Annotated in this window: 50 protein-coding genes (2 of these 50 running past the window's edge); 21 read left to right on the top strand and 29 right to left on the bottom strand. The window is 66.5% G+C overall.

Annotated features, from left to right (window positions below; genetic code table 11):
- The 3 genes in view from DDZ17_RS16700 to DDZ17_RS16690 are tightly spaced (each overlapping or abutting the next) and all read right to left on the bottom strand, a layout consistent with a single transcriptional unit that may run on beyond the window.
- Positions 1–264, bottom strand: the 5' portion of a protein-coding gene (locus DDZ17_RS16700) for a parallel beta-helix domain-containing protein (protein WP_116368102.1). Its footprint begins 1,254 nt before the window's first position; 264 of the gene's 1,518 nt are visible here — the first part of the coding sequence; it begins with the start codon at positions 262–264; its stop codon lies beyond the left edge, outside the window.
- Complete coding sequence (locus DDZ17_RS16695; RefSeq protein ID WP_116368101.1) at positions 257–1,462, bottom strand: cytochrome-c peroxidase; 1,206 nt, start codon at positions 1,460–1,462, stop codon at positions 257–259. The genes DDZ17_RS16700 and DDZ17_RS16695 overlap by 8 nt, the downstream gene beginning before the upstream one ends.
- A complete protein-coding gene (locus DDZ17_RS16690; protein WP_116368100.1) occupies positions 1,459–2,097 on the bottom strand; it encodes a c-type cytochrome in 639 nt (212 codons plus the stop codon). The genes DDZ17_RS16695 and DDZ17_RS16690 overlap by 4 nt, the downstream gene beginning before the upstream one ends.
- A 238-nt stretch (positions 2,098–2,335) precedes the next feature.
- Here DDZ17_RS16690 and DDZ17_RS16685 point away from each other — a divergent pair, with 238 nt between their 5' ends.
- On the top strand, positions 2,336–2,731 hold the full coding sequence (locus DDZ17_RS16685) for a zf-TFIIB domain-containing protein (RefSeq protein WP_116368099.1): 396 nt from the start codon (positions 2,336–2,338) through the stop codon (positions 2,729–2,731).
- Positions 2,732–2,908: 177 nt separating this feature from the next.
- Entirely contained in the window at positions 2,909–4,351 is a 1,443-nt protein-coding gene (locus tag DDZ17_RS16680) for an MFS transporter (protein WP_116368098.1), read from the top strand.
- Here DDZ17_RS16680 and DDZ17_RS16675 read toward each other — a convergent pair.
- Positions 4,341–5,354, bottom strand: coding sequence for an acyltransferase family protein (locus DDZ17_RS16675; protein WP_116368097.1), 1,014 nt, complete (start codon positions 5,352–5,354; stop codon positions 4,341–4,343). The two genes, DDZ17_RS16680 and DDZ17_RS16675, sit on opposite strands and share 11 nt — an antisense overlap.
- A gap of 226 nt (positions 5,355–5,580) precedes the next feature.
- Here DDZ17_RS16675 and DDZ17_RS16670 point away from each other — a divergent pair, with 226 nt between their 5' ends.
- The gene (locus DDZ17_RS16670; RefSeq protein WP_116368096.1) at positions 5,581–6,636 is read left to right on the top strand and encodes a 3-deoxy-7-phosphoheptulonate synthase; all 1,056 of its coding nucleotides are present in this window, start codon (positions 5,581–5,583) and stop codon (positions 6,634–6,636) included.
- On the opposite strand, the gene DDZ17_RS16665 is transcribed toward DDZ17_RS16670, so the two are convergent.
- The 3 genes from DDZ17_RS16665 to DDZ17_RS16655 form a co-directional block, all read right to left on the bottom strand.
- The gene (locus tag DDZ17_RS16665; RefSeq protein WP_157976693.1) at positions 6,637–7,698 is read right to left on the bottom strand and encodes a DUF481 domain-containing protein; all 1,062 of its coding nucleotides are present in this window, start codon (positions 7,696–7,698) and stop codon (positions 6,637–6,639) included.
- A 128-nt stretch (positions 7,699–7,826) separates the two neighbouring features.
- On the bottom strand, positions 7,827–8,645 hold the full coding sequence (locus DDZ17_RS16660; protein ID WP_116368094.1) for an MOSC domain-containing protein: 819 nt from the start codon (positions 8,643–8,645) through the stop codon (positions 7,827–7,829).
- A complete protein-coding gene (locus DDZ17_RS16655; RefSeq protein ID WP_206613571.1) occupies positions 8,632–10,035 on the bottom strand; it encodes a serine hydrolase domain-containing protein in 1,404 nt (467 codons plus the stop codon). The genes DDZ17_RS16660 and DDZ17_RS16655 overlap by 14 nt, the downstream gene beginning before the upstream one ends.
- Positions 10,036–10,174: 139 nt before the next feature.
- Here DDZ17_RS16655 and gorA point away from each other — a divergent pair, with 139 nt between their 5' ends.
- Genes gorA through DDZ17_RS16635 form a run of 4 tightly spaced genes read left to right on the top strand, consistent with a single transcriptional unit; the run spans position 10,175 to position 16,297 of the window.
- Entirely contained in the window at positions 10,175–11,533 is a 1,359-nt protein-coding gene (gene gorA, locus DDZ17_RS16650; protein WP_116368092.1) for a glutathione-disulfide reductase, read from the top strand.
- Positions 11,534–11,592: 59 nt separating this feature from the next.
- Positions 11,593–12,525 (top strand): ABC transporter ATP-binding protein, encoded by a 933-nt coding sequence (locus DDZ17_RS16645; RefSeq protein ID WP_116368091.1) that lies wholly within the window; start codon positions 11,593–11,595, stop codon positions 12,523–12,525.
- Positions 12,522–15,365, top strand: a complete 2,844-nt coding sequence (locus tag DDZ17_RS16640; RefSeq protein ID WP_116368090.1) for a Gldg family protein — start codon at positions 12,522–12,524, stop codon at positions 15,363–15,365. Before DDZ17_RS16645 ends, DDZ17_RS16640 begins: the two co-directional genes overlap by 4 nt.
- Complete coding sequence (locus tag DDZ17_RS16635) at positions 15,362–16,297, top strand: DUF4340 domain-containing protein (RefSeq protein WP_157976692.1); 936 nt, start codon at positions 15,362–15,364, stop codon at positions 16,295–16,297. Before DDZ17_RS16640 ends, DDZ17_RS16635 begins: the two co-directional genes overlap by 4 nt.
- Before the next feature lies 1 nt (position 16,298).
- On the opposite strand, the gene mmsB is transcribed toward DDZ17_RS16635, so the two are convergent.
- From mmsB to DDZ17_RS22480, 7 genes are all read right to left on the bottom strand, one after another.
- A complete protein-coding gene (gene mmsB / locus DDZ17_RS16630; RefSeq protein WP_116368088.1) occupies positions 16,299–17,186 on the bottom strand; it encodes a 3-hydroxyisobutyrate dehydrogenase in 888 nt (295 codons plus the stop codon).
- 19 nt (positions 17,187–17,205) lie between these two features.
- The gene (locus DDZ17_RS16625) at positions 17,206–18,318 is read right to left on the bottom strand and encodes an enoyl-CoA hydratase/isomerase family protein (protein WP_116368087.1); all 1,113 of its coding nucleotides are present in this window, start codon (positions 18,316–18,318) and stop codon (positions 17,206–17,208) included.
- Between the two features lie 9 nt (positions 18,319–18,327).
- Positions 18,328–19,128, bottom strand: a complete 801-nt coding sequence (locus DDZ17_RS16620; RefSeq protein WP_116368086.1) for an enoyl-CoA hydratase — start codon at positions 19,126–19,128, stop codon at positions 18,328–18,330.
- Positions 19,125–20,285: an acyl-CoA dehydrogenase family protein gene (locus DDZ17_RS16615; protein WP_116368085.1), complete on the bottom strand. Its 1,161-nt coding sequence runs from the start codon at positions 20,283–20,285 to the stop codon at positions 19,125–19,127. Before DDZ17_RS16615 ends, DDZ17_RS16620 begins: the two co-directional genes overlap by 4 nt.
- A gap of 102 nt (positions 20,286–20,387) precedes the next feature.
- On the bottom strand, positions 20,388–21,887 hold the full coding sequence (locus DDZ17_RS16610; protein WP_116368084.1) for a CoA-acylating methylmalonate-semialdehyde dehydrogenase: 1,500 nt from the start codon (positions 21,885–21,887) through the stop codon (positions 20,388–20,390).
- A 131-nt stretch (positions 21,888–22,018) separates the two neighbouring features.
- Entirely contained in the window at positions 22,019–22,339 is a 321-nt protein-coding gene (locus DDZ17_RS16605) for an energy transducer TonB (RefSeq protein ID WP_116368083.1), read from the bottom strand.
- Positions 22,340–22,434: 95 nt separating this feature from the next.
- A complete protein-coding gene (locus DDZ17_RS22480) occupies positions 22,435–25,701 on the bottom strand; it encodes an ankyrin repeat domain-containing protein (RefSeq protein ID WP_157976691.1) in 3,267 nt (1,088 codons plus the stop codon).
- Between the two features lie 123 nt (positions 25,702–25,824).
- Between DDZ17_RS22480 and DDZ17_RS16585 the strand changes: the two genes are divergently transcribed.
- On the top strand, positions 25,825–26,703 hold the full coding sequence (locus tag DDZ17_RS16585) for an AraC family transcriptional regulator (protein WP_116368079.1): 879 nt from the start codon (positions 25,825–25,827) through the stop codon (positions 26,701–26,703).
- A 2-nt stretch (positions 26,704–26,705) separates the two neighbouring features.
- Here the strand turns inward: DDZ17_RS16585 and DDZ17_RS16580 are convergent, their stop codons facing one another.
- Entirely contained in the window at positions 26,706–27,677 is a 972-nt protein-coding gene (locus DDZ17_RS16580; RefSeq protein WP_116368078.1) for a LysR family transcriptional regulator, read from the bottom strand.
- Positions 27,678–27,832: 155 nt separating this feature from the next.
- Here DDZ17_RS16580 and DDZ17_RS16575 point away from each other — a divergent pair, with 155 nt between their 5' ends.
- Positions 27,833–28,411: a DUF4136 domain-containing protein gene (locus tag DDZ17_RS16575; protein ID WP_116368077.1), complete on the top strand. Its 579-nt coding sequence runs from the start codon at positions 27,833–27,835 to the stop codon at positions 28,409–28,411.
- A gap of 6 nt (positions 28,412–28,417) precedes the next feature.
- Here DDZ17_RS16575 and DDZ17_RS16570 read toward each other — a convergent pair whose 3' ends face one another.
- Entirely contained in the window at positions 28,418–29,386 is a 969-nt protein-coding gene (locus DDZ17_RS16570) for a 2-hydroxyacid dehydrogenase (protein ID WP_116368076.1), read from the bottom strand.
- A 270-nt stretch (positions 29,387–29,656) separates the two neighbouring features.
- On the opposite strand from DDZ17_RS16570, the gene DDZ17_RS16565 reads away from it, so the two are divergent.
- The gene (locus DDZ17_RS16565) at positions 29,657–30,397 is read left to right on the top strand and encodes a cupin domain-containing protein (protein ID WP_116368075.1); all 741 of its coding nucleotides are present in this window, start codon (positions 29,657–29,659) and stop codon (positions 30,395–30,397) included.
- A 121-nt stretch (positions 30,398–30,518) separates the two neighbouring features.
- Here the strand turns inward: DDZ17_RS16565 and DDZ17_RS16560 are convergent, their stop codons facing one another.
- Complete coding sequence (locus tag DDZ17_RS16560; RefSeq protein WP_116368074.1) at positions 30,519–31,283, bottom strand: SDR family oxidoreductase; 765 nt, start codon at positions 31,281–31,283, stop codon at positions 30,519–30,521.
- 280 nt (positions 31,284–31,563) lie between these two features.
- On the opposite strand from DDZ17_RS16560, the gene DDZ17_RS16555 reads away from it, so the two are divergent.
- Positions 31,564–32,598, top strand: a complete 1,035-nt coding sequence (locus DDZ17_RS16555; RefSeq protein WP_116368073.1) for a hypothetical protein — start codon at positions 31,564–31,566, stop codon at positions 32,596–32,598.
- Positions 32,599–32,617: 19 nt separating this feature from the next.
- Here DDZ17_RS16555 and DDZ17_RS16550 read toward each other — a convergent pair whose 3' ends face one another.
- The gene (locus DDZ17_RS16550; protein WP_116368072.1) at positions 32,618–33,781 is read right to left on the bottom strand and encodes an MFS transporter; all 1,164 of its coding nucleotides are present in this window, start codon (positions 33,779–33,781) and stop codon (positions 32,618–32,620) included.
- Between the two features lie 25 nt (positions 33,782–33,806).
- Positions 33,807–34,370: a UbiX family flavin prenyltransferase gene (locus DDZ17_RS16545; RefSeq protein ID WP_116368257.1), complete on the bottom strand. Its 564-nt coding sequence runs from the start codon at positions 34,368–34,370 to the stop codon at positions 33,807–33,809.
- Between the two features lie 107 nt (positions 34,371–34,477).
- On the opposite strand from DDZ17_RS16545, the gene DDZ17_RS16540 reads away from it, so the two are divergent.
- Positions 34,478–34,990: a GNAT family N-acetyltransferase gene (locus DDZ17_RS16540; protein ID WP_116368071.1), complete on the top strand. Its 513-nt coding sequence runs from the start codon at positions 34,478–34,480 to the stop codon at positions 34,988–34,990.
- Between the two features lie 29 nt (positions 34,991–35,019).
- On the opposite strand, the gene DDZ17_RS16535 is transcribed toward DDZ17_RS16540, so the two are convergent.
- The 3 genes from DDZ17_RS16535 to DDZ17_RS16525 all read right to left on the bottom strand — a co-directional run bounded on the left by DDZ17_RS16535 (position 35,020) and on the right by DDZ17_RS16525 (position 38,528).
- On the bottom strand, positions 35,020–37,152 hold the full coding sequence (locus tag DDZ17_RS16535) for a TonB-dependent receptor (RefSeq protein ID WP_116368070.1): 2,133 nt from the start codon (positions 37,150–37,152) through the stop codon (positions 35,020–35,022).
- A 41-nt stretch (positions 37,153–37,193) separates the two neighbouring features.
- Positions 37,194–37,493, bottom strand: coding sequence for a hypothetical protein (locus DDZ17_RS16530; RefSeq protein ID WP_116368069.1), 300 nt, complete (start codon positions 37,491–37,493; stop codon positions 37,194–37,196).
- Between the two features lie 123 nt (positions 37,494–37,616).
- Positions 37,617–38,528 (bottom strand): YbaY family lipoprotein, encoded by a 912-nt coding sequence (locus DDZ17_RS16525; RefSeq protein WP_116368068.1) that lies wholly within the window; start codon positions 38,526–38,528, stop codon positions 37,617–37,619.
- Positions 38,529–38,734: 206 nt separating this feature from the next.
- On the opposite strand from DDZ17_RS16525, the gene DDZ17_RS16520 reads away from it, so the two are divergent.
- The 7 genes from DDZ17_RS16520 to DDZ17_RS16490 are packed head-to-tail and all read left to right on the top strand — an operon-like array spanning position 38,735 to position 45,777.
- The gene (locus DDZ17_RS16520) at positions 38,735–39,664 is read left to right on the top strand and encodes an ELM1/GtrOC1 family putative glycosyltransferase (RefSeq protein ID WP_241505940.1); all 930 of its coding nucleotides are present in this window, start codon (positions 38,735–38,737) and stop codon (positions 39,662–39,664) included.
- Positions 39,648–40,766, top strand: coding sequence for a glycosyltransferase family 4 protein (locus DDZ17_RS16515; RefSeq protein ID WP_241505925.1), 1,119 nt, complete (start codon positions 39,648–39,650; stop codon positions 40,764–40,766). The genes DDZ17_RS16520 and DDZ17_RS16515 overlap by 17 nt, the downstream gene beginning before the upstream one ends.
- A complete protein-coding gene (locus tag DDZ17_RS16510; protein WP_116368065.1) occupies positions 40,766–41,788 on the top strand; it encodes a glycosyltransferase family protein in 1,023 nt (340 codons plus the stop codon). Before DDZ17_RS16515 ends, DDZ17_RS16510 begins: the two co-directional genes overlap by 1 nt.
- Positions 41,785–42,849, top strand: a complete 1,065-nt coding sequence (locus DDZ17_RS16505; RefSeq protein ID WP_116368064.1) for a glycosyltransferase — start codon at positions 41,785–41,787, stop codon at positions 42,847–42,849. Before DDZ17_RS16510 ends, DDZ17_RS16505 begins: the two co-directional genes overlap by 4 nt.
- Positions 42,846–43,544: a YrbL family protein gene (locus DDZ17_RS16500; RefSeq protein ID WP_116368063.1), complete on the top strand. Its 699-nt coding sequence runs from the start codon at positions 42,846–42,848 to the stop codon at positions 43,542–43,544. Before DDZ17_RS16505 ends, DDZ17_RS16500 begins: the two co-directional genes overlap by 4 nt.
- The gene (locus tag DDZ17_RS16495; protein ID WP_116368062.1) at positions 43,544–44,866 is read left to right on the top strand and encodes an O-antigen ligase family protein; all 1,323 of its coding nucleotides are present in this window, start codon (positions 43,544–43,546) and stop codon (positions 44,864–44,866) included. Before DDZ17_RS16500 ends, DDZ17_RS16495 begins: the two co-directional genes overlap by 1 nt.
- Positions 44,863–45,777, top strand: a complete 915-nt coding sequence (locus DDZ17_RS16490) for a glycosyltransferase family 2 protein (protein WP_116368061.1) — start codon at positions 44,863–44,865, stop codon at positions 45,775–45,777. The genes DDZ17_RS16495 and DDZ17_RS16490 overlap by 4 nt, the downstream gene beginning before the upstream one ends.
- Here DDZ17_RS16490 and DDZ17_RS16485 read toward each other — a convergent pair.
- From DDZ17_RS16485 to DDZ17_RS16470, 4 genes are all read right to left on the bottom strand, one after another.
- On the bottom strand, positions 45,774–46,643 hold the full coding sequence (locus DDZ17_RS16485; RefSeq protein WP_116368060.1) for an alpha/beta fold hydrolase: 870 nt from the start codon (positions 46,641–46,643) through the stop codon (positions 45,774–45,776). The genes DDZ17_RS16490 and DDZ17_RS16485 overlap by 4 nt on opposite strands.
- A complete protein-coding gene (locus DDZ17_RS16480; RefSeq protein WP_241505924.1) occupies positions 46,636–48,198 on the bottom strand; it encodes a class I adenylate-forming enzyme family protein in 1,563 nt (520 codons plus the stop codon). The genes DDZ17_RS16485 and DDZ17_RS16480 overlap by 8 nt, the downstream gene beginning before the upstream one ends.
- Before the next feature lie 15 nt (positions 48,199–48,213).
- The gene (locus DDZ17_RS16475; RefSeq protein ID WP_116368058.1) at positions 48,214–50,445 is read right to left on the bottom strand and encodes a TonB-dependent receptor; all 2,232 of its coding nucleotides are present in this window, start codon (positions 50,443–50,445) and stop codon (positions 48,214–48,216) included.
- Between the two features lie 153 nt (positions 50,446–50,598).
- Positions 50,599–52,065 carry a sodium:solute symporter family transporter gene (locus tag DDZ17_RS16470; RefSeq protein ID WP_116368057.1) on the bottom strand — a complete coding sequence of 489 codons (1,467 nt, stop codon included), beginning with the start codon at positions 52,063–52,065 and terminating at the stop codon, positions 50,599–50,601.
- Positions 52,066–52,231: 166 nt separating this feature from the next.
- On the opposite strand from DDZ17_RS16470, the gene DDZ17_RS16465 reads away from it, so the two are divergent.
- Entirely contained in the window at positions 52,232–52,885 is a 654-nt protein-coding gene (locus tag DDZ17_RS16465; RefSeq protein WP_116368056.1) for a TetR/AcrR family transcriptional regulator, read from the top strand.
- Between the two features lie 22 nt (positions 52,886–52,907).
- On the opposite strand, the gene DDZ17_RS16460 is transcribed toward DDZ17_RS16465, so the two are convergent.
- Positions 52,908–54,464 carry a S10 family peptidase gene (locus tag DDZ17_RS16460; RefSeq protein ID WP_116368055.1) on the bottom strand — a complete coding sequence of 519 codons (1,557 nt, stop codon included), beginning with the start codon at positions 54,462–54,464 and terminating at the stop codon, positions 52,908–52,910.
- A 79-nt stretch (positions 54,465–54,543) separates the two neighbouring features.
- Here DDZ17_RS16460 and DDZ17_RS16455 point away from each other — a divergent pair, with 79 nt between their 5' ends.
- Positions 54,544–55,593: a mechanosensitive ion channel family protein gene (locus DDZ17_RS16455; RefSeq protein WP_116368054.1), complete on the top strand. Its 1,050-nt coding sequence runs from the start codon at positions 54,544–54,546 to the stop codon at positions 55,591–55,593.
- 33 nt (positions 55,594–55,626) lie between these two features.
- On the opposite strand, the gene DDZ17_RS16450 is transcribed toward DDZ17_RS16455, so the two are convergent.
- On the bottom strand, positions 55,627–55,977 hold the full coding sequence (locus DDZ17_RS16450; protein WP_116368053.1) for a hypothetical protein: 351 nt from the start codon (positions 55,975–55,977) through the stop codon (positions 55,627–55,629).
- 159 nt (positions 55,978–56,136) lie between these two features.
- Positions 56,137–56,556, bottom strand: partial view of a sulfatase family protein gene (locus tag DDZ17_RS16445; protein WP_116368052.1) — the 3' portion only. It continues 1,047 nt past the right edge of the window; only the last 420 of its 1,467 coding nucleotides appear in the window; the start codon falls outside the window, past its right edge — the gene reads right to left on this strand; it ends in the stop codon at positions 56,137–56,139.

The following is a 56,556-nucleotide window of genomic DNA, read 5'->3' as shown; positions in this document are numbered from 1 at the left end:
GCCGGGGCTGGCCGCGGCCACCGCATCCTGGATGGACTCGCCGTCTTTGACCACGATCAACTCACCGGAGGTGGGTGTTTCCCAGCTGCGCACATGCTCGGCCTGCCCCGCCGCGCTCACTTCTTCGGCGCCGCCGGAAGAAAACGCGGCCTTGGGCTCGCTGCCAACTTTGATCACCGTGGGCTCGGGCGCCCGCGATTGCCCCAGGTAGAATCCGCCCGCCGCCAGTGCGAGGGCCCCCACTGCGAGAACCAGCTTATTCATTGTTGTGATCTCCACTTGCCAGCTCGCCCCCGCGAGCCTGATTACGGTGAACGGGCGCCAGTCCGGAGGGTAACAGCTCGGGCTCCCGCGGTTTGAAACTTTCGTCGGTCAGGGTCTTCATGAAATCCACCAAGCGGTCCAGTTCCTCATCAGTGAGCTTGGGCTCCCAGATATGCCAGTGGATTTTCAGGTCTTCGCCCTCGGGCACGGCGTGGCCGCGGCCCAGGGTGTAAAACTCGGCGGCTTCCTTCAGCGTGGCAAAGCGCCCCGAGTGCATGTAGGGCGCGGTGAGGGCGATATTGCGCAAAGACGGCACCTTGAACCCGCCGCGCTGGGTCGGGTCGTTGATCACGCCGGCACCCGGGTCGAAGGGCATGCCCTCGGGCTCCGGCGTGCCCAGCACCGCCACCTGCTGGTTGGTGAACAGCGGCGGGGTATGGCATTCGGCGCAGCGCGCCACAAAGGAACGGAAGATGTTCAACCCGGCTTTTTCATTGTCGGTGAGCGCATCGGCATAGCCATGGGCGTACTGGTCGTAGCGACTGTTCAACGACACCAGGGAGCTTTCAAAGGCCGCCAGGGCCGCGTAAATCTGCGCCAGGGTGATGTCATCCGCCGCCAGTTCGCCAGCGGGAAAGGCCTCGGCAAACAGGCGCCGATACTCGCTGCTGGCATTCAGGTCCGCCAGCAACTTGACCGGGTTGTTGGCCATTTCCTTGGGGTGGTAGAGCGGCCCCTGCATCTGCTCTTCCAGGGTGAAGGCCCGGGCATCCCAGAAAAAACTCTGCAGAAAGGCGACATTCCACAGGCTGGGGGCGGAGCGGGTCAGCCGCTCGCCGTTGTGGCCCACGCTGCGCCCAAGGCCATCGGCAAAGCCCTTGTCCGGCTGGTGGCAGCTGGCGCAGGACTGCGTGCCGTCCACCGACAGCAGCGGGTCAAAAAACAGGTAGCGGCCGAGGTCGATCTGCTGCGGCGAAAAGCCGTCGCGGTAGCGGGGCAGGCCGGTTTTCAGGCCGCCCACGCCGGCGTCCTGTAGCGAGGGGTACATCTGGTACAGGCTGCGCAGCTCGCAGTGGCCGGCATCCAGCTCAAAGCCGGGCGGGCAGTCCGGGTTGAGCTGGATACGGGGCCCGGCGCCCAGGCTGGCGGACGCCGCCAGCAACAGGGCCAGGCCGGCAAGGCTGCGCGCCAGTCTCATTCGCCGCCGCCCGCCCGCGAGTGAATAAAGGCCACCACATCGGCCAGGGCCTGCTCGGAGGGCAGCACGGCGGCCATCGCGCGCATCTGGCGCCCGGTGCGATCACCCGCCACCGCCCCGCGGCTGCCATCGCGGAAGGCGGCGAGTTGGGCCAGCAGGTACCAGTCGTCGCTGCCGGCAAGGGTCGGGGAGTTCAGCGCCACATTGCCCGCGGCCGCCGGCCCATGGCAGGCGCCGCAGAACTGGTTGTAGTAGTCGGCCCCCAGGGCGGCGTCGCCGGCCACGGTGGCGGCCGGCACGGCGCTGTCCAGCGAGGCGATGTAGGCGGCCACGTCCAGCATGGCCTGCTCATCGGGCAGGGTGGCGGCCATGGGTGCCATCTGCCGCGACTCCGCGCTGGCCCCCTCGCCGCCGCGCTGGCCGTTGCGGAATTTCTCCAGCTGCGCCACCACGTAAACTTCCCGCAGGTGATTCAGGCGCGGTGCTTTCAGGGCGGCATTGCCGCCGGCGTCGGCCCCGTGGCAGGTGGCACAGGTGGCGTACAGGGTTTTACCCCGTTGCAGGTCGGCCTCGGCACGGGCCGGGCCGGTCGCCATTGCCAACATGCCCAACAGGCTCAGGATGAGCAGGCGCATGGTGTTCTCCTCTCTCTAACTGGTACTTTCGTACCACATTGGATTGGCATCATACCACTGTGGATGAAACGTAGCTGAATTTCTGCCGCTTCGACCCTTACCCAGATGCGGCAGGGGCCACCCCCGCACAGGGAGCGACAAAGGCCCGGGCCTGGGCTAGACTCGGGTGAGCCGGGGTAGGGCCTCGACAACAATAGCATTCACCTCAGATTCATCATCCAAGACCGGGGGAGTCCAGATGGAATACAACCCAGAAGTACACAGTATTAAATGTCCCAAGTGCGGACACGGCATGGAAGAAGTGGGCTATGGTGGTGTGACCATCGACCGCTGCAGCAGCTGCCTGGGCCTATGGTTTGACACCGGCGAAGCCGACGCCCTGAAAAGCAAGTGGATGGGCGACGCCCTGGATACCGGCAAGGCCGACGAAGGCAAAAAGTGGGACACGGTGGAAGATATCGCCTGCCCGCGCTGCGGCCGCGACATGGAAAAGGCCTCTGACCCCAAGCAGACCCACATCTGGTACGAGGTCTGCAGCGAACACGGCATGTTTATGGACGCCGGCGAATTCACCGACTACAAACACGAAACCCTCGCTGATCGCTTCCGCAGCCTGATCAAGGGCAATCGCTGAAGCCTGCGGCGCTCGCCACGGATGGCCGGCTGGCCATCCGCCCTGTTGCCACCGGCGGCGGCTAACGCCCCGCCCGCGTTAAGACTGCGTTCAGTTCCCGCGCGCAGCATAGGGCGACTGTGACCGACAACCATAACAACAGGCCCCGCCCGCGGGCCCGGTGGCGACACGCCCGACATGACTGACCTTCGCACCCGTATTTTCTACGGCAGTGGCGGCGCGGTGTACGCGGCCAAAGAATCCGCCTACGCCATGTTCATCCTGCTGTTCTACACCCAGGTACTGGGGCTGGGCGGCACCATCACCGGCGCCATTATTGCCACAAGCCTGGTGTGGGACAGCATCTCCGACCCGCTGGTAGGCTCCCTGTCGGACCGCCTGCGCAGCCGCTGGGGCCGGCGCCATCCCTTCATGGCGCTGAGCGTGCTGCCACTGGGCATTGGCTTTATCGGCTTGTTCAGCCCGCCCCAGGCGGTGATTGCCGAACCCGCCCTGCTCGCCGCCTGGCTGCTGTTTTGGTCCCTGTGGACCCGCACCTTTGTTACCACCTTTTCCATTCCCCACCTGGCCCTGTCGGCGGAGATCACCGACGACTACCACCAGCGCAGCCAGGTGCTGGGGGCGCGGCTGGCCTTTATGTTCCTGTTCTCGGTGCTGTTGCCGGCCGTCGGCCTGCTGCTGATCTTCCCCACCGAGGGCGGCGAGGACGGGCGCTTTGTGGCCGCCAACTACCCCGGGTACGGCGCCCTCAGTTGCGCGGTGGCCTGGGTCGCCGCCACCACCACCCTGCTCGGCACCCGGGGCCACATCCGCTCCACCCGCGACGCCCCAGTGCCCCGCGGCGGCGGGCGGGTGCTCACCGCCCTCACCCGCGACCTGCTGCGCACCCTGCAAAACCGCAGCTTCCGCATGGTGATCACCTACGAATTTGCCTGCATGACCGCCTACGGGGTGATCATCAGCCTCAACATGCTGGTGTGGACCTACCTGTGGGAGTTCTCGCCGGAGGAATCCTCCGTGGTGCTGTCGCTGCCGAGCCTGCTGGCCATCACTCTGGTGATGCTGACCCTCGGCCCGCTCGGGCGGCGCTTTCCCAAGCACCGGCTGATGCAGTTCGGCCTGGCCGGCATGATCCTCAACTGCCTGTGGCTCTACCCCCTGAAGCTCGCCGGCCTGTTGCCGGACAACGACGGTACCCTGGTATTCGCCCTCAACTTCCTGTTCATGCTCATCTTCATGTACTGCTTTTTACTGCGCAGCATCTGTACCCAGTCGGTCATCGCCGACATCACCGACGAGCACGAGCTATCCCACGGCCTGCGCCAGGAAGGCGGCTTTTTCTCCATGATCAACCTGATCAATAAATCCGCGACTGTTCTCGGGCCGCTGTATGCCGGTCTGGCGCTGGACGCCATCGGCCTGCGCGCCGGCCTGCTGCCCGGCAACGTGCCAGCGGCCACCCTGGATGGCCTGATTTACGCCCTGGGGCTCGGCGTGATTCCGCCGCTGCTGGTATCACTGGCCCTGGCGATGAAGATCAGCATGAGCGAAGAGCAGGTCAACAGCGTGCAGGCGGCCCTGCGGCAGCGGCGGGAACGCGGCGGCGCCATCACGCCTTGATGCGCGAGCGAAGGCGCTCGATGGGGCGCTCCAGCAGCACTGTCACCCCCCAGGATGTGGCCAGTATCAACGGCGTGGCAAAGATCATCAGCGCATTGCCGGGCCGCTCCAGCGTCATCCCGGCGTAGCCACCAAGCACAACCACCACCAGGCCCACTTGGTAATGCAAGAGGTAAATCGGATAACTGAAATCCCCCAGCCATTTGTCGGCCGCGCGGGAAATCAACGGCAACTCCCGACGGTCGAACAGCAACGCAACCATGGCGGCGCACAGCAGGAAGTTGATATAAAAGTGGGCCTTGGCCGAGCCGCCAACAACCTGCCCGAGCAGCCAGTTGAGCAGGATGCCCGCGCCAACCCCCGCAAGCACCCAGGCCATGCCCGACCGCGAGAAGCGCCCGGTGAACCGGGTAATAGCCGCGCTGTAGTGGAAAATCAGCGCGCCGGTGGCAAAGGGCAGCGACGCCGCCGGTATCGAAAAATACCAGTGGTCGCTCTCCATCTGCAGCACCTCCACAATCACATGGTGCAGCACACTAACGGCCAGCCAGCACCCACTGGTGAACAGGCTGCGCGAGGCTCCCAGAGCAATCAGCGCATAGAAAAACAGCTCTACCGTCAGCGCCCAGGCCGGCGGCGTGAGCCGGGGGTCTTCCATCTGCGGGAAATACAACAGGAGGTTCCTGGCCCACTGCGCCACCCCCTCCGGGCGGTAGATGGCGTGGTGGTAACTGGCGGTGAACTCACTGCCAAGCAGGGCGATCAGGGCGAGGGACAGGCCAATCGACACCCAGTACACCGGGAAAATACGCAGGAAACGGTTGAGGCCATAGCGCAGCACCCCGTCCGATGAGTAGCCATAGCGCCGCTGCATGATGAGCGTCATAAGATAGCCACTCAGGCAATAAAAGCCGAACACAGCGTACGAGCCGATACCGGGGTATCCACCCAGGTGGGTTGCCACAACCAGCAGCGCCAGAAACGTTCGATAAGTGCCGAACATGCTCGTTCCCCATCCATGCGGACGCGGGCAGTGGGTGCCGGCGCCGAATTGCCCGCGGTGGCGGCAACGGGCCTGACCTTGAGCATAGCCGGCCCGGGCGCGCCCTTCCAACCCGCCCTTCCAGCCCGGCTTGCCCGCCCGCGCGGCTCTGGGCCACAATGCCCGCCCCCACCAACGCCGGGGCTATTCCCTTGGCGGCCCCGAGAGTGAAACCAAGAGCCATGCCATGAGCGAGCGCACCGACGACATTCGCATCAGCCGCGCCCAGCCGCTGATCACCCCCTGGATTCTGCAGGAGGAATTGCCCCTGAGCGAGCCCGAGGCCGCGGCCATTGCCCGCGCGCGGCGCGACATTGCCGCGGTACTGGCGGGTGAGGATGCGCGCCTGCTGGTAATTGCCGGCCCCTGCTCGGTGCACGACCCGGCGGCGCTGCTGGACTACGCCGCCCGCTTCAAGGCCCTCTGCGCGCCCTACACGGACGCCCTGCTGCCGGTGCTGCGGGTGTATTTCGAAAAGCCGCGCACGGTGATCGGCTGGAAGGGCTTGATCAACGACCCGGACCTGGACAACAGCTTTCGCATCAACAAGGGCCTGCACCTGGCGCGGCAGGTGCTGCTGGATGTGGCCGCCCTGGGGCTGCCGGCGGCCAGTGAGTTTCTCGACACCACCTTCGGCCAGTACTACGCGGACCTGGTGAGCTTTGGCGCCATAGGCGCGCGCACGGTGGAGAGCCAGGTGCACCGGGAGCTGGCCTCTGGCCTGTCCATGCCGGTGGGCTTCAAGAACGGCACCAGCGGCAAGGTCGGCGTTGCCATCGATGCCATCCGCAGCGCCAGCCACGGCCACTGGTTTCCCTCGCTGACCAAGGAGGGCACCCCAGCGGTGCTGCAATCCAGCGGCAACCCCCACTGCCACCTGATTCTGCGCGGCGGCGCAGATACCGGCCCCAACTACCACCCCCAGGCGGTGCAGGACGCCGCCGAGGCGCTGGCCAGCCAGGGCCTGCCGGCCTCGGTGATTGTGGATTGTAGCCACGGCAACAGCGAGAAAGACCCGGCGCGCCAGGCACAGGTGGTGGCGAGCCTGTGCAGCCAGATGGCGCAGGGCCAGCGGGCCATTCGCGGGGTGATGCTGGAGAGCCACCTGCTGGGCGGTAACCAGCCGATGGCAGCGCCGGCGGCGCTGACCTACGGCCAGAGCATTACCGACGCCTGTTTGAGCATTGAAGACACCTCGCCGCTGCTGGAAGCGCTGGCGGCGGCGGTGCGCAGGGCGGGCTGACTACCAGGTGTAGCCGATGCGGAAGCGGTAGGTCTGGTCGAGTTTTTCGACCTCCGGCGGCAGGCCGCTATCGTATTCCAGCAGCACTTCGGCCGCCGCCTCGATGGAGAACATCAGCGGGAAGGCGAGGCCAAAGGTGGTGTTCATGATCAGGTCGTTGGCGTCATCCAGGTTGAGGATACCGTTGTGATCCAGGTACAGCCGTGAATCGCCGCCGAGGATGTTGGAGCTGGCATTCACCGTCCAGTTCATACCGGGGTATTCCTTGTCATCGGCGACAATGAAGTCCTCGTTGACGTACACCGCACCGACCTCGGCGGAGAGGGTCAACGTCGGCTCTTCGTAGAACTGGTGACCGAGGTAGGGACCGATGTAATACCGCAGGTCCAGGTCGGCGAATTTGTCCGACTCAGCCGCCGCGGTGATACCGGTATACCAGGTGGGATCCTCCAAGAAGTAGTCGTACTTGGCGGTGGCGTTCCAGTTCTCGGCGTTCTTGACACCGTTGGCCTCGTCCACCTCGCCGTTCAGCTTGGTGGTGAAGCGGTCGCGCAGGCTGCGCCAGATGGATTCCACCCGGTAGTCGAATTCCTCGGTATCGGTGTTGCCGTCCTCGATGGTCAGGGCGGCACTCACCAGGCCCGTCCAGCGATAGCCCTGGCCCAGTTCCCAGGGCTCGGGGTTCATCACCGCCAGGTCGGCCAGGGGGTAGTTCTGGGTCACCAGCGCGGGCGGCAGCACCAACTCGCTGTCGGCCACGACGATGGGTTGATCTTCCACCACGGTGCCGTCTTCCAGCTGTATCACCACCGGCGTCTGGGTGCGCATGGAGGCGATTTTGTCCTGGGCGATGCTGAGGGTGCCGGCAAACTCGGTTTCCACGGTGACCACCCCGTCGCGGGTGGCGGTCACGGTGCCGAGAATGCGGGAGCCGTTCTGGAGCACGATTTCATCCATGGGGGTGGCGCTGTCTTCGGCCACGGCGCTGGCAATGTGCAAGGCCAGCAGGCCGGCGGCGCAGAGCCCGCGACGAAGGCGAATGGGAGACCGATGTGCAGCCATAGTCCTGTCCTGTGTTATCCCTACAAGATGCGAGCGGCCAGGCCGTTCGCTCATTTTTTAAGCGGCGCAACCATACCGGAAAACGCCGCAAATCCCCAGCCCGAGCCGGCAAAAATGCCACCCGGCCCTCATTCCAGCACCGTCACCGTATCGCCCAGAGCCAGGGCGCCGGCCGCGCGGTAGAGCAGGTTCTGCCCGAACAGGATCTCGCCGCCCACGCGCCGGAACGCCGCCAGCGCCCGATTGATGTGGGGGTCGCGCTGCCCCGTGGCCTGGTCGATGGAGGGGATGGCGCAGCGGGCGCAGGGCTTGGCCACCTCAAATTCCAGTGCGCCGATGCGTAGGCGCCGCCAGCCGTCCTCGGCGAAGGGCGCGCAGCCAGACACCACCAGGTTGGGGCGAAAGCGGTTCATCGGCACCGCGGGCTTGCCGTCGGCCGCAAGGCGCAGGTTCAGCTCGCCCAGCGACGCATCGGCAATCAGCAGCAGGGGAAAGCCATCAGCAAAGCCCACGGCCTGGCCGTGGCGGGCGTAGGCACCATCCACCCGCCGCTCGCAGTCCGGCGGCATGTACACCAACCGGCAGGCGCGCCCCAGCACGCCTGTCAGCCAGGCCGCCGCGCCGTCGCCGGCATCCCGCGCCAGTACCGTGTCGGACCACACCGTCACCGGCCGCAAGGGCGCGGCCTCGCCGGGCAACGGCACCTCGCAGTGGCCGCCGTCACCCAGGTCGCCGGCGCACTGCAGGTGCAGGCTGCCATCGTCGCGCGGGGCCACCCGCAGCAGGGCCATGGCCGGCAACTGGCGCTGGCTGAGAAAGCCGCCGGCCTCATCCACCACCATCCAGCGCCGGTCACCGGCGGGGCCAAAGCGATCCAGCTGGACTGCCTCCAGGGCAATGCCACCGCAGGATTTGACCGGGTAGATGTGTATCTCACTCAGGTGCATGGCCTGCCTCGTTGTAGTCCGTTGGGGAAGGCCGGGGCCCGGCCAGTTCGCGCATCACGCCCTCCAGCAGGGCTTGCAGGCCAGTGTCGGCACCTGTGGCGCTAAGGCCCAGACGCACCACCACCAGCTCCTGCTCCGGCAGCACCACCACGGCCTGGCCGCTGTTGCCAGAGGCGTAGAACAGGCTCGACGGCAGCCCCGGGAAACTCACGCCGCCGCTATTCAGCCAGAACCCGCGACCGTAGCCACCATCGGCCGCGGCGGGGCGCGGTGTCACCGCCGCCCGCTGCCAGCGCTGCGACAACAGATTGCTGCGGCCGTGCCAGGCATCCAGCCACAGCTGGCCCATGCGCAGCCAGTCGCGGCCGCGCAGGTAGGCATAGGACGAGCCCACCTGCACCCCGCTGGCATCCGCCTCCGCCACCATGAGCAGCCCCAGCGGCTCGGCCAGCTCGCGGTGCAGCCAGGCGCGGTAGTCCTCACCCTTGAGGGACTGCTGCCAGATGAGCGCCGCCAGGTTGGTGTCGCCGCTGGAATAGCTGAAGTGGGTGCCCGGCGCGTGGGCCTGCCCGCGCCCGGGCGCCACCGCCCAGGCCGCAGTGCGGCGATACAGCATGTCGGTGGCATCATCGCCCGGGGCATAGGTTTCCTTAAAATCCAGGCCGCTCTCCATGTGCAGCAAATGGCCCAGATTGAGCCCGGCGTCCACGCTGGCCGCCAGGTCGTCGCGCTGCGCCGCAAGCAGCGCCTCGGCGGCACTGGCTTGCAGCGACAGGGCCCCGCGCTGCACCTGCAGGCCAACCCAGGTGGCCATCAGGCTTTTGTTCATCGACCAGCCCTGCAGGCGGGTCATCGCGCCCACCGGCGCGCGGTAGCGCTCGGCGACCAGCCGGCCCCGGTGCGACACCAGCACCGCCAGGGTATTGCGGCCACCCGGCTCGGCGAAGGCGGCATCCAGCACCGGCCCCAGGGAGCCATCGCCCGCGGGGCTGGCCAATGCCACCAGCCGATTGCCGGTGAGGTGTGCCGGCCCGGCAGATGGCTTGCCGTGCAGCGTGCAGCCGGCGCCCGGCTCAAAGTACGCCCGGCTGTGCACGCCCAGCAGCTGGCTGCTGACACCGTCTGCGTCAACACGCACCCCCGCCTGCAGCCACTGCCGTAGCGGGCCCATCACCGCCATGCGCGGCAGCAGGTCGGCCTGCCACAGCAGCGCCTCTGGCAGGCCCGACACCTTGAGCCCCGAGCACAGCTGCTTGGCGGTGTAGCCGGTGGCCACCTGCAGCGCCGGGCGCGCGCCCAGCCAGGCCAGCACCAGCAGCGCGGCCACAAGCAGGATGCCCTTCGGCCATACGCCCTTCAAAAAAGCACCCTTCGGTGATTTGCGCGCCACAACGGCCCTCCCCGGAAAAGCCCCCATAATACCGGGGCGCGCTGTACAGCCCAACGCACAAGGCTGTTACACTTTTTTGATGTTGCATTAAAGCTGCGTTGTTACCGCCTTTGGGCCGGGCGCCGCAAAGGAGAAGCGAATGACTGCCATGGACTACGACCTGTTTGTGATCGGCGCCGGCTCGGGCGGGGTGCGTGCCGCTCGCATGGCGGCCGGTTTTGGCGCCCGGGTGGCGGTGGCGGAAGATCGCTACATGGGCGGCACCTGCGTGAATGTCGGCTGCGTGCCCAAAAAACTCTATGTATACGCCGCGGAGTACAGCAAGGCCTTTGAGGACGCTCGCGAATTCGGCTGGGACAGCCAGGTGCCTGACTTTGACTGGGCCACCCTGCGCGACAACAAGCAAACCGAAATCAGCCGCCTCAATGCCATTTACGAACGGATGCTGGATGGGGCCGACGTGACCGTGATGGACGGCCGCGCGCGCATTGTGGATGCCCACACCGTGGCCGTCGGCAAAAAACAGTACAGCGCCGCCAACATCCTGATTGCCACCGGCGGCTGGCCCTACGTACCCGAATTCCCGGGCAGCCAGTACACCATTACCTCCAACGAGATCTTCGACCTGGACGACTTCCCCGAGCGCCTGGTGGTGGTGGGCGGCGGGTATATCGCGGTGGAGTTCGCCGGCATTTTCAATGGCCTCGGCGCCCGGGTGACCCAACTCTATCGCGGCCCCCTGTTCCTGCGCGGCTTCGACGCCGACATTCGCGCCCACGCCGCCCAGGAGATAGCCAAAACCGGCGTAGACCTGCGCTTTGAAACCAACGTGGTCGCCATCAAGCGCGGCGGCGGCGCCCTGCAAGTGGAGCTGACCGACGGCAGCCAGCTGGAGGCGGACTGCGTGCTCTACGCCACCGGCCGCAAGCCCCACCTTGACGGCCTGGGGCTGGACAACGTCAACGTGCAGCTGAACGACAACGGCACCATTGCCGTGGACGACGACTACCGCACCAGCGAGCCCAGCATCTTCGCCGTGGGCGATGTGACCGGCGGCCTGGAGCTGACCCCGGTGGCACTGGCCGAGGGCATGTCCTTCGCCCGCCGCCAGTTCGGCAGCCTGGAACAACAGGTGGACTACGACTTTATTCCCACCGCCGTGTTCTGCCAGCCCAATATCGGCACCGTGGGTTTTACCGAAGACGAGGCCCGCGAGCGCTTTGGCAAACTGCGTCTGTACAAATCGACCTTCCGCCCGATGAAGCACACCATCAGCGGCCGCGAGGAGAAGTCCTTCATGAAGCTGATTGTGGACGACGCCTCCGACCGCGTGGTGGGCGCCCACATGGTGGGGCCGGACGCCGGCGAAATCATGCAGGGGCTGGCCATCGCCATGCGCTGCGGCGCCACCAAGGCCCAGTTCGACACCACCATTGGTATTCACCCCACGGCGGCGGAGGAGTTCGTCACCATGCGCGAGGCCTGGCGTGCTGACTGAGCGCCGACCGAGCGCCAAGCGATCACCCACCGAGCCCCGGCGCCCGGCCCCACCCCGCCATGATTGAAGCCCAGTCCCTCACCCGCCGCTACGGCAGCACCACTGCGGTGAACCGCGTTAGTTTTCGCATCGAGCGCAACGGTATTGTCGGCCTGCTGGGCCACAACGGCGCCGGCAAATCCACGGTGATGAAAATGCTCAGCGGCTACCTGGAACCCACCGCCGGCCAGCTCAGCGTGAACGGCCACAACTACGCCCACAGCTGCCGGGAAGTGCAGCGCAGCCTGGGCTACCTGCCGGAGGCCCTGCCCCTGTACCCGGACATGAGCGTGGCGGACTACCTGGACTTTGTGGCCACCGGCAAGGGCCTGCCGCGCGGGCAGCGCCGCGCGGCGGTGCGCGAGTCCTTGCAGGCCACCGACCTGCTGCCCCGCGCCCTGGATCGCATTGCCACCCTGTCCCGCGGCATGAAGCAGCGGGTGGGCGTGGCCCAGGCGGTGCTCGGCAAACCCCGGCTGCTGATTCTCGACGAGCCCGGCAACGGCCTGGACCCACAACAGAACCAGCAGATGCGAGCGCTCATCCAGCGCTTGGCGCGGCGCGCCACGGTGATTCTGTCCACCCACATCCTGCAGGAGGTGGACGCCCTGTGCGAGCGGGTGCTGATCATGCATCGCGGCCAGCTGGCCCTGGACGCCGAGATGGCCGACCTGCGCCACAGCTGTACCCTGCTGCTGCGGGTCAGCGCGCCCTGCGAGGCCCTGCGCCACGCCCTGGAGGCCCTGGGGTCCATCGCCGGCATCCAGAGCCAGCCGGATAACAACACCTACCAGCTGCTGCTGCGCGAAGACAGCGACCCCGACGCCGTGGCCGGCGAGGTGGCCCTGGCGGTGCAAGCTGCCGGCGCCGGGCTGGTTGCCCTGCAGGCCCAGCGCAAAGACCTGGAAACAGTATTTCGCGAAGCCACCGGCAGCGAGGCACCCGCAACGTGAGCCAGGGTGTGATACGCCGGGTTGCCGAGCGTGAACTCGGCCACTACTTCGGCTCGCCGGTGGCCTGGTTGTTTCTGGCCGCCTTTGCCGGGGCCAGCCTGTTCATCTTCTTCTGGGTGGAATCCTTCTTCGCCCGCAACGTGGCGGACCTGCGCCCCCTGTTCCAGTGGATGCCCCTGCTGCTGGCCGTGCTGTGCCCCGCCCTCACCATGCGGGCCTGGGCCGAGGAGCGCAGCAGCGGCAACCTGGAACACCTGCTGACCCTGCCGGTGAGCATCGGCCGCTTTGTGCTGGGCAAGTTCGCCGCCGCCCTCACCCTGCTCGTCCTGGCCCTGCTGGCCACCCTGCCGCTGGCGCTGACCGTGGCCCTGATCGCCGACCTGGACCCGGGCCCCGTCGCCGCCGGCTACCTGGCCACGCTGCTGCTGGGCGCGGCCTACCTGGCCGCCGGCCTGCTGGTGTCCGCCTGCACCGGCAACACGCTTGTCGCCCTGCTCGGCGCACTGGCCTTGTGCCTGGGGCTCTACCTGCTGGGCAGCCCGCTGCTGACCGCCTTTTTTGACGACAGCGCCGCCCAGTGGCTGCGCGCCCTTGGCAGCGGTGCCCGCTTCGAAAGCATCTGCCGTGGCGTGCTGGACTTGCGCGACCTGTACTACTACCTCTGCCTGTGCGGCCTGTTTCTGGTGCTGAACGTTTACGTGCTGGAGCGCAGCCGCTGGTCGCGCGCCCGCAGCGCCCGCCATCGCACCTGGCACATCGTCACCCTGCTGATGCTGGCCAACCTGCTGCTGGCCAACCTGTGGCTGGCGCAGCTGCCACAACTGCGGCTGGATATGACCGGCGATCAACGCTACACCCTGTCCGCTGCCACCCACCGGCTGCTGGAGCGGCTGGAGCAACCCCTGCTGCTGCGCGGCTACTTCAGTCCCCGCCAGCACCCGCAGCTGGCGCCGCTGGTGCCGCACCTGAAAGACCTGATGGCCGAATACGCCGCCGCCTCGGGCGGTCGCATCCAGGTTGAATTCATCGACCCCGCCGAACACCCGGAGCTGGAGCGCGAAGCGATCGACCGCTACGGCATGCGCGCCCGCCCCTTCCAGGTGGCGGACCGCCACCAGAGTGCCCTGGTCAACGCCTGGTTTCAGGTGCTGGTCAGTTACGACGACGAATTTGAAACGCTGGGTTTTAACCAACTGGTGGAGGTGCGCACCGCTGCCAATCGCCAGGCTCAGGTGCGCCTGCGCAACCCGGAGTACAACCTGACCCGGGCCCTGCGCGACGTATTGCACCGCCAGCGCGCCAGCGGCGACCCCTTCGCCGGGCTCAACCAGCCGGTGGAAGTGGTGGCCTATGTGTCACAACAGGCCCAGCTGCCACCCCTGCTGGCGGCCTACCAGCGCTCGGTGCGCGCGCAGCTGGAACAGCGCGTGGCAAACGCCGGCGGCATGCTCAGCGTGCGTTGGGTGGACCCCACCGCCGGCGACGGCGCCGTGGCCACCCGCCTGCAGGAGCAATACGGCATTCAGCCCATGGCCACCGCCGTGGGCGAGGGCGGGGCGTTTTTCTTCCACCTCACTTTGGGGGACGGGCACCAGGTCATCCAGCTGCCCACCGGCGATTTCGACCCGGACGACTTCAACAAGACCCTGGACGCCGGCCTGCGCCGCTTTGCCGACAACATGACCCGCACCGTGGCCCTGGCGCTGCCGCCGGTGCAGGCGCGCATGGCCGAGCACCACCTGGGGGCGCCCACCTTTGCCCAGCTGGAGCGCCAGATCGGCGAGGACTACAGCCTGCGCCTGGAGCAGCTTGGCGATGGCAGCGTGAGCCCCGAGGCGGATATCCTCGCGGTGATGGCGCCGCACCAGCTGCCCCCGCAGGCGGTGTACGCCATCGACCAGTTCCTGATGCGCGGCGGCACCGTGATTCTCGCCACCTCGCCCTTCACCACCCAGATCAGCGACGGCGACATGGCCCTGCTGCCCTGGCCGAGCGGACTGCAGGACTGGCTCGCCTTCCAGGGCGTGGCCATCGACAACAGCCTGGTGATGGACACCCGCAGCAGCCCCTTCCCGGTGCCGGTTATCCGCGAGCGCGGCGGCCAGCAGTTTCGCGATGTCTACCTGCTGGACTTCCCCTACTTCCTGGACCTGCGCCCCCCGGGCCTGCACGGCGAGCACCCGGTGACCGCCAGCCTGCCCCAGGCCACTATGGCCTGGGCCTCGCCCCTGCAACTCACGCCCCAGCGCGGCCGCAAGCACCTGACACTGCTGCGCAGCTCCGACCAGGCCTGGCTGTCGCGCGATGCCAACATCACCCCGGTGGTGGATGAACAGGGCCGGACGCAGTTTGAACCCGGCCCGGAGCGTGGCAGCTTTGCCGTGGGGGCGGTCCTGCGCGGGCGCTTTCGCTCCTGGTACAGCGAGCACCCCCTGCCGGCGCCGGCTGCAGTGGCATCCGGTGGCGCCAGCGCGCCGCCACTGCCGCCGTTATTACAGCACTCGCCCCATTCCGCGCGGCTGGTGGTGTTCGCCTCCAACGACTTTCTGGACGACCAGATGCTGAACGCCAGCGTGGCCGCCCGCGGCACCCAGTACAGCGGGGCGCTGGAGTTGTTCATGAACACCCTGGACTGGGCCCTGCAGGACGACACCCTGCTCAGCATTCGCTCACGCGGGCAGTTCAACCAGACGCTGCCGGTCATGGAGCGCCGCGCCCAGCGCTTTATCGAGTACACCCACTACGCCCTGGCGCTGGCCTGGCTGCTGGTGCTGGCCGCCATCGGCGGGCTGCGCCGCGCGCTGCGCCGGCGCGCCTGGCGCAGGGAGTTGGGGCTGTGAACCGCACGGTGGCCAGCCTGCTGTTTCTGCTGGTGGTGCAACTGGTGCTGGTGGGCGCGCTGTACTGGCAGGGTGAACGCGCGGTCAGCCAGCACACACGCCTGCTGGAGCCCTCGACTGCGCTGGGGGTGGACGAGATCCGGATTACCGACGACCAGGACGGCGAGGTAGTGCTGCGCCAGTCGCGGGGCCGCTGGCTGCTGCCCGATTTGCAGGATTTGCCGGCCGACCAGCAACGGGTCCACCGCTTGCTGGACACCCTGTCGCACCAGCCCCAGGGCTTTCCCGTGGCCAGCTCCGCCGCCGCCCGCCAGCGCTACCGGGTCACCTCCTACCAGCACCATCGCCGCCTTGCCTTCTACCACGGCGACGACCTGCTGGAGACCATCTACCTCGGGCGCTCCCCCGCCTACCGCCGGGTGTATGCCCGCAACCGTCGCGACCATGACATCTACAACCTGCGCTACAGCGAGCATGATGCCCCGGTCAGCGCAGACGCCTGGCTGGATCGCCGGCTGCTGCAGAGCACACCCGGGCGCATCGACATGGACGGGCTGGTGCTGGAGCGCAACACCGGGGGGCAGTGGCACACAGCCACCGGCGGCAAGCCCGACGAACAACAGCTCGCCCGCCTGCTGCAGCTGTTGCAGGAACTGCGCATTACCGGCCTTGCCGACGAGGACAGCCAGCGCAGCCTGGCCGAGGATGGCAGCGTGCAGCGCAGCTTCCGCCTGCAGCAGGATGGCCAGCACCACCGCCTGGAACTGCTGGCCTTCGAGGGCAGGCTCTACGCCCACGACAGCCGCTACGCGCTGTTCTTTGCCCTCGACCCGCGCCAGTACCTGGCGCTGTTGCAGTTTGATCCAGGCAGCCTGAGTGGCTTGCCAGAAAAGGGTAGCGGCGCCGGCGAGGCGGCGCCCGCCGGGCGCTAGTTCATCCGCCCTTCAGTTTTTGCAGGATGCTGGAAAAGTCCAGGCTGCCGTTACCGGCGGCCTGGTGTTCGCTGTAGAGGGTGCGCGCCAGCTGCCCCATGGGGTTGTCGAAATCGCACTGCCCGGCAATGTCCAGCGCCAGCCCCAGGTCCTTGACCATCAGGTCGACCATGAAGCCCGGCTTGTAATCCTTGCTGGCCGGCGCGTTTTCCATCACCCCGGGATAGGGGTTGTAGACCTCCAGCGACCAGTTGCGGCCCGAGCTGGCCAGCATGATCTCCGACAGCACCTTCGGATCGAGGCCGTTGCGGGCACCCATCTCCAGCGCCTCGCAGGTGCCGATCATGTGGATGGCCAGCAGCATGTTGTTGCAGCCCTTGGCCACCTGGCCGGCGCCGGCCGGCCCGGCGTGGAAGATGTTCTTGCCCATGTCGGCCAGAATCGCCTGCGCCTTGGGGAAGGTGGCCGCGTCGCCGCCGCACATAAAGGCCAGGGTGCCCGCCGCTGCCGCCGCGACACCGCCGGACACCGGCGCATCCATAAAGCCGATGCCGGCGGCCTGGGCCGCCTCGCCCACCTGGCGGGCGGTGGCGGCATCGATGGTGGAGCAGTCCAGCACCGTGGTGCTGTCATCGAGCTGCGCCAGCAGCCCCTCGTCACCCAGGTACAGGCCGGCCACGTGCTTGCCCGCCGGTAGCATGCTGATGACATAGTCCACGCCCCGGGCGGCCTCGCTGGCGCTCTGCGCCACTCCCGCGCCCACCGCGGCCAGGGCCTGGCAGGCTGCCTCGGACAGATCGAATACCGTAACGTGATGGCCGGCCTTGATCAGGTTGGCGGCCATTGGCCCGCCCATGTTGCCAAGACCGATAAATGCGACGTTTGCCATGACTTGCTTCCTTCAGCGATTACAGGTTGGCCAGGGGGTTGGCATGCCAGGGGGCACGGAAAAACCCGTCCAGCACCTCGTCCGGCACGGCCCGCGAGGTGTCGTACTGCCAGGCGGGCTTGCGATCCTTGTCGATCAGCAGGGCCCGCACGCCCTCGGCGAATTCGGGGTAGCGCACCACGTTGGTAGCGAGCTGGATTTCCGCCTGGAACACCTCGCGCAGCGAGGCGTGGCGGGTCTCCCACAGCTGCCGGGCAATCCACAGCGCGGCCAGCTTGGAGCCGTGGGCCAGGCTGTCGCGGGCGCGGGCCAGCCAGGGGTCGTCGGTTTGCTGGCCGATAATGTTGTCGATCACCTCGTGCACGCTGTCGCCGTCGCACAGGCGGTTGATGGTCGCCATGTGCGGCTCCACCTGGGCCGCCGGCACACTGCCCAGGCTGCGCTCGGCAAAGGGGCGCAGGCAGTGGCGCACCAGGGCGTGGTTGTCGGCAGCGTCCAGGCCCCAGCCCTGCTGCAGCAGGGCATCGAGCACCGCCGCCTTGTGCTCCGAAGCGATAAAGCGATCGGCAAGGCCGGTGTAGAGGGCATCGGCGGCATTGATGGAGGCGCCGGTCAGCGCCAGAAACTGCCCCGCCCGCCCCGGCATGTGATTGAGAAACCAGCTGCCGCCCACATCGGGAAACAGGGCAATGGTCACCTCGGGCATGGCGATGCGGGTCGCTTCGGTCACAATGCGGTGGCTGCAACCGGCCATGACCCCGAGTCCGCCGCCCATCACAATGCCGTGCCCCCAGCAGATGACGGGCTTGGCATAGGTGTGCAGGGTGTAGTTCATGCGGTATTCGCGGGCGAAGAAGTTTTCCGCGTAGTCGCAGGGGCCGCCGGGTTGCTCCACCGCCGAACGGTGCAGGGCCTGCACGTCGCCGCCGGCGCAGAAGGCCTTTTCGCCACTGCCGTCGATAAACACCGCGGCGATGTCCTCGTCCCGGGCCCAGGCATCCAGCTGCACCTGCAGCAGGTCGACCATGTCCAGGGTCAACGAATTCAGCGTGGCGGGCACGTTCAGCGTGGCCCGGCCAATGCGGCCCGCCTTGGCGGGCAGTTCCTCAAACAGTACGGCTGCGTCACTCATGGGCATTCCTTAGCGGTTCTTCCACTCGGCTTTGCGTTTTTCCAGGAAGGCGTTCACGCCCTCGCGCTGGTCCTCGGTGGAAAACAGCTCCACGAACAGTTCGCGCTCGCCGGCCAGGCCGTCGCCGATGGCCTTGTCGCGGGCGCTGTGGATCAGGGTTTTGCAGCGGCCAATGGAGGACGGGCTCTGCTCGCCCACCTGCTCCGCCAGGGCCAGGGCCTTGTCCAGGGCCTGGCCCTTGCCAACCACTTCCTCCACCAGGCCGATTTTTTCCGCCGTGGCGGCATTGATGCGCTCGCCACACAGGATCATGCGCTTGGCCCAGCCCTCACCCACCAGCCAGGACAGGCGCTGGGTGCCGCCGGCGCAGGGCAACAGGCCCACCTTCGCTTCTGGCAGCGCCATCTGGGCCTGCTCTTCGGCAATGCGGATGTCACAGGCCAGGGCCACTTCCAGCCCGCCGCCCATGGCAAAGCCGTTGATGGCGGCAATGGACACGCCGCGAAAGTCCGCCAGGGTTTCGAAGGCCTCGCCGAAGTAGCGCGCCATTTCATCCGCCTTGGCCGGGTCGCCGTCGGCAAAGATTTTCAGGTCGGCGCCGGCAGAGAAGAACTTTTCACCGGCCCCGGTCAGCACCAGGGCGTAGATGTCGCGCGCCTCGTTGAGCGCCTGCACCAGGGCCTTCAGCGCCGGCAGGCTCTCGGTGTCCCAGGTGTTGGCGGCGGGGTTGTCGATGGTCACCAGCGCAGTGTGGCCGCGCTGCTCTACCTTGATTTTGTCGGATGTACTTGCCAGCTGGCTCGGGCTCATTTGATCACCTCCAGTGCGCCTTCCATTAACAGTTTGCGTGAAATGATCACGCGCATAATTTCGTTGGTCCCTTCCAGGATCTGGTGCACCCGGGTGTCGCGCACGTGGCGCTCCATCGGGTACTCGCGGATATAACCATAGCCGCCCAGCAGTTGCAGGGCGTCGTTGCACACGGTGAAGCCGGCGTCGGTGGCAAAGCGCTTGGCCATGGCGCAGTAGGTGGAGGCCTGGGGGTCGCCGGCATCCAGCTTGAAGGCCGCCAGCCGCACCATCTGCCGCGCCGCCACCAGTTCGGTGAGCATGTCCGCCAGCTTGAACTGGATGTGCTGGAAGGCGGCAATTTCGCTGCCGAACTGCTTGCGCTCCTGCACGTAGGCGGTGGCCTCCTCCAGCGCCTGCTGGGCGGTGCCCACGCTGCAGGTGGCAATGTTGATGCGCCCGCCGTCCAGGCCCTCCATGGCAATGGCAAAACCCTGGCCCTCGTTACCCAGGCGATTGCCCACCGACACCCGCACGTTGTCAAAGCTGATCATGCGGGTGGGCTGGGCGTTCCAGCCCATTTTTTCCTCTTTTTTGCCGTAGCTCACGCCCTCGGCGTCGGCCGGAATCAACAGGGCGCTGATGCCCTTGGGCCCGGCGTCACCGGTGCGCAGCATCACCACCAGGGCGTCGGTTTCGCCGGCGCCGGAGATGAACACCTTGCTGCCGTTGACGAGGTAGTCGTCACCGTCGCGGGTGGCGGTGGTGCGCAGGGACGCGGCATCCGAGCCCGCCCCGGGCTCTGTCAGGCAGTAGGACGCCAGCTTGGCGCCGCTCACCAGCGCCGGGCACCAGGCGTCAACCAGGGCCTGGCTGCCGTACTTGCCGATCATGCTGGTGGCCATGTTGTGAATGGTGAGAAACGCCGCCGTGGTGGTGCAGCCCTTGGCCAGCTCTTCCACAATCAGGCTGGCGTCGAGCCGGCCCATGCCAAGCCCGCCGGCGCTCTCGGGGGTGTACATGCCCATAAAGCCGAGCTCGCCGGCCTCGGCCAGCACCGCTTTGGGGAAGTGGGCCGTGGCGTCCCACTCGGCCGCCATGGGTGCCAGGGCGCCCTCGCTGAAGGCGCGGGCGCTCTCCACAAAGGCCTTCTGGTCGTCAGTCAGGGAAAAGTCCAATGCCTTCCTCCTTGTTATTGTGCGTGCCGGGCGCTTGCCTGCCCCGGGCCGGTGGTAAATACCGGGCCCGGCGCCATGCCGCAACCGCGCCCGGCCAGCCGCTTAACGCAGGTTGATGCTCATGTTCGGCTGCTTGGAGGTGCTCGCCTCGGAGTGGGTCCAGCGGGCGGTGATGGTCTTGGTCTCGGTGTAGAAGCGCACCGCCTGCTTGCCGTAGGCGTGCAGATCGCCGCGGAAGGAGCCGCGCCAGCCAGTGAAGGAGAAAAACGGCAGCGGCACCGGAATGGGAATGTTGATACCCACCTGGCCCACCAGAATTTCGTGCTGGTATTTACGCGCCGCGCCACCGGAGTTGGTGAAGATGGAGGTGCCGTTGCCGTAGGGGCAGTTGTTGATAAGCTCAATGGCCTCTTCCAGGGTGTCGACGGTGATGCAGCACAGCACCGGGCCGAAGATCTCTTCGTTGTAGATGGCCATCTCGGTGGTGACGTCGGTAAACAGGGTCGGGCCAACCCAGTTGCCATCGGGCAGGCCATCCACCACGCACTGGCTGCCATCGAGCAGGCAGGTGGCGCCCTCGTCCTTGCCCTTCTGGATCAGGCCGAGGACTTTTTCATAGGCCGGGCGGGAGATAATCGGGCCGTAGCTGGCGCCGGCGTCGTTCCAGGCGCCGGGGCGGGCCGTGGCCATGCGCTCGCCGAGCTCGTCGATCCACGCCTTCGATTCGCCCACAAACACCGCCACCGAAATCGCCATGCAGCGTTGGCCGGCGGCACCCACCGAGGCACCCACCAGCGCATTGAGCGTGCTGTTCTTGTCGGCGTCGGGCATCACCACCATGTGGTTCTTGGCGCCCATCATGCACTGCACCCGCTTGCCGGCATCGGTGCCGGTGCGGTAGATGTGGTCGCCCACGCGGGAGGAGCCAACGAAGGAGATGGCCTGGATGTCCTTGTGGGTGAGAATCTGGTTCACCACATCGGCGCCGCCGTGCACCATGTTCAGCACTCCCTTGGGCGCGCCGGCCTCGATGAACAGCTCCACCAGCCGCACCGGGGTCAGCGGATCCTGCTCGGAGGGCTTGAGCACAAAAGTATTGCCGGCGGCAATCGCCAGCGGGTACATCCACAGGGGGATCATCGCCGGGAAGTTAAAGGGCGTAATGCCGGCGCACACGCCAATGGGCTGGATGTAGCTGTAGGTGTCGATGCCGTTGGCCACGTTCTCCACCGTCTCGCCCATCATGTTGGAGCCGATATTGGCGGCCTGCTCCACCACCTCGATACCGCGCCACACATCGCCCTTGGCATCCTCAAAGGTTTTGCCGGTGTCCTGCGACAGCAGCTCGCCCAGCTCGTCGTGGTGCTCCTTCAGCAGCGCCACGTAGCGCATCATCAGCCGCGCGCGCTCGGCCACCGGCACATTGCGCCAGCTCTGGAAGGCTTGCTTGGCCGAGGCAATGGCGGCCTCCACCTCGGCCTCGGTGGCCATGGGCACCTCGGCCAGCAGCTGCTGGTTGGCGGGGTTGGTAACCGGCAGTTTGTTGCTGCTGCCGCTGGTGACGAACTCACCGTTGATGAACAGGGGAACCTGGCGTGTCATGCGTGCGTACCTGCTGGATTATCCGAATCGTTATCCATAAAGGTAGCAGCTCCCCGGGCAGGGGCATATTCACGAAGTTGCGAAGGATATGGACTTTATTGCTGCAAACAGGCCCGTACAACCGGGCAGTGCTAGCCGCCTTGAGGGAAGGCGGCACCCTGCTCATCGCCCAGCGGCGGGTGCCAGCAACTGTCATTGGGCAGCGGTAGTGCGACAACCGTGGTATAGGGCTGCGCCTCCCATTCGATGATTCTCTGGCGAAAATAGAAGGAACGGGCAGCCTGTAACAGAGCATCCAGTGCATCGTGGGCGGGCGCCGGCGGCCGGGCTCGCACCGAGGCCACACGGCCGTCGGCCTGGATCTTGAACTCCAGCAGAACCTGCGTGGGCGCGCGCTGTATCAGGCAACCGCCGTCAAACCGCAATTCGTAGGGCAGGCGCCAGTGCCACATGCCCGGCTCCGAATAGCGCGGCGGCAGGTGTGGGCCTGGTGCCGCCGCAAAACCGCTCACTGCCCACAACAGCGCGAGACCGCAACACACACCTCTCACAGTGATACCCCACCCAACAGGTCGGCATTGGCTGGCAAAAGCCTCTGCCGTGCGATATCCAGCGCCGTTTTCCCATCGGCGTCCTGCAGCGCTGCATCAGCGCCGGCGGCCAACAGTTCAGCGATACTCCCCTGACCCAGCCACATGGCTGCTGCTCGATGCAGAGGCGTTCTGCCGCGCTCATCCCGCGCGTTGGGATCGGCTCCTGCAGCCAGCAACCTGGCCACTACCGCCGGAGAGTGCAGGGCAAGATGCAGTGCCGTTTCGCCATCGATGTTGCGTGCGTTGATATCGCGCTGGGCGCTGATCAGCGGCGCCAGAACCGCGGGATCGTAGCGCGGCTCAACCAAGGCCCGGTGCAGGGCGGTGGCCCCGTCGTAGGCGGTGGTATTGGCCAGTGCCGGGTAGTCACGGGCCAGGCGCAACAGGTTGGCGCGCTCACCGTGTCGCGCTGCCGTGTGCAGCAGGGTATTGCCAAAGCGGTCGCGCTCATCTAGCGCGGCTCCCGCCGCCAGCATCATTGCCAGCCCCTTGGGATACCCCCTGGCGCCGTGGACCGCTGGCGTGCCCTCTGCCCCCTCCCATACGTGGTGAGGATTGGCGCCCTGGGCCAACGCTTGGCGTATCTGGGCAGGCTTCTTACACTCCAATGCCAGGTTGAGCCGCTCCTGTGCATCGCGGTCCCGCTGCAAGGCTTCGCTACAATTCTGGCGGTACTGCTCAGAGCGTTCGCTGCGATGCACCTTCAGCAGCGACAGCAGGGTTGCGGCACTGAATTCAGGCACGGCTATCGGGGATTCAGTGTAAGTACTCGCTCCGCCCTGAAAAGACAGGCCTTGTTCACCCAACGCAAGGACAGCACCTTGAAGATGATCCGGGCCCAGGTAGGCTGTTGCGGGCTTGCGCCGGACTTCAGCCAACAGGCGCTCCATCATGGTTTGGTACTGGGCCAAAGTGCCCTCTTCGCCCCGGTAGGGGTACATTGCCGCGAGCCCCACGCCGGTATGCAGGAAAAAGGCATCTCGCAGCGCGAAGCTGCGCCGGGCGTGGGGTTCCAGCTTTTCGTGCAAGAAAGCCGCCAGTGCATCAGCGTCACCAAATTCCGCCCGCACAGCGTAGCCCCGTTGCCCTCCCTGGTACCCAAAACCCTCGCTGCCACCGCGAATTTGCACCCCGGGCTGGCCAGACTCGAGCTCTATCACCGCGAAGAAACCCCGCCCCAGGTAGTCGCGATGGGCGAGCGCCCCGGTCAGCGCCACCATAAAATCCCGGTACTGTATACGCTGCCGATCCGGGCAATCCCAGTCCGGCCGGCGCTCTTCGTAGGGTGTACGGAAGGTCAGATGAAAATCCTGCCACAGGGTCAGTTCCAGCTCGCGCAACTCGGCGCCCCGCACCAGGGGGCAATCGGTAGCGCGGTCAAACTGCCGAGCATCAGCGCGGTTGATCCGCAGCACAGCGCGACGATCGGGCGTGGTAGACGCCTTGCGCGGGTAGTCCACATGGGCCAGCAAAACCAGCTCATCGCCGTCCACTACCGCGTGTGAAAAGCTCGCAGCGTCGGGGCCCAAGCGCAGGTGCCGACGCCAGCTCCCGCCCGGCCCCTCCTCGCCCACCAGGGCCCAGCCCTTGTCGCGCCCAAAGTAGACAACCTGCCCATCGGGCAACAGCTGCATCTGTTCACGCGGCAGGATACGTCGCTGCAATAGCTCGCCATCACTCAAGGAGTAGCTCTGCAGTTCGGCGTGAGCGCGGGCATCAGATGCGCCGGTCTCCACTTTGATGTCGGCCCTACCGCGCCCTACCTGCAATAACGCTACCGAATGGTCGCGGGAGAGCTGCAGGGTCGCCTCGTGGACTGTCTCGCCCCCAGGGCCCAATTGGCGCAGGGTGTAGTGCTCATCGTCCGGCCCGTTGACAAGCAGGACGGCCACACCGCCACCGGCCATCGGCTGAAACCCCCAGCTCAGGGAGGTATCCCCAACGGGGGATTTCCACAGCATGGTGCCGTTGCGATCCATTGCCCACAGTTGCTGCGGACTCCGCGGCTGGGAAACCTGCAAATAAACCCGCTGCCCCGCCGGCCCAACCTGTAGCTCGCCGTAAGAAGGCAAGATGAAACGCCGGGCGGCTTGCAGTGGTTGACCGCTCTCTGCGGATAGCAGCTGCCAATGCGCGTAGGCGGTCTCTTGCCCATCGTCGACTTCGCTGTAATGCTGCCACACCAGCCACTCTCCCCCGGCCTGCGGGTATAGCCAGAAGCGATTGCTCGCATTCTCCAGGCGTCGGCGCCACCGCAGCGCGCCACTTGCGTCATAGGCCAGCAGGTAGACACCCCGGTCAATCTGCAGCCCGGCGGCCTCATCCTGCCATGTGCGCTGCAACTCACCGGCGATAATAAAGCCGCCCTGGCCGTCGGCCACAAAGGCACCGTCGGTGAAATAGGGCGGTATGTCGTCCAGCAGCAACAGGTGCCCGTCATCCACTGCGGACTGCCCGGCAGGGACGGCGGGTTCCGGATCGCAAGCGTAACTGGCCTCCAAAGTAAGGGCATGTACGCTGCTCCAGCCGCAGCCGGAGTGATGGGCCAGCACCACCGGAGCCTCCCCGTAGTAGCGACGCTCGATGGTTGCCACGCTCTGGCCGGGCCCGGGCACATTGGCAAGGTCGGCGAGGTAAGCCTTCTCCGCCGCTGCAATGACCGTGGCATCATCGGGCCACTGTTCTTCGCGCAGTGCAACATGCTCCGGTAGCACCAAGCGGCAGGCCAGGTTGAGAAAGCGGCCATCACGGGCGAAATTGGCCTGGCAGGAAGCATGCTCCACCGCAACGCCGCCGATTGACTGCAGGGCATAGAGCGATTGCCAGGCTAAGCCTCCACCCCCACCGTGCTGCGCTTGCAGGAAGGTCTTCCACTTAAGCTCCGGCAGTGCGGGTCGCTGCCGGCACAGCCTGGCGTCGATAGCCGCCAGCAGTTGTGCGCCGGCGGCCGCCGGGTCAGCAGCCATCTGCCCGAGGTCCTGGGGTGGCAGCAGCTCTGCAGGGGCCTTCGCCCCGGGCGCCGGCCACGCCAGTTCCCAGAAGTTGCCTGACCTTTGCTCGACCAGGCCGTCGAACGTATAGCTTTCCAGGCCCCCAATCTCGTTCCGCTCACAGCCGGGGCGCCCCTTGGCCACAGATTCTCCGGCTGCCAGGCACAACCACAGGGCCACGGCCAGGGTAGCGCCGGAAAGCCATTGACGGGTTTGTCGATCAGCGGACATCTGTTGAACATAGCAACAGTCCATATGGGCGGCAAAAAAATTCGCCAGAACCAGCGGGGACGCCCCCCGGGCAGGGCTGGTACCATCAACGCAGCGGCAGCCAGCGGATACCCAAACACCAGAATGAGCACCCCCTCCCAATGGCCCCTTCCCCCCCAGGGCGTGCGCCTGCTGACGCCGGCTTTTCTGCTGGAACAACTGCACCGCCACCCCCTCACGCGGGACTGCTATCCCACCGCCATGGGCTATTACCCCCAGGCGAAGGGGCATCGCATGCGCCGGCCGCGGCACGACGACAACCTGCTGCTGTACTGCGTGGAGGGACAGGGGCGGCTGCGGGTGGGTGAAACGCGCTACCCGGTGGGGGCCGGCGACCTAATGCTGCTGCCCCAGGGGTTGGCCCACAGTTATGCCGCGGGCAGCCAGCCGTGGACGCTGTACTGGGTACACTTCCAGGGGGTGAGTTCGCGGCTGTTCGCGGAGTATATGGGGTATCGGGACGGGCGGCCCATTGTGCGGGTGGGACTGGCGCCGGCGCTGGCGGCGGGGTTTCACAGCCTGCTGGCGGTGGGCAAAACGGGCTACAGCAGCCGTGCCTTCATCAACGCCGCCAACCAGTTGCGCCACCTGTTCACCCAGTTTGCGCTGGAGGCCAACCGCGAGCAGGCCAGCCACCCGGCCGGCCTCAACCTGGAGTCGTTGCAGGCCTACATGCAGGACAATATTCACCAGAGCCTGGAGCTGGACGACCTGGCCGCCGTCGCCCACCTGTCCAAGTTTCATTTTTCTGGCCGCTACAAGGCGCTGACGGGCTACTCACCCATCAAGCACTTTCTGCACATGAAGATCGAATACGCCTGCCAGCTGCTGGACAGCTCGGACCTCAGCGTCAAGGCCATTGCGGCCGAGGTGGGTTACGCTGACCCGCTGTATTTTTCGCGCCTGTTCCGCAAGACCATGGGGCTGTCGCCGCGCGACTACCGAAGCTCTGTTCGCAAGTAAGGTCAGGCCGCGCTGGCATCGCCGGCGGTGCGGGTGGCGAGGTGCTTCATGAGCAAACCGCGCAGCCACTGGTGAGCGGCGCTGCGCGAGGTGCGGGTGTGACGCATCAGCGACATCTTGCCGCGGTGGTCGCTGTAGGTGTTGCGAATCATGCGCTGCAATTCCTGGGGCAGTTCGCAGCCGATGATCAGGTCGCGGTACAGGCCGCTGTCTTCAAAGCCGGCGTTGGCGACCAGCAGTGAATGGGTACGCGTCAGCACGCCCACCGCGGCGGAAAACTGGGTGGTTTCCAGGGCGATGGTGCGGTGCACGCCGTACTGCCCCAGCACGTCGTCCACCAGGGAGGTGTTCTCCCGGGCCAGGCCAGGCAGGTACAGGCGCAGGTGGGGATAGCGCAGGAAGTCCTTCAGGCTGAAATCGCGCCCCACCAGTTCGTGCCCCACGCCCATGTAGCAGCGCGGCGGCAGGGCCTCGATGGGCTCTGCGAGAATATCGCGCTCGGTCTCACTCGCCACAAAGGTGGCAAAGTCCGCCTCGCCCTTTTTCAACCGCTCCTGGTAATCGGGCGTCACCTCGCCGGCAATGATCTGCACCTGGGGGGCAACCTGCTGCAGCTCGGCCATCAAGCCCGGCAGCAGGCCCTCGCTGATGATGGGCGGCAACAGCAGTTTGAAAGTGCCCACGAAGGTATCCGGGCTGAAGTTGTCGCTGCCCAGTACCTGCTCGACATTTTCCAGCAGGTTGGGCAGCTGCTGCGCCAGGGCCTCGGCACGCGGCGTGGGCACCAGGCCGTGGGCAGTGCGGGTGAAGAGTTCGTCGTCGAAGGAATCGCGCAGTTTTTGCAGGGTTTTGGACAGCGCTGGCTGCGACACCGACAGGCGCTCTGCGGCGCGGGTCACGTTGCGCTCTTCCAGCAGAATCTGCAGGGCCACCAGCAGATTGAGATCGGTGCGAATCAGCTTTCTGGATATCATCCGGGGCCCGTGGTTAGCTATTTTTGCCCGATGCTACCAAAGCCCCCCCAGCCCTGCACCGCTTTTCACGCCTTTAGGCCATCTTCGGTGGCCGCTCTTGCAGGCGGCTGCTACCATTTAGCCGCCTGAATCAACGCCCACTCACGAGGCCCGTCATGTTGCTCAACCGAATTGTTGTTACCGCCCTGCTGGCACTGTCGATAGCCGCCTGCAGCAGCGTGGAAACCCGCCCCGACGACACGGCGGCCTTTGAGGCGGGGAACTACCAGTATTACAAATGGCGCAGCGAACCGCTGGACAATCGCCGCGGCTCCACCGACCCCATCTACCAGGTGGACCCGGTGCTGCGCAAAGCGGTGGATGCCGAACTGAAGGCAAAGGGCTATGTGCTGGACCCGGCCCGCGCCCAGTTCAGCGTGGACTACGTCTACGCCGAGGGCCTGCGCATGGGCGAGACCGCCGAGTCAGCCAGCAATATCTCCACCTACCCCGGGCAGATCCCCAACCGCAACCTGGACCAGGCCTCCATCGATAACGCCATCGCCCTTGGCGGCGTGAAGGAAACCAGCAACATCGGCCTGCAGTTCAATGACGTGGGGCGCAAGGAGGAAGTGTGGCGGGTGGTGATCACCAAGATCGTCGACCGGGTGAACCAGACCGACATCGAGGCCATGAAGAAAACGGTGAACAGCGCCATCAAGCACGGCCTGCGCCGGCTGCCGGACGCCGACTGACCGCACTCAGTAAACGTCCGGGTTGACGCAGTTGGGCATGGGCTGCCCGTCCAGGGCGGCGATGATGTTGTCCACTGCCAGGTCTGCCATGCGCGCCCGGGTGTGGGCGGTGGCGCTGCCGATGTGGGGCGTCAGCACCACGTTGGGCAGATGCAACAGGGGGTTATCGGCAGCAATGGGCTCGCGCTCGAAGACGTCGATGCCCGCGGCGTAAAGGTCGCCACGCACCAGCGCCGCCGCCAGCGCCACTTCGTCGACAATGCCCCCGCGGGCGGCATTCACCAGCACCGCGCCGGGTTTCATGGTGGCAATCCGCTCGGCATTTATCATGTGGCGCGTCTGGGCATTCAGCGCGGTGTGCACGCTGACAAAGTCGCTGCGCAGCAGCAACTCATCCAGCGACACACCGGCTACGCCCGCCACCTCACGCCCGCTACGCGACCAGCCCAGCACCTCCATGCCAAAGCCCTGGGCCCGTTTTGCCACCGCGCGGCCAATAGCGCCCAGCCCGACAATGCCCAGGGTGGCCCCGCTCACGTCCTTGCCGGTGAAAAAGTCCGGCGCCCAGGCGTTCTCCTGCCGCCAGTTGCCCTGGCGCACAAAACGGTCGGCTTCGCTGACCCGGCGCGCGGCCGCCAGCAGCAGGGCAAAGGCGGTATCGGCAGTGGTGTCCACCAGCACGCCCGGCGTATTGCCCACGGCAATGCCGCGCCGGCCGGCGGCGGCGAGGTCAATGTGGTCGACACCCACCGACATGCTGGAGATGAACTCAAGCTGGCCCGCCTCGGCCAGCAGCGCAGCGTCGACGCGATCAGTCAGCAGGCACAGCAGGCCGTGGCAGTCGCGCAGCTCTTCGCGCAGGCTCTCGGCGCTCAAAAGCCCCGGCCCCATCCACAGGTTGAGGTCGCACAACTCGGCCAGTTGGTGGATGCGCTCGCCGGGGAGCTGGTGGGTCACAAACACTTTTTTGCTCATGCTTTGAGAATACCGCAAAGTGATTTAACGGCAATAGCGCAAAGGGGAATTTCGTGCACGTCTCGCTGGCCGTGCCGCCGCCCTTCGCCACAGCCCTTCGCCACAGTGCATCCCCCAAGCCGCCCTATGCAGCTATGCAGGGCCCCCGCGCCGGTCTATGCTGATTGGCAAGGCCGTGTAATCCGCAACCACGGGGAACCGCGCCATCGTCGCGCAGTCCAATACGCATTACCGGGCGACAGACCCGGCATCCAACAGGTTTACCGCAAAATGACAGACGAGAATCAAGCCATCAACGGCGACCTCAGCCAGCGCGTGGTGGTCGCTACTCAGGCCATGCCCTGGAGCGCCAGCCCCGGCGTGGATGTGTGGCGCAAGCGCGTGCACCGCGTTGGCCCGGCAGAATCCGGGCAGGTGACATCGGTGGTGCGCTATGAACCGGGCGCCCGCTTTCCCAGCCACGACCATCCCCAGGGGGAGGAAATCCTGGTGCTGGACGGCGTGTTCAGTGACGAGCAGGGAGACTGGCCGGCCGGCAGCTACCTGCTGAACCCGGAGGGCTTTCGCCACGCGCCCTGGTCGGAGCAGGGCTGCACCCTGTTTGTGAAGCTGCGCCAGTACCCGGGCGCGGGGCGTGACAAGGTGGCCCTGCAGACCCTGGACCAGCCCTGGCAGAGCTCGGTGCGGCGCAGTGTGCAGTGGAAGAAACTCTACGCCCAGGAACCCTACACCGACTTCATGCGCCTGGAAGCCTGGGACAGCCCAGCGGAACTGGGGCAGATCAACTTCCCCCGCGGCGCCGAGCTGTTTGTGCTGAAGGGCCGCTTTGCCGATGAGCAGGGCGACTACGACACGCACACCTGGCTGCGCATTCCCGTGGGCGGCTCACTGACCCCCACCAGCGACGACTACTGCGAGCTGTATATAAAAGAAGGCGGCTTTACCTACCTGCGCGAAGCGCCAGAGGCCAGCCACGCCCTCAGCAACACGCCTCAGGCCGTGGGCGAGTAGCTACGCCCACAAAACCATAGGCGAGTAGCTACGCCCACAAAAATCCCAGGCGAGTCATCCGCCCACATAACAGCCCGCCCACCACGGGTGCATCCCAAGCGGGGGCACCCGGCAGGCCGCGTTACAGGGTGACGCCGCCGTCCACCACAATGCACTCGCCGTTGGTGTAGCTGCTGGCGTCGGACACCAGGTACAGCACCGTGCCGGCCATTTCCTGCGGCTCGGCGTGCCGGCCCATGGGGATTTGCTGCTTGACCTGCTGGTAGATGTCTTCGTTGTCGAACAGGGCGCCGGCAAACTTGGTTTTGGTCAGCCCCGGCAGCAGAGCATTGCAGCGAATACCCAGCCCGCCGCATTCCTTGGCGAAGGCCTTGGTCATGTTCACCACCGCCGCTTTGGTGATGGAGTAGATCGCCTGCATGGCGCCCGGCTGCAGGGCGTTGATGGACGCGGTGTTGACGATGGCGCCGCCGCCCTGCTCGCGCATGAGTTTGCCCGCCTCGATGGACATAAAAAAGTAACCCCGGATGTTCACATCCACGGTCTTGTTGAAGGCGGCAAGGTCAGTGTCGAGCACATGGCCAAAGTAGGGGTTGGTGGCGGCGTTGTTCACGCTGATATCCAGGCGGCCATGGGTGCTGCGGATATGGGCGAACAGGGCGGCGATGTCGTCCATGCTGCCCACATGGCAGGGGAAGGCCTCGGCGCTGCCACCAGCGGCGGCGATCTCATCGGCCACCCGCTGGCAGTCATCGATCTTGCGGCTGGACACAATCACATGGGCGCCCTGCTCCGCCAGCAGGCGGGCAATGGCCTCTCCAATACCGCGGCTGGCGCCACTGACCAGCGCAATCTTGCCACTCAAATCAAACAGGTTCGTCGGCATGTTTTCCTCCTTCAGCCCGGCGTTTGACTACATGGGCTGTTTGTTGAACTTTGGGTATGTTGGGCGGGCATCATACCCGTGTGCGGGTGGCCATGTCACCTGATGGCCGCGCTGCGGCTCAGACGCCGATGCAAGGGGGGCTTGGCCGGTTTGCGAGCCAGTTCTCAGTTTGCCTATGGCGGCCAAAATTCAGTCAACCGATAATCGGCCAGCTGTCACGCCATCGCCATGCGGGCATCGCTTTGGGGCAGCCTTCTCGTCATAACAAGGAAAGTTCACCATGAAAATGACCACTCGCCATGCCATCTGGCTGGTCCTCGCCTCCGCCCTCACCCTTGGCGGCTGCAAAATCCAACTCTCCGCCACCGAGGGCGGCACCATCACCACCCAGTCGAAACGCTTCAGCTGCAAAGCGGGCCAGAGCTGCGCCAAGGTGGATGTGAGCGACCTGAACTTTGATGAAACCTTTGTCGCCCAGGCCGAGCCGGGCTATGAATTTGTCGGCTGGCGCAAGCGCGACCGGGGGCTGTGCGGCGGCAGTAAAAAAGCCTGCACCATTAACACCTCAGGCTTTGCCGGCAACGATGTGCTGATGAGCTTTCTCGACAAGCCCGGCGAAGTGTTCTTTCTGGAAGCGGTGTTTCGCAAACCCGCCGGCGGCTCCGGCTCCGGCACGGGTGATGCCCGGCGCTGCTTCAACCCCACCATGGGCGCCATCGACACCACGATTGTGGCCAGCTATCGCAGCACCAGCAGTGGCGGCGAAGTGGTGAACGAATCCTACGACCAGGTGATCTCCAGCGGCAGCTTCAAGGGGCGCGCCATGCTGAAGGCGGTATCCAACACCACCGCCACCGGCGCGGCGCCCTCCACCTCGCGCTCGGTGCAGTTCTTTGAATTCAAGCCGGATGAACACCGCAGCCTGGTGTATGGCACCGACGTGGAGAGCTTCACCCCCCGCGCCAGCCAGTCGAACATCGAGCTGGCCCCCTACCGCCTGCAGCGCTTCGATTTGAAGGCCGGGGAATCCTACCAGCAGGACTACACCGTGAACCTCAACACCCGCGTGATGGGCTTTAACACCAAAACGTCTACCCGGGTGAGTCTGGACACCACCTTCCTTGGCATTGAGTCGGTGAAGGTGCCCGCCGGCACCTACCAGGCCTGCCGCTTCCGCGTGCTCAGCACCACCGACGATGGCACCAGCACCATCAATGAGTGGTTCGCCGTGAACAGTGGCATGTTCCTGAAGTCCACCGAGGGCAGCGCCAGCAATGTGCTGGTGTCGGCCAGCATCAACGGCGCGGATATCTGACCACGGCGGCGGCCGCCGGCTAGGCGGCCGCCTTCGGCCCCGCGCACCAGGCCCAGCTGAGATAGGCGCACAGCACCAGCGCGCAGGCAATCCAGGCGCCGGTGTAGCCAAACAGCGCCAGGCCAACCCCGCCCATCAACGGCCCGCACACCCGCCCCCAGGAGGCGGCGGCGCTGGTAGTGCCCAGCATCTGCCCGCGCAGGGCCTGCGGCGTGCGCTGGCTGGTGATGGTGTTGAGCAGGGGCATGCACAGGGTGCCCCCGGACATGGCGATAAACACCGCCGCGGCCATGGACACCGGGCCACTGGCGAACAGGGCCACCACCACCCCGCCCAGGAACATGCTGATCATCACCCGCAGCAGGCGCCACTCACCCAGCAGGCGCACCAGCGGGCCCAGCAAGCCGGCCTGCAACACCACCATAATCGCCCCCTGGGCGCCAAACAGCAGCCCCACCTCGCGCGCCCCCCAGCCCAGCAGGTCGCCGGTCCACAGGGGCACCAGGTAGGTAAATCCGCTGGCCACGCTGTTGTGCAGCACGTACTGCAGGGCCAGCAGGCGGTTGCCGGTATCTTTTAACAGGCCAAGCGCACTGCCACTGCCGTGGGTGCGTTGCTGCTCGCGGTTGGCGGCCCGGCGCTCGGCGCTCACCGACTCGGGCAGGAATACCGCCGCGGCCACAATGGCCAGGGCCGACATGCCCCCCGCGGCAATGCAGGGCAGGGTAAAGTCGCCGCTGCTGCCGGCCAGCAGGCCGCCCACAAAAGGCCCGAGCATGATGCCAAGGCCCCAGGCAGCGCCAATCATGCCCATGCCCCGGGCGCGCTGGTCGGGGCGGGTGAGGTCGGCCACCATGGCCGAGGCCACGCCGAAGTTGCCGGCCATCAGCCCGGCAAAGGCCCGCGCGGCGTACACCATCCACAGCTCGCTGGCCAGGCCCAGCATGACGTAACCCAGCGCCGCGCCGGCCAGGCAGATCATGATGACCTTCTTGCGCCCGATGCGGTCCGACAGGCGGCCCCAGAAGCCGCCACACAGCCCCGCCCCCGCGGCATAGGCCACGATAATGAGGGCGATATCCATTTTGCTGGCCCCGAGCTGGGGCGAAAGAAAGGGCAGGATGGGGATGACAATGCCGAAGCCGATCAGGTCCAGCAGCACCACCCCGAACAGGATGGGCATGGTCTATCCGCCCGCCGCTGCCGGGTCAGTCACCGCGCCAACGCTCCACCTCCGGCAGCGCCAGGCCGAACAGGTCCAGGGCCCGGCCCACGCTCTGGGTGACCATGTCGTCGATGCTGGCGGGGCGGGTATAGAAGGCGGGCACTGGCGGTGCTATCACCGCACCCATTTCCGACAGCTGGGTCATGGTGCGCAGGTGGCCGGTGTGCAGGGGCGTCTCGCGCAGCATCAGCACCAGGCGGCGGCGCTCCTTCAGCACCACGTCGGCGGCGCGGGTGAGCAGGGAGGAGGTAACGCCAGTGGCGATCTCCGACATGGTGCGCACCGAACAGGGCGCAACCAGCATGCCGCCGGTGGGAAAGGAGCCGCTGGCAATAGAGGCGCCCACGTTCTTCACGGCATGCACTTCGCTGGCCAGGGCCTTGATGTCATCGAGAGCGATATCCAGCTCGTGGTGGGCGGTGAGCTGGGCCGAGGCGGACATCACCAGATGTGTTTCGACACCGGCACTGCGCAGCAGCTCCAGCGCCCGCACGCCGTAGAGAATGCCCGAGGCGCCGCTGATACCCACGATCAAGCGCTGCGTCATGGTGCTGCCCTGCCCTGAAAGAATGTGCGCACTGTAACAGCCCGTGGCGGCGAATTCACCGCCACGGCACGCGCTGGGGTAAGCTGTGGCAAAGGCGGAGACCACCCATGCTGACACTGACCACCGAGCGGCTCACCATTGCCTCGCTCACGCCCGAAGACGCCCCCCATGTGCTGGCGGTGCTGAACGACCCGGACTTTATCGCCAACGTGGCGGACCGCGGCGTGCGCACCGACGCGCAGGCCCGGGCGTATATCGAAGACGGCCCCATGGCCAGCTACCGGGAACACGGCTTTGGCATGTACGCGGTGCGGCGGCGCGAAGACGGGGAGTTTCTCGGCCTGTGCGGCCTGGTGAAACGCCCGCAACTGGCGGACGTGGACATTGGCTACGGCTTTCTGCCGCTGGCACGCGGCCGGGGCTACGCCCTGGAGGCGGCGCAGGCAGTGTGGCGCTACGCCCTCGACGACCTCGGCTTTAGCCGCCTGATCGCCATCGTCAACCCCGATAATGCGCCCTCCATTCGCCTGCTGGAGAAGCTGGGGCTGCAGTATGAAAAAGAAGTGCTAATGGCGGAGGGCGAAGCGCCTATCCGCCAGTATGGCTGGCGTCGCCGCTAACAGGGCCGTTAGCGGCGGGCCAGTGCGCGCTAGAAGTTGTAGCGCAGGCCGGCCTCCACGCTGCGCCCGGCCTCCGGCGCCACATCGCGCAGGAAGGACGTGCTCAGGCGGATTTCCTCGTCGGTGATGTTGTTGAGCGCCGCGAACAGGGTCAGCTGGCCGTCGCCCAGGGCGAGGTTGTAATCCACCCCCGCATCCCAGCGGGTGTAGCCGTCGGTGGCCTCCTCGTTGCGCCCCGGGTGATCCTGCTCGGCGGCATCCACCACCTGCCCCCAGACTTCCAGGGCATTGGCTTGCCAGGCCAGGCGGCCGCCAATTCGCAAGGGCGGCAGGCGCGGCACATCGTCGCCGTTGTCCAGCTCCCCCTGAATGGCATCGCCAAACAGGCGCAGCATGAGCAGGCCATCGCCCGCTTCGGCCAGGGTGAACTCGGAATCCACCTCCACGCCCTGGAAGGTGGCATCCTGCTGGGCGTACACCATCACCGGCAACTCATCCACTTCCACACCGCTGTTCTGCAGGTCGATGTAGTCACTGAAGTCGTTGTAGAACAGGGTGACCGAAACAGAGTGGGCCCCGTTGTCCCAGCGCAGTGAAACGTCCGCATTGTTGGACACCTCAGTGTCGAGGTCGGGGTTGCCGATCTCGATGGCGCTGGTGGCGGCATGGGCAATCCAGCTATCAGGGCCGCTGTTCTGGACGTTGGAATACAACTCCTCGATGGCCGGCGCGCGCTCGGAGCGGGACAGGGACAGCCCCAGTTGCCAGGCGCTGCTCACATCCCACAGGCCGGACACCGATGCACTCAGCGCGTTGAAGTTGCGGCTGGGGGCAGTGCCTGCCGGGTCGCGTTCATCCCGGTCGTAGCGCAGGCCACCCTCGAAGGTGAACGCCCGGTAGTGATAGTCCTCCAGCAGGAATATCCCCACATCCTGGCTGTCGGTCACCGGAATAAAGGCCTCTTCACCGAGGGCACTGAATTCACGGGATTTGGCCTGCAGGCCAAACACGCCGTGAAAATCGGCCAGCGGGGCGTGCACCAGTTCCAGCCGCCCCTCCCAGCTGTCGCTGCTGTAGCGGGTGCCCACCTCGCCGCTGGGCTCGATTTCGCTGTGCTCGTAGTCGGTGTAGGTGACAAAGCCCCGGGCCACCTCCAGGCCGGGCAGGGGTTCGTGCAGGTGCAGCGCCAGGTCGTAGCGGGTCTGGACCATGTCGATACGCACGCCGCCGTCTTCGTGACCGTGCTCGCTCTCATGATCATGGTCGTGGTCGTGGTCGTGGTCGTGGTCGGCGTGATCCTCGCCCTCTTCCCCGTGGTGCTCGTGGGCGCCAGCGGGGATGCCGTACTGGTTTTCCAGGCGGTTGACCGCCAGCCCCAGGAAGCCATCGTCAAAGTGATAGCTGGCGCCGGCGGTAACGCTGCGGGTGCGCCCGCCGGTGTTGGCGATGTAGCCGTCGGTGGTTTCGTCCTCGTGGGCCTCGCCGTGGTCATGGTCATGGTCATGGTCATGGTCGTGATCGTCGTGGCCACCGTGACCGCTGGCGGCTTCCCCCGGGATTTCCAGGTCGTTCCAGTCGCGGTACAGCGCATCCAGGTGGAAGGCGAAGTTACCGCTACCGGCCTCCAGGCGCCCCACGGTGGTATCCATGTCGGAAGCGGCGTCGTGGCGATACTCCGCACCGCCTTCCACACCGTCGATGCGCCGGGTGGGAATGCGGTTGTCCACCACGTTCACCACGCCGCCAATGGCGCCGCCGCCATAGAGCAGGGTGGAGGGGCCGCGCAGGATTTCGATGCTGTCGGCCAGCAGGGCCTCCACCGACACCGCGTGGTCAGCCGACAGGCTGGAGGCGTCGGCGCTGCTGGTACCGTTTTGCAGCACGGTCACCCGGGGCCCTTGCTGGCCGCGGATCACCGGCTGGCCAACACCGGGGCCAAAGGACGCGTTGGCCAGGCCCGGGGCATTGTTGAGGGTGTCGCCAATGGTGGCGGCGGCGGCCCGGCTGAGGGCGTCACCGCTGAGCACGGTCACAGGCAGGGCGGTTTCGGCGGTCTGTTTGTGCAGGGGCACGGAGACCAGTACGTGTTCAAGCGGCAGTTGTTCGGCAACAGCCGCGTTCGCGCCGGCCACTGCCAGCGCGATAGGCAAAATGCGATTCATTGTTTCTACTCCTGGAAAAACGGGAAAGTTCCGGCGTTGTTTCAGGCGTAGTGGGGTGGCCCCCGGCTGCGTTGCGGTTGATAGCGCGCAACAAGGCAGGCGCTGTTGAGGCGGGGCGCGGCAATGGCGCGGCAGCGCTCCAGGGCGAAGTCCGGCGTGGCCGCCGCCAGCGGCGCCAGCGACGGGGTTTTGCACAGCAGACACTCGGCATTGCCGTCACCGATGCCGTGCAGGTGAGCCGCCTCCACCACCGGCACCGCCACCGCGCACAGCAGCGCCGCCAGCACCAGAATGCGGGCGAAGCGCTGTTTACGGATCTGCCTGTGGAGGGCGTGACGCATCAGTGAAGGTCAGCTGTTGTTCGGAAAACGGGCGGAGTATACGCAAGCGGCGGCACTGACTCCAGCCAAAACCGGCTCCATAGAGCCGACTCCAGCCAAAGCAGGCCCCAGCCAGCGTCGGCCTCAGGGCGCGGCGCTGAACACCGCCACCACCTCGGGGCCCGCAGCCAGTTCCAGATGCCCATCGGGCGTCAGGCGGAAATTGTCCACCGCACCGAGGGCGTCCAGGTAACGGCGCTCAAGGCCGGTGTCCTCGGCGCAGGCCATCAGCGTGCCGGCCAGGGGGCCAAAGCGCAGCGCCGCCCCGTGCTCGGAGCTGCCCTCCCGGGAGTAGGTGCCACTGAAGCGATTGCAGCCGGAGAAGCCACCGGCCTTTTGGGCCTTGGCGTCCAGCAGCAAATCCAGCGGCTTGCTGCCCTCGGCCATAGCCACCGCCTCGCCGTCCAGGCGCTGCAGCCGCCAGCGCGTACCCTCCAGGGTCGCGGTGGCCGGCGCCGCCGTATCGGGAGTATGAAGAGCATCGGGAGTATGAAGAGCATCGGGAGTATGAGGAGCATCGGGCGTATTGGGAGTCTGGGCCGCTACCGGCTCCGGCACCCGCGACACCAGAATGTTGATGGGCGCCTCGCCAAAGGGATCGATGTGCTCGGTGCTGGTGAACAGCAATTTGCCGCCGGCGTGAATCTCGGCCCGCAGGGCGTAGCGGTGACGCTCGTCGATGCGATCCTGGTCGTACTCGATGTGGAAGGTGTAGGGCGGGCCGGCGTCGCCCGGCAGCAGCACGGTCGCCAGGGTCTGTGCCGGCGCGTCGGCCAGGGAGATGTCCTGCAGTTCCACCTCCACCTGGGCGTTGGGCGGCAGGCGCATGCGCTCGCGGTACATTACGCTTCCTTCGATGGTGGCCACCGCCCCCTCCTCTGCCTTGTCTGGTGTCGCGTCACCGCCACAGCCCTGTACCAGGCCCGCCACGGCAACAACCGATAGCGCCAGTGCTGCCCGTGCAGCGCCGCGCACTCTCCTTGCGATCGTCGTCATTCCATTCCCCTTGTGTTCGAGAGCACTGGCCTGCGGCCAGTGGTGCGTAGACAGCGCGGGCGCAGGAAAGTTGCCTGCCAACGCCTGGCGCCGTCACAAAAGCTTCAGCAAAACATCACGCTGGCGTCACATTGCCACCGCAAGCTCGCTGCCATGATCACCCGCTCACTCTACCCTCGCCACACGGGAGCACAACCGTGCCGGACATGCTCACCCTCTGGTGCGTCAGCGATGGCAAGCCGGGCCACCACAGCCAGCTTTCGGGCCTGGCCGGTGCGCTGGCGGAACGCCAGCACTGCCGGGTGCGCTGGTTTGAAACCGCCCACCAGCCACTGCGCCAGGCGGCCGGGGCCGGCCAGCCGCCGGACCTCATCCTGTGCGCCGGCCACCGCACCCACCGCCCCAGCCTGCAGCTGAAATGGCGCTACGGGGGCAAACTGGTCGCATTGATGAAGCCCAGCCTGCCGCGCTGGCTGTTCGACTTGTGTATTGTGCCGCGCCACGACGGGCTCGCTCCGGGGCCGCGGGTGCTGCTGACCGAGGGCACCCTCACCGATATTCGCTATTCGCCGCTGCGCCAGGCTGGCCGCGGCCTGATCCTGCTGGGCGGCGCGTCCCGCAACCACCGCTGGCACAACGAACACATGCTGACCCAGCTCAACGCCCTGCTGGCCAGCACGGCGGACTGCCACTGGATTATGACCACCTCCCGCCGCACGCCCGCCAGCTTCGCCCGCGCCGCCGCTGCCCTGGCCCCGGCGCACTGCCAACTCGTCACCGCGGATCAGACCGACCGCGACTGGCTGCGCCGCCAGTTGGCCGGCGCGGAGCAGGTGTGGGTCAGCGAGGACAGCGCCTCGATGGTGTACGAGGGCCTTGCCAGCGGTGCCCGGGTGGGCATTCTGCCGGTGCCCCGGCGGCGCCCCAGCCGGGTCAGTCGCGGCCTGGATCAACTGGTGGCAGACCAGCGGGTCTGCACCCTCGTATCACTCCTGCAGAACACGGCCACAGCGCCTGTGGTGGCGCCGCCTTTGCGGGAAACCGAGCGCGTGGCCCGGCACCTGCTGAGCCTGCTCAGCCACACCTGGAGCCTGCCCAGCGGTGAAAGTGCTCCAGGTTTTGCCCCGCCTCGATAGCGGGGGTGTTGAACGCGGCACCCTGGATTTTGCCCGGGCCCTGACCGCGGCGGGGCACGAGTCGCTGGTGATGTCCGCCGGCGGGCGCCTGCAGGAGCAACTGCGCCGCCAGGGCAGCGCCCACCTCACCTTTCCGGTGCACGCCAAGTCCCCGGTCTCACTGCTGCGCGTTGGCGCCTTGCGCCGCCTGCTGGTGTCGCTGGCGCCGGATGTCATCCACCTGCGCTCGCGGGTGCCGGCGTGGATGGTGTGGCTGGCCCTGCGCCCGCTGCCCAGCGCCCAGCGCCCGCTACTGGTCTCCACCTTCCACGGCCTGTATTCGGTCAGCCGCTACAGCGCCATCATGGGTTGCGGCGACCGGGTGATTGCCATTTCCGACTGTGTGCGCGACTACATCCTGCGCCACTACCCCCAGGTGGAGCCGGGCCGCATCCGGGTGATTCCCCGCGGCGTGGACACCAGCGAATTCCCCAAAAACGCCACAGGCCCCCGCCCCTGCGGCCCGAGCCCGTGGCAGCGCCAGTTTGCCGCCGAGCACCCCCAGACCCGGGGCCGCCAGCTGCTGCTGATGCCCGGGCGGCTCAGCCCCTGGAAGGGCCAGCATGAATTCATCGACCTGATCGCCGACCTCAAGCGCGAGGGAGAAAACTGCCACGGGGTGATTGCCGGCGAGCCGACCCCCGGCAAGGAGCACTACCTGAAGGCCCTGCAGCAGCAAGTGCGGGCCCAAGGCCTTGAGGACTACGTGACCTTTCTCGGCCACCGCAACGACATGCGCGCCCTGTATGCCCACGCCGCCGCGGTGCTGAGCCTGTCGCGCAAGGCCGAGCCCTTTGGCCGCACGGTCATCGAGGCGCTAGCGGTGGGGGTGCCGGTGGTAGCCTGGGATCGCGGCGGGCCGGCGGAATCCCTGCGCGCGGCCTTTGCACAGGGCCTGGTGACACCGGACAACCGCCTGCAACTGGCGGCCTGCGTGCGCGGCATTCTGGCCGCGCCGCCGCCCCCGCCGCGCCTGCCGCAGCAGTTCACCCTGGCGGCCCAGGCGGCGGCCACAATGGCGGTGTACGAAGAGGGAATGGCGGAGCGGAGGCAGCGGGCCTGATGCGCATTCTCCATGTGGCCCACCAGCAGTTGCGCAAGTACGGCCATACCCGGGTGAGCTGGGCGCGCAAGCTGTTCCACGGACTGGTGCGCAACGAACACTACCTGGTGCAGACCTTTTCCGACCGGGACGTGGCGGCCTTCGAGGCCCCCCTGGGCATCCGCGACCTCGGCGCCCGGCGCTGCAACCAGCGCCTGCTGCAAACCGCCGAGGCCTTTGCCCCGGACCTGGTGCTGCTCGGCCACTGCGACCTCATCACCAATCAGACACTGGACGCACTGCGCCGGCTGTGCCCGGGGGTGGTCATCGCCGGCCTCAACAACGACCCGCTGTTTGTGCCGGAAAACGCCGCCAAAATCCGCCAGCGCTGCGCGGCGGTGGACGTTATGTTCGTCTCCACCGGCAGTGCGGAGCTCGCCCCCTTTGCCGGCCGGCGCGCCCGGCTGCACCACATGCCAAACCCAGTGGACCCGGCCATCGAGAGCGCCGACAACAGCCGCCAGACCACCTTCAGCCACGACCTGCTGTTTTGCAGCAAATCCCAGGCCCACACCCAGCGCGGCAAGTTGGTGGCGGCCCTCCGGGAGCGGCTGCCACCGGCGCTGCGCCTGCACACCCCCGGCAGCTTTGGCGTGCCCGGGGTGTGGGGGCGCGACTACGACCAGACCCTGGCGGCCAGCCGCATGGGGCTCAACCTCAACCGCCAGGAGGGCGGGCACTGGTATTCCTCGGCGCGCATGGCGCAAATGGCCGGCAACGGCCTGCTGGTGTTTACCCACGCCGCGGCGGGCTTTGACACCCTGTTCCCCGCCGAGAGCCTGGCCTACTTCACCGACGAGGACTCCCTGTTGGCGCAGGTGACGCGCTTTTATCACGACGACGCACAGCGCCAGCACTGGGCCGCCAACACCCGCGACTTCTTCCACCGCGAAATGAACTGCACCCTGTACGCACGCTACATCGTGGAGGCCAGCCTCGGCCTGCCCTTCAGCCACGACTATGTGTGGGAGCAGCGCGCGTGAGCGATGCCCTCACCGTGGTGCAGGCCCTGGCCGGCGCGCCCTACGGCGGCGCCGAGAACTTCTACACGCGGCTGGTCTGCGCGCTGGCACAGCAGCCCGGCCTGCGCCAGTTCGCCTTCACCCGCGCCAACGCCGAGCGCGAAGCGCAACTGGGCGCGGCGGGGGTGCCGGTGCAGACCTTTCGCTTCGGCGGCCCGCTGAGCCTGCCCGGCCACTGGCGCTACCATCTGGCCCTGCGCAAGCTGGCCCCGGACGTTGTGCTCACCTACATGAACCGCGCCAGCCGCAGCACCCCCGCCGGCAGCTACCGGCTGGTGTGCCGCCTGGGGCACTACTACGACCTCAAGTACTACCGCCATGCGGATCACTGGGTGGGCATTACCCGGGGCCTGTGCGACCACCTGGTGCGCGGCGGCATGCCGGCCGCGCAAGTGCATTGCCTGCCCAACTTCGCGGCAGAAACCACCCCCGAGCCCGTGCCGCGGGCACTGCTGAACACGCCACCTGAGGTGCCACTGCTGCTGGCCGCCGGGCGCGCCCACCACAACAAGGGCTTCGACACCCTGCTCAGGGCCCTGGCCGAGCTGCCCGGGGTGTGGCTGTGGCTGGCGGGGGACGGCCCAGAACGGGCGGCCCTGGAAAACCTGAGCCGGGGACTGGGCCTTGCCGACCGGGTGCGCTTTCTGGGCTGGCGCCGTGACGTGGACGCGCTGATGCGCAGCGCCGATGCCTTTGTGTGCCCGTCGCGCCACGAGGGGCTGGGCAGCATTGTGCTGGAGGCCTGGTACCACCGCTGCCCCATCGTCGCCACCCGCTCCCAAGGGCCGCAGGAGCTGATTGAAGAGGGCGCCACCGGCCTGCTGTGCGAGGTGGACAGGGCCGATGCCCTGGCCGCGCGCATCCGCGAACTACTGGCCAGCCCCGCCGCCGCCACGCGCCTGGCCAGCGCCGGCAAGACCCACTACCAGCAGCACTACAGCCGCGCCACCATCGCCCGCCAGTACCGGGATTTACTGTTTGACGTGGCCTCGGCCCCGCGCCCCCGAAGGCGGCGCCGGTGAGCGAGGGCGCCCCGCTACAACTTGTACAATCCGCCGCCTTTGCCCGCGGCGGCAACCGGCTCTGCTTTGTTGACCCCCGCGACAGCCGCCGCTGCATCAAGGTGCAGCGGGCGGATCGCTCGCCCCGCCAGAAGCGCCGGCAAGCGCCCCCCTGGAAGCGTCTGCGCCGCCTGGCCAGCTTCGACGACAACCAGCAGGAGGCTGCCACCTATCGCCACCTGCAGGCGCACTGCGGCGAGGCGGCCTTCAGCCTGATACCGCGCCTGTACGGCACCGTGCCCACCAGCCTCGGCCCGGGCCTGTGCAGCGAACTGCTGCGCGACAGCGACGGGCGCATTGCCCGCACTTTAAAGCACTATCTGTGGGAGCGCGGCGAGGCAGACAGCCTGGGCAGCGTGCTGGAGGCGTTTGCCCAGCACTGGACGGCGCTGGGCATGCCCTCGCGGCGCCTGCTGCTGCACAACATCGTGGTGCAGTGCGACGCCAACGGCCCCCGCGCCCTGAAGGTGATCGACGGCCTTGGCTGGCCCGACTTCCTGCCTTTGGCCAACCACCTGCCCGCCCTGGCCCGGCGCAAGGCGCGGCGGCGCATTGATCACCTGCACCAGGCCATTGCCGCACTGCTGGCGCGGCGGCAGGCCAGGGGCGACTTTGGCATTCACGGCTGGCTGGACGAATCCCGGCGCCTGTGCTGATGCCGGCACCGCCCGCTCTCCGCCCTGGCCCGGCCCTGTCCACAGCCGCTGGTCCGGCCCAGCCCGCCACCGGCGCTGCGGCAACGCTGGGCCTGTGCCTGCTGCTGGTGTGGGCCAGCGTGGCCTTCACCCTACCGGAAGTTGCCGAACTGGCGGCGCAGTTGCTGGTGGCCGGGACGGTGGCGCTGGCCCTGTGGCGCTGGAGGCAGCGGTCGCAGCGTGGTGGCTCTGCCTTATCTTCCCCGACTCCCCCGCTTCGTCCAGTTCCCATAAGCCCCTCACCCGCCCTTGCCGCCCTTGCCCCCCTGTGCTGGCTGCTGCTGGCGGCACTGGCGCTACAACTGGCCAGCTGGGCCCTCAGCCACTGGCTGCACCCCTCACTGGCGGAGCGCTCCCCGCGCCTGCACCGGCTGGCGGCGTGGTTCTTCCTGATACCGGTGGCCCTGTGCAGCGCCGGACGCTGGCAGCGGGTTGCCCTGTGCTGGGGCTGCGCCCTGCTCGCCCTGCTGTTGCTGCCCTGGACCCTCGGCCAGGGCTGGCAGGAGCTGGCCCGGGGCCTGGGCGGCGAACGGGTGGACTTTGGCCTGCTCAATGCCCAGCACACCGCCCTGCTGTTTGGCGCCGCCCTGCTCGGGGTGTGGCTGGTGCCCATGCCCGGGCCGGCGCGGGTGCCGGCAATGGCCGCCTGCCTGTGCGGCGTGCTGCTGAGCCAGACCCGCGGCGTGTGGCTGGCCCTGTTGTGCGGTGCCATCGCAGCCACGCTAGTGCGCCACCGGCAGGGCCACCGCCCCCGGCTGGTGGTGGCCCTGCTGGCTTTGGCCCTGCTGGCCGCCAGCCCCCTGGGCAGCGGGGTGTACGAGCGCCTGCACAGCGAAACCCCGGGCAGCCTGCAGGAAAACGTGCGGGTGCGGCTTAACACCTGGCGCGCCTCGGTGGGCTGGATCGCCCAGCGCCCCCTGTTCGGCTGGGGCGGCGGCGGCCGCGCCGCGGTGGTGCAGGCCGCCAGCGGGCTCAGTGACGGCGAGCGCGAACGCTTTCGTCACCTGCACAACAGCTACCTGGACACGCTGGTGAACTGGGGAGCACTCGGCCTGCTGCTGTACGCCGCCCTGCTCGGCTGGCTGAGCCGGCACTTCTGGCGCTGCTGGCGCCGCGGTATTTTGCCGGCGCCGGTATTCACCTTCTGGTGCGCCTTCCTGCCCTACTGGCTGGTGGCCAACGGTTTTGAGTCCTTCGTGTTCTACCAGTCCGGCAGCTACCTGTTCGCCCTGGTGGCCGGCGGCTGCCTGGCCCTGTGCGACCGGCAGGACGCACCCGCATGATGGCCGCGCTGCGCCGGGCCCGGGAGCGCCGCCAGCGACGCCGGCAGCAACAGGCACTGGCCGCCGCCCGCTGCCAGCAGCTCGCCGGGCAGGCGCAAACGCGCAGCCAACGCGGCACCGGCAACAGCGAGCCCCACGAGCTGATTGTGTCCCTGACCTCCTTCCCCGGGCGCATCGAACAACTGCACTTGTGCATCGAGAGCCTGCTGAGCCAGAGCCTGCCGCCGGACCGGGTGTTGCTGTGGCTGTCGCTGCAGAACTTCCCGCGCCGGCAACTGCCGCACTCGCTAACCGCGCTGTGCCGCTGGGGGCTGGATATCCAGTTTCGCGACGGCGACCTCGGCCCCTACAAGAAGATTGTCTACGCCCTGGCGGACTACCCCGCGGCCCTGGTGCTCACGGTGGATGACGACATGCTCTACCCGCCGGACCTGGTGGCGCCCCTGTACCGCGCGTGGCAGGCCCGGCCGACAGTCATCCACTGCCATCGCGGCCACGACATGCGCACCGACAGCGCCGGCATGCCGCTGCCCTACGAGCACTGGCAACTCGGCGGGGGCAGTAGTGAGCCGTCACTGCGGGTGTTCCCCACCGGGGTGGGCGGGGTGCTGTATTTTCCCGGCGCCCTGCACCCGATGGCGACCGACGTCACGCAGTTTCAGCGCCTGTGCCCCCGGGCCGACGATGTGTGGCTGAAGGCCATGAGCCTGCTGCAGGGCACGCCCTGCGCGGTGGTGCCGGGCGAGCAACACTGGAAGGAACGCTTTTTGACCATTCCCGGCAGCCAGCAGCGCTCGCTGAAGCGGGAAAACTGGAGCCGGCGTAACGGCAACGACGAGAAGCTGGCCGCTGTATTTGGCGCCCTGCCGCTGGCCGCCCGGCTGCGGGCGGGCGGTTGGGTCAGCCCTTAGGCGGTTGGGTCAGCCAGCTGCCCCAGCCAGGCGGTGAGGGCCTGGCGCGCATCAGCCTCGTCCAGGGTGGGCGCATGGCCGCGCCGGGGCACCTGCTGAAGGCGGCAGTTGGCGCCACGCGCGCACATGGCGGCGGCGGTGGCCGCAGAGAGAATGTCGGACGATGCCCCGCGCACCACCAGCACCGGCATGGCCAGGCCCTCGAACAGCGGCCACAGGTCTGGCGGCACGGCATTTTCGCGCGCGGCGTCGATAGGCTGGGCAATGGCCGGGTCGTAGTCCAGCACCGGCACGCCCGCCTCGTCCCGGTACAGGCCGCGGGTAAAGTCGCGCCACTGCTGTTCGCTGAAATCCGCAAAGGCCGCGCCGTTGATCGCGCGGCACTGGGCCAGGGCCTCGTCCCAGTTGCTCACTGGGCCGCTCTTGCCCACGTAGGACTGAATGCGCGCCAGCCCGGCCGGCTCCACCTGGGGGCCAATGTCGTTCAGCAACAGGCCGCTGATGCGCCCCGGCTGCAGGGCGCCCATCATCATGCCCATCAACCCGCCCATGGAGGTGCCGATCACGGCCACCTTGGGTACGGCGAGATAATCCAGCAGGGCGAACATATCCTGCACGTAGGTGGCCGGCTGGTAGTTGGCGGGGTTGCTGTCGTAGTCGGAGCGCCCGCGGCCGCGCTGGTCGGCGCAGATCACCCGGTAGTTCGCCTCCAGGTCGGATGCCAGGCGGGTGAAATCACGGCTGTTGCGGGTCAGGCCGTGCAGGCACAGCAGCACAGGGGCGTCGGCACCGGCGTGGTTGAAGTCGCAGGCGTAGAGGGTCAGCCCGTCGGGGGCGGGGTAGAACACATCCACAGGGTCAGGCATAGCTTAATTCGGCAAAGGTGCGCCGCAGTTCCCGCTTGAGGATTTTGCCATTGGGGTTGCGCGGCAGTTCGTCCACCAGTATGACATCACTCAGGCGCTGCTGCTTGCCCAGCCGCTCGTTGGCCCAGGCGCGAATGGCCCCGGCATCGGCGCCGCCGGACACTGCCACCACCAGCGCCACCGGGGTTTCGCCCCAGCGCTGGCTGGTGGCGCCGATCACCGCCACGTCGTCCACCGCCGGGTGTTCCACCAGCACGGCCTCGATGTCCTGCGGATAGACGTTCTGCCCGCCGCTCAGGATCATGTCCTTCTTGCGATCGACGATGTACAGAAAGCCCGCTTCGTCCACCATGCCGATATCGCCCGAGCGCAGCCACTGCACGCCGTTGTCATCGATGTACTCGGCCTCGCGGCTGGCCTCGTCACGGCCAAGATAGCCAGGCATGGTGATGCGCCCGCGCGACACCACTTCGCCGGACTCCCCCGGCCCGAGCTTGCGGCCGCCCTCATCCACGATACAGATGTCTGTGCCCAGCAGCGGCTTGCCCACCGACGACCAGCGCCCCTCGGCATCCTCGGTATCCAGGGTGGTGATAATGCCCTCGGTGAGCCCGTAAAGCTCAATAATGCCGCAGGGAAAGGCCTGGAAAATACTGCGCTTCAGGCGCTCGTGCAGGGGCGAGCCGCAGCTCATCATGGCCTGCAGGGAACTGACATCGTGCTCGCGCTGCCCCATCGCCTCCACCACGCGCTGGAACTGGATGGGCACCATGGCGGTGTGGGTAATGCGCTCTGCCGCCACCGTATCCAGAAAGGCGTCGGTATCAAAGCGCGGGTGAATCACCAGCGTGCCGCCGCCCAGCACCGTGCACAGCATCGCCACCCAGGAAATATTCGAGTACAGGCCAATGGTGAGCAGGGTGCGGGCCGCGCCGTGGTAGCGCAGGGCGATGGCCAGGTCGTAGGCCCAGTCGCGGCGCCCGGCGTGGGTGTGCACAATGCCTTTTGGCATGCCGGTTGTACCGGAACTGTAAATAATGTTCAGGAAGTCAGTACCCTGCAGGCCACTATCCGGCAGGCCCTCCGGCTGGCCATCGCAAAACTGCCGGAAGCACTGCCAGTCACCCGCGGCGGTGCCGGTGGTAACCAGCAGCGTGATCGACGGCCCCAGCCTGTGCCGCAGCGCGTGAAGACGCGGCTGCTGGTCGGCGCTCACCACCAGGGCACGCACACCGGCATCGGCGAGCATGGCCGCAATCGCCTCGTCCGCCACCGACAGGTTGATTGGCACCGACACCGCGCCGGCCGCCATGCAACCGAACAGGGTCACCGCCATCTCCACGCCGTTGGACATGACCACCCCCACCCGCTCGCCCCGGCCGATGCCGGCCCCGTGCAGGGCGTGGGCAAAGCGGTGGTTGGCGGCGCAGAACTCGCGCCAGCTCAGGCGCTGCCCTTCGCACACCAGGGCGTCGCGCTCGCCGCGCCAGCGCCCGTGCAGGGCCAGGATTTCCGGCAGCAGGGGGGCGTGTGATTCAAAACCACTGAACATCATTCACCGCCTCGCTCTTCAGAAGGCGTAATTCACGGTGAAGGCGATGGTGCGCGGGTCGCCATAGAAGCCCGTCACCGTGTCTTCGCCGCCAAGGCCTGCCGCCACCAGATTACCCTGGTCGTCATAGGTGGCCGCGAAGTTATAGCCGGCGATGCGGTACTCCTCATCGCTCAGGTTTTTGCCGTGCAGGCCGAGGGTCCAGCGCTCATTGGGCGAGCGCAGGACGATGCTGGCGTTGTAGAGGGTGTAGCCCTCTTCATCCAGCACCGAGGGAACTTCGAAGATGTGCACGTCGTCGCGGTAGGCGGCGCTGGCCAGCAACGTGGTGCCCCAGCCACCGATGTCCAGGTCGTACTGCACGCCGATGTTGTAGACGTACTCGGGGGTATTGGAGATCACCCACTGGTCGGAAACATCCACGTTGGCCTGGGCGTTCGGGTCGAACCACTCAAGCTCGGTGAACTCGGCATCGATATAACCGTAGGTGGCGCTCAAGGTCAACGCGTCGGTCAGTGCCGCCACCAGTTCCAGTTCGAAGCCCTGCATTTCGGACGCGCCGGCATTGAGCACCTGCGAGGCAAAGTCGGCGCCGCCCACGGCGCGCTGCACGGTGACCTGCATATCGGTGTAGTCGTTGTAGAATGCCGCCGCGTTCAGGCGCAGGCGACGGTCCCATAGGGTCGACTTGAAGCCGATTTCATAGGCATCCACTGTTTCCGGATCAAAAGGCTCGTCGCCGTTCGGGTTGACGGAGATATTGGCGCGCATGTCGTAGCCACCGGACTTGAAACCGGAGGTATAGGACGCGTAGGCCATCAGGTTGTCGTTGAAAGTGTACTGCACACCCAGGTGGGGGGTGAATTCACCCCAGCTGTCGCTGTCGTCAAAGTCCGATTGGACGGCAACCAGGGTACCGCCGCCGCTATCCGGGTAGCGCGCGCCCAGGTACACATTGCGGTACACACTGGCGGATTTTTCGTCCTGGGTGTAGCGGCCGCCAAAGCTCAGGCTCAGCGCCTCGGTGACATCGTAAGCGCCCTGGAAGTAAGCGGAATAGCTCTCGGTATCCACGCAGCCGCCGTTTTCCACGGTGGTGTTGAACACACCCAGAATCAGGTCGAACACGCCGCAGGCATTGCCCTCGTAGTAGTACAGCCCGCCAACGGCATTGAAGCGATCGCCGCTGTAGTTGAGCTGGAACTCCTGGGTGGTCTGGTCGTCTTCGTAGATCGCCGGCACGTCCACGCTGGCAACCGCGGTGGCGTCGAAGTCGATGGGGGTATCGGTGCGCCCTTCGCGGTAGGCGGTGATGGACTTGAGCTGCCAGCGGTCACTGATGTCCCAGATGGCGTGCAGCGACGCGCCCTCGGTTTCCACCAGGTTGTCGGTGGGCAGGCTGGTGTCGCTGTCGAACACGCTGCTGTAGGGCTGCTGGCCGGTGATCAGGCTCGGCGTGAGGCGATAACCGCCCTTGGCGTTGGAGGTATCGCGGGTTTTGTCGCCGGCCAGTATCAAGGCCAGGCTGTCGCTGGGCCGCCACTCCAGTTTCAGGTGGCCGGTAGCCACATCCTTGTTGTAGTTGTCGGCGCCGGTGTTGCGAAACTCGCCGTAGCCGTCGCGCTTGAGCACCGCTGCGCCGCCGCTGATAAACAGCGTGTCCTCGATAATCGGCACCGAGCCCATCACCTTCAGGTCGCGGCGCTGGTAGTCGCCCACAGTGCCTTCCACTTCAAAGGTGGGCTCGTTGCCCACTCGCCGGGTGGTGTATTTGAGCGCGCCGCCGATAGTGTTTTTGCCGTACAGGGTGCCCTGGGGCCCGCGCAGCACTTCGATGTTTTCCACATCCAGCACGTCGAGCACCGCGCCCTGGGGGCGGGCGATGTAGACATCGTCCACGTAAATGCCAACACCGGGCTCAAAGCCCCACAGTGGGTCCTGCTGGCCGATACCGCGAATGTAGGCGGTGAGGGTGGTGTTGGTGCCACGGCTCACCTGCAGGGTGGTGTTGGGCAGGCTGTATTGCAGGTCGGTGATGTCGTCCACGCCCTGGATGGCGAGGTCCGCGGCGGAAAACGCACTGACGGCTATGGGCACGTCCTGCAGGTTTTCGGTGCGCTTGCGCGCGGTCACCACAACTTCTTCGAGGGCGGTGGCACCGGCTTGCTGGGCGAGCGACGGAGCCGCACTCAGCGCAGAGGCAAGGGATACAGCAAGGGCGAGGGGCGCCCGCTTGAGCGTAGTCTTCATAGTGACACCTGTCGTTAGCGTTATCGTATCAAGTGTTGTCCGCCTTGCGAGCGGTTTCAACGTTTGTTGAATTTGTGCAGAAAAGATATTCAACGATTGTTGAATTGTCAAGCCTGAACCGGCAGTCTGAACAGGCAACTTGAACCGGTAGCCTCAAGCGCCCGGCGCGGATTCTCCGGCGCGGCTGCCGCGCCCCGCGGCAAGCCCGCGATGCCAAACCAGGCCGGCAACGCCCACCAGCAGCGAGGCCAGAATCGCCCAAGTGGCCGACACCGCCGGGTTGGCCACCCGGCCACTGAGGTTGAGCCCGAGGTGCGTCAACAGCGCCACCAGCGCCGCGCCACCCACCACCCACAGGGGCATATCGCGGCGCAACAGCACCCCGAACAGAATGGGCACGGTGGAAGCGGCCGCCAGGCCGTAGACACCTTTCTGGGCAAACAGCCCGATCAGCGGCGGTGGGTTCCAGGCCAGCGCCACACCAATCACCCCGACCGCCACCAGCACCCAGCGCGACAGGGCAAGGCCGTTGATGCGAGCACCAAACAGCGGCTCCACAATGTCGTTCACCACCATCGCCGACAGCGACACCAGAATGCCATCGAGGGTACTCATGCCCGCCGCCAGCAGGGTGAGGAAGATCAGCACCAGCAGGTACTGGCCGAGCGGGTCGCCGGAAAACTCGTGCAGCAGGTACTCGCGCACCACAGTGTCCTGGGCGTCGATCTCCAGCCCCGCCAGGCGGGCGTAAAAGCCGAGCATCAGCATCAGGGTGAACAGGGTGCCCACCACCACGGTGGTGCCGATGAACTTGCCGATGTCCCGCTCGCTGCGCAGGTACAGCACTTTGGTGAGAATGTGCGGCTGCAGCATCAGCGCAAAGGTCACAATAAAGCCCGAGAGAAACACCGAGAAAAAGCTGAAGTAGAGATCGCTGGACGGGTTGAAGGCCGCGGCGTAATCGGCGCCCACGGCGCGCAGCGCATCCAGCGGCGCATCCCCCAGGTATTTGAAGCCCTGCACAAACAGCAGGGCGGTGATCGCCATCATCATCACCCCCTGCAAGGTATTGGTGTAGGCGTGGGCGTAGGTGCCGCCCATCAGCACGTAGGAGAAAACAAACAGCAGCACCAGCACCAGGGCGGTTTTCTGGTCCACCGGAAACAGCCCCGTCACCAGCAGGCTGCAGCCCACCAGGATCAGCACCACAAAGGTGATGGACAGCAGGTTGATAAAGGCAAAAAACAGACTCAGCCCCCGGTGGCGGTAACGGCAGTAAATCCACTGGGGAATGGTCAGCGCGTTATGGCTTTCGCCCAAGCGCAGGAAGCCGCGCGTCAGTACCAGAAAGGCGGTGAGAATGCCCAGCGAGCCCGCCACCCCGTAGTGCAGGTAGGCGGACAGCCCGTGAACGTAAACAAAGCCCGGGTTGATGACAAAGGTGGCGGTGGAGGCAATGGACGCGGCGAGGGTAATGCCGATCACATAGGGGCTCATGTCCTTATTGCCGATGGAAAAGCCGCGCACGTCGCGGGTGCGGCGCATGCCCACCCAGGACAGGTAGAACACCAGCGCCACGTAGGCGGCGCTGACCAGGTATTTGAAAACGTCGGGAGTCATGCTGGCACCTCACCGCAGGATTATTGTTGTCGGCGGAGTGCGGATTCTGTACCAGGCCCAGCCCAATTTCAACAACCGTTGAAATTGTTTCTGTGCTATTGTCGATGCCCTTCGGCCGCTGCGGTGGCGGCAACGGTGACCAGGGCACAGGGAGAGCGCAGTACCGATGAGCAGGAAAGACAGCCCGAGCAAGCGCGAGAAAATCCTCGATGTTGCCGAGGAATTGTTCGCCCTGCATGGCTACGACGGGGTAACGCTGCGCCAGATCGCCAGCGGCGCCGGGGTGGATGTGGCCCTGGCCAGCTACCACTTCGGCAAGAAGCTGGACCTGTTCCAGGCGGTGTTCGACCGCCGGGCGGCCCTGCTGAACGATGCCCGCCGCGACGCCCTGCACCGGTGCCAGGCCAAAGCCGGCAAGCGCGGGCCGAGTGTCGAGCAGATTATCGAAGCCTTCCTGCGGCCACTGGAACTGGCCCAGGAAACCGGCGACCCGGGCTGGCGCAACTATCTCGCGCTGATCGCCTACATCAACAACTCCCCCTACTGGGGGCCGCGCATGATGAGCAAGCTGTTTGATGCGCTGGTGCAGGAATTCATCGAAGCGCTGCGCAGGGCCCTGCCGGAGGCTACCGACGAGGACCTGTACTGGTGCTACAACAACCTGTCCGGCGCCCTCACCCTCACCCTGGCCCAGACCGGGCGCATCGACAAGCTGTCGGGCGGGCGCTGCACCTCAGATGATTTTGAAGCGGCCTACGACCACATGATCCCTTTTGTGGCCGCAGGTTTTCGCAAGGTGTGCAAAAAGCGCGCGCGCTGAGAGAAGGCGCCGCGCTGGCGCCTCAGCCCTGGCCGGCGGCAATAAAGGCCGCCAGGTCGTCCCGGAACTTCTTCATGGACGGCGGGTGGATGTACATCATGTGCCCCGCCTCGTAGTGCTCCACGGTAATGTGGTCGCGCAGCCGCTCCGGAATCGGCAGGTGGTTGAGGAAGTGATCGGTGGCGCCGTAGGGCGTGGCCAAATCGTAATAGCCCTGCTGCACCAGCAGGCGCATGTTGGGGTTTTGCACCATGGTGTGGGCCAAATCCACGGCGGTGTTGGCGTAGGGGACTTTCTCGTACTGGGTCTGGCCGGGCTGGGCGTGGGTGTTGTCCCAGCGCATGAACAGGCCGCCGGAGGTCACGTATTTGCGATCGGTCTTCACCCCCAGCACTTCGCGGTAGTAATCATTGAAGGTGGCCACAAAGGCGGGGCCCACGGCCGGGAAGAAGGGGTCGTAGGTGAATTGCTCGCCAATGTGGTTAAGGCCGTCGTTCACAAAACGCGAATCGATACGCCCGGTGGTCTGGCGGCGATCGCGCAGCAGTTCCTTGGCAAAGCGCCCCTCGTCCACCCGCAGGTTGGCGCGGTCCCAGTAGTCGGCGCTGATGCCGGTAAAGCGTTCCATGCCCGCAAGCACCCGCTGGCGCTCCTCGGCGGTGGCGCTGGCGCCCTTGAAGAGCACCGGCGCGTAAACGTTCTCGGCAAAGTCCTCGGCCTGGCGCAAAAAGGCCTGCAGGTTGTCCGGGCGGTTGTCGATGGCCTTGTGATACCAGGCGGTGGCGGCGTAGGTGCTGAAGTAATTGACGTAGGGCAAATCCATCGCCAGGCCGGCATTGCCGGCGGCAAAGTCCATGTAGGGTGACACCAGGATCACCCCGTTCAGGGCAATGGAGTGAGTCTGCAGCAGCTGGTAGGCCACGCCGCCGCTGCGAATACCGCCGTAGCTTTCACCCAGCAGGTACTTGGGCGACTGCCAGCGGCCGTTGTCGGTGGTCCAGCGGGCGATGAAGTCGGACACCGAGGCAATATCCTGGTCCACTCCCCAGAAGTCCTCGCCCTTGGCCTCCCCCACCGGGATGGAAAATCCCGTGCCCACCGGGTCGATCATCACCACGTCGGCAAGATCGAGAATGCTGAAGGCGTTGTTGACCCGGCGGAAGGGGCCTTCGGTGGCGAAATCGCCATCATTCACCACGGTGCGCTGGGGGCCAAGGATGCCCATGTGCAACCACATGGACGCAGACCCCGGCCCGCCGTTGTAGGCAAACAGCACCGGCCGGGTGCGCCGGTCGGCGCCTTCTTTTTCATAGGCGGTGTAGCCGAACAGGGCGATGGGCTCTCCCTTGTCGTCCTTCATCAGCAGCTGGCCGGCGGTGGCCTTGAGGTCGATGGTCTTGCCATCGATCTTCACCCGCTGCTTGGACTCGGCATGCAGGGGCTCGGGGATGTCGGCCTTTGCCTGAGCCTTAGCCGGGTTTTGGGCGCTGTCAGTGGCCGGCTCTGCGGCGCCGGAGAAGGGGCTCGCCAGGCCAAGGGCCAGGGCACAAACAAGAAAAAAGTGCGGTAATCGGGGCATGGGTCTTCCGGTTTATTTCGCAGGTGAGAGTCGATAAGCTGGCCGCATTTAAGCATAAACCGCACCGGAGCGTCCCCCCATGAGCGAGCTGACGGACCTGTTCGCCGATTTCTGGCCCGCACTGCTGGTGCTGGGTTTCACCGCCCTGGTGATTGTGACCGCCAGTCGCATTGTCAGCCGTGGCCAGCGCAGCAGCACCGAGGTGCTGCGCCAGTTGCTGAACTGGGCCATCATCTCCCTCGCCGTGGTGGTGCTGGTGATTGTGCTGCCGCTGTCCGACGAAACCCAGGGCCAGATTCTCAGCCTGCTTGGGGTGGTGCTCACTGCAGTGATTGCCCTGTCTTCCACCACCTTTGTGTCCAATGCCATGGCCGGCGTGATGCTGCACATCACCCGCCCCTTTCGCCCCGGCGACTACGTGCGCGTGGACGGGGAGTTCGGCCGGGTGGCACGCCATTCGCTGATCAACACCCAGATCCAGACCGAGTGGCGCGACCTGACCACCCTGCCCAACCTCTACCTGGTGAACAACCCGGTGACGGTGCTGCACCGCGACGGCACCATCATCACCGCCGAGGTGTCCATCGGCTACGACGTACCCTACACCCAGGTGCAGGACCTGCTATACCGGGCCGGGGAAGAAGCGGGCCTCAGCGAACCCTTTGTGCTGGTGCAGGAACTGCTGGATCACGCGGTGGTGTACCGCGCCTGCGGCTTTTTGCCGGAAATGAAAAACCTGTTGAGCGCCCGCTCCAACCTGCGCAAAAAAATCCTTGAGCAGTTGCACGGCAACGGCGTGGAGATTGTCTCCCCCAGCTTTATGAACCAGCGCCCCCTGGACCCAAGCGCCAAGGTCATCCCCCCACAGCCGGTGATGCACAACCAGCACAGCGCCGGCAGCGCCGAACCGGCGCCGGAGGACAAGATCTTCGACCAGGCCGAAGCCGCCGCCAGCGTGGAGGAACTGCGCCAGCAGCAGGAACTGGCGCGACAGGCGGTGAAGCGGGAAAAGGCCCACCTGAAAACCGTCACCGACGACGAGCGGGAGCAGGTAGAGCGCCGCATTGCGCGCATGGAAGCAGAGGAGCTGCGCCTGGCCCGACTGTTGGAGCAGGGCGAGGGCGAATAGCGGCCCGCCTGCCCCCTGGTTGGCTCGGCGCGCCTAGATATCCACCTCGTTGCGAAACTCCCGCTCCACCTGCTGCTGCAGTTCGTAACGGGCGCTGCCGGTCTGCTTGCGCTGGGCATCGCCCAGCCGCTTCTGGTAACGCTGGCGGCGATAGCGGGCCACCAGAGCAGGAAAGCGCTGGGGCTCCTCCTCCCCGGCGATCAGCGCTTCAATGAAGGCAATATCAATCCCGACCCGGTAGGCGATGCGGCTGGGGCGGATTTTGTTGGCGTGATACTCCGCCACAATGTGCACCTGCTTGTCGCGGTCGTAATGGCATTCGCGCGAATAGCCGAAAGGCGGCGAGGGTGTGCGCGAATCACTGGGGTCGTGGGCATAGCTCATGGTGCGGTTTTTAGCAGCACAGGGCCGCTCTGCCAAGCGAAGATTTGTTGACGGCATGATTTACTGAAAGCCATGCGTGCCAATTGCTTTGCAGATTGCAAGCGGCCGTGAAGCATTCAAACCGCCAAAGCACTCAGGCCGCCCGGGCAGCGCCGCCACCTAGCTCAGGGTAGCGCGCCGGTAGCGGCGCCGGCCGTACCACAGGCCTCCTATCGCCAACAGGCCGAGGGCAATCAGCGTGCGGCGCCAATCGCGCTCGCGGCGGTACTGCTCCTGGGGCGAGAGCACGCCGCTGAGTTCGCCGCCGGCCGCATCGAGCCGCCGCTGCAGGCGCTGCCGGGCAGCCTCGGCGGCCGCCGGCAGCGGCGGCTGCAGGGCCTGCTGCTCCAGCGGGTCATCGGCAATGTGGAACAGGCGGCCGTCTTGGTAGAGCTTCCAGCGGGTATCGAAGGCGTAGCGGGCCGGCACGTTGTCACTCCAGCGCGGGTCGTAGTGCATGAACAGGCTGTCGCGCCAGTCATTTGCCGCACCACCGGCCAGCAGGGGCCACAGGCTGCGCCCGTCCACGTTGGGCGGCAG

The sequence above is a fragment of the Parahaliea mediterranea genome (genome assembly GCF_003402235.1).
In the GTDB taxonomy this organism is placed as follows: Bacteria; Pseudomonadota; Gammaproteobacteria; order Pseudomonadales; family Halieaceae; genus Parahaliea; species Parahaliea mediterranea.
The sequence above is the reverse complement of the archived record's forward strand: the minus strand, read 5'-3'. Positions and strand labels throughout refer to the sequence as shown.

Bases quoted from the DNA above. Each gene is read 5' to 3' on its own strand.
- DDZ17_RS16695 (WP_116368101.1), bottom strand. From the start codon at position 1,462: ATGAGACTGGCGCGCAGCCTTGCCGGCCTGGCCCTGTTGCTGGCGGCG.
- DDZ17_RS16690 (WP_116368100.1), bottom strand. From the start codon at position 2,097: ATGCGCCTGCTCATCCTGAGCCTGTTGGGCATGTTGGCAATGGCGACC.
- DDZ17_RS16685 (WP_116368099.1), top strand. From the start codon at position 2,336: ATGGAATACAACCCAGAAGTACACAGTATTAAATGTCCCAAGTGCGGA.
- DDZ17_RS16680 (WP_116368098.1), top strand. From the start codon at position 2,909: ATGACTGACCTTCGCACCCGTATTTTCTACGGCAGTGGCGGCGCGGTG.
- DDZ17_RS16675 (WP_116368097.1), bottom strand. From the start codon at position 5,354: ATGTTCGGCACTTATCGAACGTTTCTGGCGCTGCTGGTTGTGGCAACC.
- DDZ17_RS16670 (WP_116368096.1), top strand. From the start codon at position 5,581: ATGAGCGAGCGCACCGACGACATTCGCATCAGCCGCGCCCAGCCGCTG.
- DDZ17_RS16665 (WP_157976693.1), bottom strand. From the start codon at position 7,698: ATGGCTGCACATCGGTCTCCCATTCGCCTTCGTCGCGGGCTCTGCGCC.
- DDZ17_RS16660 (WP_116368094.1), bottom strand. From the start codon at position 8,645: ATGCACCTGAGTGAGATACACATCTACCCGGTCAAATCCTGCGGTGGC.
- gorA (WP_116368092.1), top strand. From the start codon at position 10,175: ATGACTGCCATGGACTACGACCTGTTTGTGATCGGCGCCGGCTCGGGC.
- DDZ17_RS16645 (WP_116368091.1), top strand. From the start codon at position 11,593: ATGATTGAAGCCCAGTCCCTCACCCGCCGCTACGGCAGCACCACTGCG.
- mmsB (WP_116368088.1), bottom strand. From the start codon at position 17,186: ATGGCAAACGTCGCATTTATCGGTCTTGGCAACATGGGCGGGCCAATG.
- DDZ17_RS16625 (WP_116368087.1), bottom strand. From the start codon at position 18,318: ATGAGTGACGCAGCCGTACTGTTTGAGGAACTGCCCGCCAAGGCGGGC.
- DDZ17_RS16620 (WP_116368086.1), bottom strand. From the start codon at position 19,128: ATGAGCCCGAGCCAGCTGGCAAGTACATCCGACAAAATCAAGGTAGAG.
- DDZ17_RS16610 (WP_116368084.1), bottom strand. From the start codon at position 21,887: ATGACACGCCAGGTTCCCCTGTTCATCAACGGTGAGTTCGTCACCAGC.
- DDZ17_RS16605 (WP_116368083.1), bottom strand. From the start codon at position 22,339: ATGTGGCACTGGCGCCTGCCCTACGAATTGCGGTTTGACGGCGGTTGC.
- DDZ17_RS22480 (WP_157976691.1), bottom strand. From the start codon at position 25,701: ATGTCCGCTGATCGACAAACCCGTCAATGGCTTTCCGGCGCTACCCTG.
- DDZ17_RS16585 (WP_116368079.1), top strand. From the start codon at position 25,825: ATGAGCACCCCCTCCCAATGGCCCCTTCCCCCCCAGGGCGTGCGCCTG.
- DDZ17_RS16580 (WP_116368078.1), bottom strand. From the start codon at position 27,677: ATGATATCCAGAAAGCTGATTCGCACCGATCTCAATCTGCTGGTGGCC.
- DDZ17_RS16575 (WP_116368077.1), top strand. From the start codon at position 27,833: ATGTTGCTCAACCGAATTGTTGTTACCGCCCTGCTGGCACTGTCGATA.
- DDZ17_RS16570 (WP_116368076.1), bottom strand. From the start codon at position 29,386: ATGAGCAAAAAAGTGTTTGTGACCCACCAGCTCCCCGGCGAGCGCATC.
- DDZ17_RS16565 (WP_116368075.1), top strand. From the start codon at position 29,657: ATGACAGACGAGAATCAAGCCATCAACGGCGACCTCAGCCAGCGCGTG.
- DDZ17_RS16560 (WP_116368074.1), bottom strand. From the start codon at position 31,283: ATGCCGACGAACCTGTTTGATTTGAGTGGCAAGATTGCGCTGGTCAGT.
- DDZ17_RS16555 (WP_116368073.1), top strand. From the start codon at position 31,564: ATGAAAATGACCACTCGCCATGCCATCTGGCTGGTCCTCGCCTCCGCC.
- DDZ17_RS16550 (WP_116368072.1), bottom strand. From the start codon at position 33,781: ATGCCCATCCTGTTCGGGGTGGTGCTGCTGGACCTGATCGGCTTCGGC.
- DDZ17_RS16545 (WP_116368257.1), bottom strand. From the start codon at position 34,370: ATGACGCAGCGCTTGATCGTGGGTATCAGCGGCGCCTCGGGCATTCTC.
- DDZ17_RS16540 (WP_116368071.1), top strand. From the start codon at position 34,478: ATGCTGACACTGACCACCGAGCGGCTCACCATTGCCTCGCTCACGCCC.
- DDZ17_RS16535 (WP_116368070.1), bottom strand. From the start codon at position 37,152: ATGAATCGCATTTTGCCTATCGCGCTGGCAGTGGCCGGCGCGAACGCG.
- DDZ17_RS16530 (WP_116368069.1), bottom strand. From the start codon at position 37,493: ATGCGTCACGCCCTCCACAGGCAGATCCGTAAACAGCGCTTCGCCCGC.
- DDZ17_RS16525 (WP_116368068.1), bottom strand. From the start codon at position 38,528: ATGACGACGATCGCAAGGAGAGTGCGCGGCGCTGCACGGGCAGCACTG.
- DDZ17_RS16520 (WP_241505940.1), top strand. From the start codon at position 38,735: ATGCTCACCCTCTGGTGCGTCAGCGATGGCAAGCCGGGCCACCACAGC.
- DDZ17_RS16510 (WP_116368065.1), top strand. From the start codon at position 40,766: ATGCGCATTCTCCATGTGGCCCACCAGCAGTTGCGCAAGTACGGCCAT.
- DDZ17_RS16495 (WP_116368062.1), top strand. From the start codon at position 43,544: ATGCCGGCACCGCCCGCTCTCCGCCCTGGCCCGGCCCTGTCCACAGCC.
- DDZ17_RS16490 (WP_116368061.1), top strand. From the start codon at position 44,863: ATGATGGCCGCGCTGCGCCGGGCCCGGGAGCGCCGCCAGCGACGCCGG.
- DDZ17_RS16485 (WP_116368060.1), bottom strand. From the start codon at position 46,643: ATGCCTGACCCTGTGGATGTGTTCTACCCCGCCCCCGACGGGCTGACC.
- DDZ17_RS16480 (WP_241505924.1), bottom strand. From the start codon at position 48,198: ATGATGTTCAGTGGTTTTGAATCACACGCCCCCCTGCTGCCGGAAATC.
- DDZ17_RS16475 (WP_116368058.1), bottom strand. From the start codon at position 50,445: ATGAAGACTACGCTCAAGCGGGCGCCCCTCGCCCTTGCTGTATCCCTT.
- DDZ17_RS16470 (WP_116368057.1), bottom strand. From the start codon at position 52,065: ATGACTCCCGACGTTTTCAAATACCTGGTCAGCGCCGCCTACGTGGCG.
- DDZ17_RS16465 (WP_116368056.1), top strand. From the start codon at position 52,232: ATGAGCAGGAAAGACAGCCCGAGCAAGCGCGAGAAAATCCTCGATGTT.
- DDZ17_RS16460 (WP_116368055.1), bottom strand. From the start codon at position 54,464: ATGCCCCGATTACCGCACTTTTTTCTTGTTTGTGCCCTGGCCCTTGGC.
- DDZ17_RS16455 (WP_116368054.1), top strand. From the start codon at position 54,544: ATGAGCGAGCTGACGGACCTGTTCGCCGATTTCTGGCCCGCACTGCTG.
- DDZ17_RS16450 (WP_116368053.1), bottom strand. From the start codon at position 55,977: ATGAGCTATGCCCACGACCCCAGTGATTCGCGCACACCCTCGCCGCCT.